The sequence below is a fragment of the Pantoea sp. JGM49 genome (genome assembly GCF_018257655.1).
Classification (GTDB): domain Bacteria; phylum Pseudomonadota; class Gammaproteobacteria; order Enterobacterales; family Enterobacteriaceae; genus Pantoea; species Pantoea communis.
Genome location: NZ_JAERJM010000019.1, coordinates 1 through 55200 on the forward strand (window position 1 = coordinate 1; position 55200 = coordinate 55200).

Here is a 55200-nt window from a genome sequence, read left to right on the forward strand (position 1 = left end):
CCGATAAAGCGACGCAGTTCCGGCGTGATGCCCGGCGCTGGTGCTTCTTCGACCACTTTCTGGTGACGACGCTGCATTGAGCAGTCACGTTCCGCCAGATAGATGGCGTTGCCCTGGCCGTCGGCCATCACCTGAATCTCGATGTGACGCGGGTTCTCGAGGAATTTCTCCATGTAGACCATGTCGTTGTTGAAAGCCGCTTTGGCTTCCGCTTTCGTCATGCCGATGGATTGTTCCAGATCTTTTTCACTGCGCACCACGCGCATACCACGACCGCCGCCGCCGCCAGAGGCTTTGATGATGACCGGGTAGCCGATGCGTTTAGCAATGGCACGGTTTTTATCCATGTCATCGGTCAGCGAGCCGTCAGATCCTGGCACGGTTGGCACACCGGTTTTCTTCATGGCGGTGATCGCAGACACTTTGTCGCCCATCAGGCGGATGGTGTCAGCTTTCGGGCCGATGAAGATAAAACCAGAGCGCTCAACCTGCTCGGCGAAATCGGCATTCTCAGAGAGGAAGCCGTAGCCCGGGTGGATCGCCACGGCGCCGGTGATTTCGGCGGCGGAGATCAGTGCAGGGATGTTCAGGTAACTTTTGACCGACTGTGCCGGGCCGATGCAGACGGTTTCGTCCGCCAGCAGCACGTGCTTCAGGTCGCGGTCAGCGGTTGAGTGAACCGCAACGGTCTTGATGCCTAATTCTTTACACGCGCGGAGAATACGCAGAGCGATCTCACCGCGGTTAGCAATGACAATTTTATCCAGCATGCTTCGCCTCGTTATTCGATGACGACGAGCGGCTCGTCAAATTCAACCGGCTGGCCGCTTTCCACCAGGATCGCCTTCACAACGCCGGATTTATCGGCTTCGATCTGGTTCATCATTTTCATCGCTTCAACGATGCACAGGGTATCGCCCGCGTTGACTTTCTGGCCCACTTCCACGAAGGCTTTCGCATCCGGGCTTGGGGTACGGTAGAAAGTGCCGACCATCGGAGAACGCACGATGTGGCCGGTGATTTCCGGCTTAGCGGCTTCAGCCGGCGCAGCGGCTGCAGGTGCAACGGCGGTCGCCAGCGCAGGCTGCTGCATCACTGGCGCAGCATAAGCCTGTTGCATCATCGGGTAGCCGGCATTAGCAGGTGAACGGCTGATACGAACTGACTCTTCGCCTTCAGAGATTTCCAGCTCGGAGATGCCGGACTCTTCAACCAGTTCGATCAGTTTCTTAATTTTACGAATATCCATGAAAAACTTTTCCTACGCGTTATCAACTCGCAGCAGTTATAGCAGAGGGGATTCTTGAGCAGGACATAGGGAGTTCAGTTGGGGTTATAAGGAAAAGGTGGCGGAGTGGATCGTTGGTCATCTGAATTTTATCCCGAGGTGGAGATATCGTGGATAATATTGCAGTTTGAGAGGTAAATGACATATTAGAGAGGCGTAATCTTATTACGCCTCTTATGAATAACCGTTACTTCTTCAGACTAATTTTCTGCAGGGCTTCCCACAGCCTCGTTTTATCACCCTGTTCCAGATTCGCTTGATCAAGCGTGTGCAGAAAGGCGGCTTTATCGGTGAAGGGTTTGCCCTGCGCTAACTGCGCACGGATACCACTCAGAATGCTGGCGCTCAGCACATTAATTTTGCTTCTGACCTGATCCAGCGGCAAAGGCTGCCAACCTTGTTCAGGTGTGGAGAGCCAATCTGCGCGATAGCGATATTGAATCGCTTTTGCTGCATCCATCTGAGCCTGCACAAAGGGTTTAACAGACTCGCCCGCTAAGCCCAGCTTTTCGGCTTGCAGCACAGCACTAGCCAGCACTTTTTCTTCTTGAGGCAAATCTTCAATCGCAAGATGATTGGCGGCTTTATAACCGGCCACATCCTTCATATAGGACAGGCGTTGATTGATCAGGGAAGCCACATCGCTATCAATGACAGGTGCCGCCAGCGCGGTGGCCGAGCAAGATAACCCAATTAACAAAATGATTTTACTGAAATAATTCCGATTCATCTCTCTTAGCCTCTTTTTCCATGAGTCACATTGCGTCGCTAATTTAACTTTTTTTTACTGGCACCGAAACCTTTCCGCCCCCTCCAGCGAACTGATGTATTGAGTCACTAAAACCGGACCTCCCTTACATCGCAGGAGCAGATAATGAAATCGTTTAAAACCCTCGTTTGTACTCTGAGCATCACCGCCGCATTGGGCCTCTCTGCCACCGCTTTTAACGCCAGCGCCGCGCTGCCGGTTGGTGCAAAGGCACCAAATTTCGAACTGCAAGGTGCATTAGCTGGCAAACCATTGACCTTCTCGCTGCAAAAAGCGCTGCAAAAAGGGCCAGTGGTGCTTTACTTCTTCCCGGCCGCATTCAGTGCGGGCTGTACGATTGAAGCGCATGACTTCGCCGAAGCCACCGACAACTTCACCAAAATGCACGCCACAGTTATTGGTGTGACTGCAGGCAATACCGATCAGGTGAGCGATTTCTCTAAACTGGAGTGCCGTGATAAATTCGCTGTTGCCGCCGACCCAGGTGCTAAAGTGGCCGCTCAGTATCAAACCACCATGCAGATGAAAGGCAAAACCCTTTCCGATCGCACCTCTTATGTGATTGCGCCTAATGGCGACATCCTGCTGAGTTACACTGATAGAAACCCGGATACGCACATTGAGAAAGCCCTCGCCGCCGTGAAGCAGTACGACGCTGCACATCCGCAAACTAACTAAGCAAAGAGGCCAGCGATGTTAACCGCCATGCTGGCCGCCTTTATTGGCGGCATCATTCTGAACTTAATGCCCTGCGTCTTTCCGGTCATCTCCCTTAAAGCGCTCGGCCTGTTGCGCCACACTGACAATGCCGCCAACGCGCGTCGTGAAGGTTTAGGCTTTTTACTGGGCGTGATCGTTACCATGATGGCGCTGGCGGGTATTTTGCTGGCCGCGCGTGCAGGCGGTGCTGCTGTAGGCTGGGGATTCCAGTTACAGTCCCCCCTGGTGATTGCACTGCTGTCACTGGTGATCCTCGCCGCTGCGCTCAATCTGCTTGGCGTATTTGAAGTGGGCCTGTCGGTACAACGTGTTGGATCCGTTGAAATCAATCGCGGCGCCTTCTTACGTTCTGCACTCACTGGCGTATTGGCAATTTTGGTTGCCACCCCTTGTGCGGCACCGTTTATGGCTAGTGCGATCGGCTATGCCCTGGTGCAACCCCCTGCTGTGGCGCTGGTGATCTTCTTCGCCCTGGCACTCGGTTTCGCAGCGCCTTTCACACTGATTTCTCTTTTCCCTCAGCTGGCGAGATTCTTGCCTCGTCCAGGCGCATGGATGGATGTACTGAAGCGCGGTTTAGCCTTCCCAATGTTTGGCGCTTATGCCTGGCTGGTGTGGGTGCTCGCGCAACAGGCAGGCAGCGCGGCATTGGCTACACTGTTAGCAGCCTCAGTGGTTGTAGCATTCGCGGGCTGGCTATATGGGATGGCGCAACATCGCCGCTTTGCCGGTAAAGGCCATAAAGTGCTGTTCGCCGTGACCGCCGTATTGGTTATCGCCGTGCTGGCCCCACTGCCGCAGTTAATTCAACCGGGCGCAGCGCTGGCAGGTGACCAGGTAGCCAGCCAGCTCACCAAAGAGAAGTGGACGCCGCAGGCCGTTGCATCGCAGCGCGGACATGGCAAAGCCATCTTTGTCGATTTCACAGCATCATGGTGCATCACTTGTCAGGTAAATGAAAAAACCTCCCTTTCGACGCAGGTAGTTAAAGACGCGTTGGCAAAAACCGGTACGGTGTATATGGTGGCGGACTCCACCAAGTTTAATCCCGATGTCGATGACGCCATGAGCGAGTTTGGTCAGGGCGGACTGCCGATGTATCTGGTTTACCCCGCCGATGGCGGGCCGCCAAAAGTGCTACCGCAAGTGCTGACACCGAGCATTGTGGTGAATGCGCTGCAAGCGGCCAGCACCAAGGCGTAATTGTTTCAAGGCGGATTATGCAAGCAAGTGATAGCGCGCGCGAAAGTTGGCCCGCGCTAATGGAACAGGCGCAGGCGGGCGATCAGCTCGCTTACACCCGACTGCTCAAAGCGCTAGTGCCGGTGATACGCGGACAAATACGCCAACAACTCACCGACCAGGCATTAGTGGAAGATGTGATTCAGGATGTGCTGTTAACAGTGCATCGGGTGCGTCACACCTATGATCCTGCCTACCCGTTCTTACCCTGGCTGATGGCCATCATCTCCGCTCGCGCCGTGGATGCCCTGCGGCGACGCGGACGCCATCAGCAATGGGAAGTCCACGAAGAAACGCTAACTGAAGCTGCCATTGCGCCAGAGGCACCATCGCTGGATACACAAGAGGAACTGGCTGGCTATCTGCGCCAGCTTCCCTCGCGCCAGCGCGAGATTGTCGAACATGTTCACTTGCGCGAAATGAGCCTGACGGAAGCGGCAGAACATAACAATTTAAGTGTGGCAGCGGTGAAGTCGCTGCTGCATCGCGCGCTGAGCAATCTGCGTCGCTTTGGAGCACACCATGAATAACCATGACCTGTTAATTGAAAAACTCAGCCGCGACATGCAGCCCGTTCAACCGATGCGGCCGACTTATTGGCGTGTCTTAATGTGGCTGCTACTGGCACTGCCCTGCGGCATCGTCGCCAGTTTTCTGGTCCAGCGTACGCTAACCGATTGGTCACAACCCGGTGCGATGCGCGCACTCATCCAGTTGGCGCTGGCGTTTGTTCTCGGTTTGTTCGCGATTCGTAATGCGTTCAACATGAGCATCCCTGGCCGCCGCAGTGTCAGTTGGAAAGTGCTGCTGACGCTGGGTTTATTGTGGTTGGGATTGAGCCTGAGCAGTATCCCGCACGCCGTAGTGGAGGCACATGATAATGACAGCACGCGCTGTTTTACCTTCCTGTTAGTGGTGAGCACACCGATGATGCTGCTGATGATTGCCAGTTTACGCAAGACACGTGCACTCCATCCGGTACGCAGCCTGGCGATGGCCGGACTGGGCATATCCAGCATGGCCGTCACCATGCTGGCGTTTTGCCATCCGGTGCATCTGCATCCGATGGATTTTGTCATGCATCTAGCCGCCATTGCGGTGATTATCGTTATGACAGTGCTGCTTGGTCGTCGCTGGGTAAGATTGGGTTGAGGTAATAAAAGGATGTCATTCTCCCTATTAAAATAGAAAACAGGAGTCTGGCTCTCATTAAATCCACCTCATCCCTATCCTTTCATGTGTTAAGTTAATTAATGGAGAGAGGCAATCAAGTGAAGGAATACACATGCCAGTGCTTAACAAGGGGGATTCAAATATGGCCATAATGCCAATGTCATACAGCCCCAATACATTACAACGACGTTTTGAGATTATTGATGAGTTTGAAATGGGTAGTTCTACTTACTGGATTATCTATGATCGAAAAACACCTTTTTCAGCAGTCGTCGATGCTGGTCCAGCATTAATTGAGAACGATTTACGTCATCGCGTCATTGCTACGTTGGAACTGATTCGCGTTGAACATTTTGATGGGCTCAGCGTAAAGTCATTCTGGCAGGATGCTGCCGCGCTGCAGGTTGAAGGGGTTGTGGTACAAGAGATCATGCAAGGTTTTGGTCTTGCAACCCGCATGTATGAAACCTTGGTGGTGCATCAAAATATCACGCTGATGAGTGATCATCACCACTATGAAGGCGGAAAAGCACTTTGGAAACACATTGCGCAGAAGTCTCGTCTGTTGCAGGTTTTTGTTTTAGATACAAACGAAGGTAAATTTTATCCCTACGACGGCACCAAAATACGTTATGACGGCATTTGCATCCCCGAAAGTAAAATATGGAGTGTTCATCCTGATGAATCCTTGCAGGGGATTATTTTGATTGCTGAGGCTAAAGAAAAAGTCTCAGCATTATCCGTCCCTGTTATATAAACAGGTAAAAATAAAGGTGAGTAAAACGGCAGCGCATGAAGTGTAAAATATCGCGCTGCCCGTCTTTCTGAGTTCATCTAATTAAAACCCAACCATTAGGCTTCTTCCGCCACCTTCTTTTCTTCATTACGAGCAATGTCGTAAGCGGCTTGAGCCTGTTCCATCACCGGGCCGTACTCCATCGCCCAACTCGCCAGGGACATAAAGGGCTGCTGCAGCGTCTGCGCTAAAGGTGTGATGCTGTATTCCACGCTCACCGGCGAAGTTGGTAGCACTTTACGGTTCACAAGACCATTGCGCTCCAGACGTTTGAGCGCATCCGCCAGTGCTTTATGGGTAATCCCCTCCAGTCTGCGGCGAATCTCATTGAACCTTGAGGGCTGTGTGCAAAGCACGGTGAGAATTAATATCGACCATTTATTGGTGATGTTTTCCAAAACAGGTCGGGTTTTACCGATATCAATCAAAGGCTTGTCAGTTTTCTCATTCATGGCGATATACCCGTATATATCTGATATAAACTAAGTGCGTAATTGATATCAAGTATAGTTTTTATATCATCTGGGTTCCACTCTTAAAGGAGCATTGCAGATGAGCAGATTAGAAAACAAAGTTGCCGTGGTACTGGGCGGCGCAAAAGGTATCGGTTTGGCGATCAGCCAGCGTTTCGCCAGCGAAGGAGCAACCACCTGGTTTACCTCCCGTCGTGAAGAAGAATTAGCTACTTCCAGCCGCAAGATATCCGGCATCGCGAAGCCATTACGCGCCGATGTTAGTCAGAACGAAGAGCTGGCCGATATTATGGACACCATCAAAAGCACGTCAGGCCATTTGGATGTGTTGGTGATCAATGCGGGTATGTCGGAATACGCCCGGTTAGACGAGATCAGTGAGTCTCACTACGAGCAGATTTTCGGACTTAACGTGCGCTCGCCGCTCTTTGCCTTACAAGCTGCGTTGCCCCTGCTGAAACCGGGTGCGAGCGTGGTTCTGATTGGCTCGATTGCGGATGTGATTGGCACGGAAGGCTATGGTGTTTACTCTGCCAGCAAAGCCGCTCTGCGCTCCTTTGCCCGCACCTGGACCCGTGAACTCGCCGCACGCGGTATCCGCGTCAATGTGGTCGCACCCGGCCCTGTGGATACTGAAATGATGGCAGCAGCTTCAGAACAGGTTCGAAATGGACTCACCAGCGCCATACCGCTCGGCAGAATGGCACAACCGGAAGAGGTGGCGAATGCTGCGTTGTTCCTTGCCAGTGATGAAAGCAGTTACATCGCGGGTGCTGAGATCTGCGTTGATGGTGGATTGACCCAGGTTTAGATGCGGCATACAAACAGCCATCGCAGGATGGCTGTCACTTCATTTCAGGGCAGACACGGTTCGAAATCAGTATGCTTTTCTCACCACACCTTAGGCGCTCTAAGATCACTCACCCATCACAACATCGAATCACTGATATTAGGCGGAGGACTCACGCGCATCACCACTTTCATTGGAATATTTTTAGCGGGATGGCCTTTTTCAAATCGCCATTTGTTCACCGCTCTTATAACCGCGTCATCAAACAGATGGTCGGGTGTGGATTGCTCAATGCGCATTTCACTGACCTTCCCTTGCGCATCGACATCATAAAAAAATTGCACCTTTCCTTCGATATGATTCTTTGCAGCATAAAAAGGATATTCAGGCTTATCCATTCGCAGGGCTTTAGGCTGTGCTTTATTGGCGGATGAAGTGGTGCAACCTGATAATGCCAGAGTGAGAATGATGGGTATGACCTTAAACATAACAACCTCCTGTTGTTGAGAATCATTCTCATTTTATCAACAAGATAGCGCCAGTTTAGCGTAAAGAATCCTTTATTAGGCTTCTGCTAGCATGTTCATCCATCAAGATTAAGGAATAATCGTCGATGAAAAAAATCGTATTTATCTACATGCCCAGTCCAACATTGTTAAGAACACCGGGATTCGGAGTGAGTGGCGGATTGTTTGCCTATTTTCGCGAAGATAAATATATCGCCGCAGTGCAGAAGGCGATCGATAAACGCCAATTGAACTGGCGCTTCACTCGCGACACCACAGAATCAAATATTGAAACGCTTATGGACGAAGGTGTTGAATTACTGGTCTGTGCACCCGGTCTACGCTTTATGTTTTATCGCAAGAATTTTGATAAGCAACGCATGGTGTTTCTCACCACCATGGAATACCTGAGTAACGACGTCCGGCCTGTAATGCGTAAAATACGGGAACGGGAAGACAGGGAAGATTTGTTGGACTAAAGGGCTCGGATACCTCATGTCGGATATTACAGCCCCAAAATATTATGAGTTGTTGTTCATGAAGGTGCGCATTGATGCGCACCTGGATAACCGGTCACGATGAAAAAAAGCTACTGCGGAATCACCTTCTCCGCTTTCAGCCGATCAAACAGCGCAATAAACGAATCCAGCGTGGAACGATAGCCGATGAATCCCGCTTTGCGGCTTTTGCTCATGTCGGTGAATGCTTCCATTGGACGCCCAAGGTCCGCATCGGTGTGCCACCACGAAGCCAGCTTATTAACGTCCGCCTCTTGCAGCTGTTCGCGCGCGGCAATTTCACGCCATGCGTCTGCGGCCTGTTGCATGCGCCCTTCCAGAGGCATCATCTGTGCAGGATACGCGGCGGCTTCAACGTTAAAGTAAGCGGCCAGTCGCGGCCACAGCCAGTTCCAACGGAATACATCGCCGTTGACCGCGTTGAAGTCCTGATTGGCTGCTTCATCCGCCGTCGCTGCCCACAGCAGCTGCTCCGCCAGCAAACCGGCGTCGGTCACATCCGCAATACCGTTCCACTGTTCCGGCGAGCCAGGAAAGATAAATGGCCAGCCTTTCTCGCGACACAGCGTGGCATACACCGCCAGCGTCTGCCCCATGTTCATGGCGTTGCCCACTGCATAACCGATGATGGTGTGCGGGCGATGCACGCTCCAGCGATAGCCATATTGCTCGGCACCGGCAAAGATTTCATCTTCCTGCGCATAGTAGAAGTTATCGACCGGCTGGCGTCCCTGTTCTTCACGGAACGGCGTCACCGGCACAGCTCCTTTGCCATACGCCTCAAATGGACCCAGATAGTGTTTCAGCCCGGTCACCAGCGCCACGTGCGCACCGTTCAGGCGCTCACCCAGCGCTTCAATCACATTACGCACCATGCCGCCGTTCACGCGAATGTTCTCTTTTTCGTTCTCCTGACGCGCCCAGACGCTAAAGAACACCGCATCAGGCTTCTCTTGTGACAGTGCAGTGCTGACCGCATCAGCATCGGTCAGATCTGCGGTCAGACTGCGGCACCCTTCGGGGATAGCGCCGCGCCCGCGTGACAATCCGGTCACCTGCCATCCTTCACTTTGCAGTTTTTCCGCCAGCGCACGCCCAATCACACCGCTAATGCCGACAATTAACGCCTGCTTTTGCATTTCAATTCTCCTCGGTTTCGGTAATCATTAGCCTAATAGAGAATTCAATTCCTATCTCTGGCTTTAATTCACATCATTCATAACCTGGATTCACGAATAGATGCACGATCAACGCCTGAAAGATATCGTTCCCTTTGTGGCCAGCGTCGAAAGCGGCAGTTTCGCAGCGGCGGCAGAACGTTTACACCTGACCGGTTCGGCCGTCAGTAAAAGCGTCACGCGACTTGAGACGCGACTCGGCTCACGCTTGCTGGAACGCACCACGCGCAGTCTGAAGCTCACCGATGCAGGCAACGCCTATTATCAAACCTGCCTGCGCATTATGGAGGAGCTGGCCGAAGCCGAAGCGGTACTGGCAGCACAGCGCACCATTCCCTCAGGACGATTACGCGTCGCCGTGCCCAATACCTATGGCCGGCTGGGCGTCATGCCGGTGCTGATTCCATTTTGTCAGCAGCACCCGGAACTCGAACTCAATCTCACCTTCTCCGATCGCTTTATCGATCTGTTTGATGAGGGGATCGATGTCGCAGTACGCATTGGCGGATCGCCGGACGTACCGGCCTCGCTTGGCTGCCGTCAGATGGGTCGCGAGCGCATGGTGTTTTGCGCTGCACCCGATTATCTGGCGCGCCATGGACGTCCTCACAATGAAAGCGAGCTATTACAACATCAGGCCATCATGTATGAACGCGTGGATGGCAGCAGCAAGCCATGGCTGTTCACCACTTCAGATGGTCACCCGCACTGGCGCAATGTGCCACACCGGATGGCACTGGGTGATGTCGATGCACAAGTCCAGGCGCTGTGTGGCGGATTAGGCGTGGCGCAGATGCCATCCTGGCTGGTGCGCGAGCCACTGGCGCGCGGTGAACTGGAGATTATCTTGCCGGAGCAACAGCCCGATGGATTGGCTCTGACGCTGATATGGCCACGCCGCAAGCAGCTGTTACCGAAAGTCGATGCGCTATTGGCCGCGCTGGCAGAATTAGAGATTCGCTGAGGTGTGCGGCCTGAAGGCCGCCTGCTACCGCGAGCTCGACCATAATGACGCGCAGGTTTTTCAGCGGGCCAGTGTCCCCGTATCAGGATTGTACGGGGGATCCTGTTTAATTTTCGGGCTCAAACAGTGCGCGGGCGTAATTCTGTGAAGAGACATTTTTCTCGCTGTGCGGGATCTCCACGCTATCGATAAGCTTGGCTTGCTGATAGCTTTTCACCGTTTCATGCTGAGTGAGTTGCTGCGTGGTCTGCGCAGCCAGCTCACCTTTTTTGTTCTGCGAAACCACGGTCTGGCTACGCTCTTTATCGTCAATCAGATGATAGCGGTAATTTTGAGATGACTTAAGTGCCGTCAGTTTCGCTGCCCCGTCTGAATCCAGTGCGGTGTGGAAACTGGCTTTGAGTTTGAAAAGCGTATCCTGTGTCAAATCCTGGGTATCAGTGTGCTGTTGCGAGCGGGTTTGCTGCGCGACGTCTAAAGAGAAAGTGTCCTGCTCCTCCGTTTTATAAGGATTATCAGAACGCGGCGTCTGCTGATAGCTGGCGGAAAAATCGGCCAATCCACTAATGGCACTGTTTTTAGCGGCATTAGCATCAATGGAGATCACTCGCTGGGTATTCACGCTGTGGCTTGCCTGTCCTTGCGTGGTATTCAGCGCCCGGAAGCTGGCTTTGAAGAGATTCAGCATGTCGCGATCGCCGTGCCCACGCGTTGCGGCCTGATCAAATTTGGCAGACCACTGATCGAGTGCGGCGGCCTGCTGTTCGGCGCTGCCTGCCTGAGTCAGCTTTGACACATCCGTATCGAGCTTGATACTGACATCCCCGTTGTGAAAACCGAGCCAGCGCTCTTTATCATCTGCGTGAAGGTTGAGGGACTGCTTCACGTTGTCGCCATTGCGCAGATCGGTCTTCAAATCGACGCTTTGCAACTGCGAGTTATCAAACTTCATCAGGTTGCTGATATCTAGCTGCGTTGTCTCTGCGTCCAAACCGTCCAGCGCTTTTTGCAAACCGTCGGAGAGCTGACTGATGGCTGTAGCCTCATCACTGTTGAGTTTACCCCCACTGGTATTCAGCTCCACCACCAGTCCGCCCTGCTGGCGTGTCATTTGCAGACTCACCTCAATCCCCGATTGTGTGGTCACGGTGAGCGCCACCGCGCTCTGACTGTTGCTGGTACCGTTGGCTGATGAGGTTGCGGGCACGCTTAACGTGACATTGTCACCACTCTGCACCATGCCCTTGAGCAAACTACTGCCGATACCGTTCATACCAACGCCGCCAGACTGCGCTGCCGCGTTGATTTGCGCCTGTAAATTGCTGCTGATCGTGCCGCTACTCTGTACCTGTGCTGGCACAATTTTATAGATGGCCGCAATGGTCTCGCTTGCTTCACTGAAGGTCACTTTGGTGGACGCTTCAGCCTGTAAGTGGCTTTGTGCTGCCTTGCTGTTTGCGGTGGTATTTACGCTTGAACCCGCAGAAATCAGGTTGCGTAGAACGCTGCTGCCAATCCCATTTAGCATCAAAATAATCCTTCTTGTGAACTATTCCTGAAGGTTATCGGCATCATATCGCCATGCTTTAACGTTCCCCTCCGGTTAACGCCAGCTCCTGATAGACCGCTGGCACTTCTGGCACAGCATCTGTCTGCTTAAACACAGCCGAACCCGCGCGTCTGATTTACGTTGTTGATCAACACATTGTCTACCGCACAGGTAGCCCCCCTTCAACAGAGGTAAGGTCGCGATGAACAACCTGCATTACAAAAGCTTGCTGGAAATTGGACGCCTGATTCAGTCTGGCGACATCACCTCGGTAGCGGTCACCGAATCACTGTTAACGCGCATCGACACACTGGATAGCGATCTACACAGCTATTTCTACGTGATGCGCGACAGTGCGTTAAAACAGGCGGCAGAGGCGGATCAGGAAATCGCCGCAGGTAAACTGCGTGGCCCGCTGCACGGTGTACCGATTGCCCTAAAAGATCTGATCTGGACCAAAGATGCGCCCACCAGCCACGGCATGATCATCCATAAGGATCACTATCCGGCGGAAGACTCCACGGTGGTTGATCGTTTTCGCGCTGCCGGTGCGGTGATCCTCGGCAAGCTGACGCAAACTGAAAGCGCCTTTGCCGATCACCATCCGGAAATCACCCGCCCTAATAACCCCTGGGGCAGCGCCCTCTGGACCGGTGTCTCCTCCAGCGGTTCTGGCGTCGCTACTGCGGCTGGACTCTGTTATGGCGCGATTGGCACCGATACCGGCGGCTCCATTCGCTTCCCGTCAAATGCCAACGGACTGACCGGCATCAAACCGACCTGGGGTCGCGTCACGCGCCACGGTGCCTGTGAGCTGGCGGCGTCGCTCGATCACATCGGTCCGATGGCACGCTCTGCAGGCGATGCCGCTGCGATGTTGCAAGCCATTGCCGGGCGTGATGATAAAGATCCGACCTCCAGCAGCGAGCCGGTGCCGGACTATCTGGCTCTAATGACGCGCGGTGTCAGTAAAATGCGCATCGGATTGGATGCGAGCTGGGCGTTAGAGAAGGTGGATGCGGAAACCCGTGCCGCGCTGGAATCGGCGATAGCTACCCTGACATCGCTGGGTGCCACCTTCGTGGACATCACTGTGCCAGACACGGAAAAAGCCGCCGCCGAGTGGAGTGCGCTCTGTGCAGTGGAAACCGCCCTGGCGCATGAAGAGACCTATCCGGCGCAGAAAGATCAATACGGTCCAGGGTTATCTGGTCTGCTGGATCTTGGCCATCAGGTCACCGCACTGGAGTATCAGCGCCTGCTGCTGAGCCGTGCGGCACTGCGTGGCGATATTTCTGCCCTGTTCAGCAAAGTGGATTTGATTCTGGCACCCGCCACCGCTTATGCCGGATTAACCTGGGACACCATGACCCGTTTTGGTACCGATCAGGCACTTTTTAACGGCGTATTGCGCTATACCAGTGCATTTGACGCGAGCGGGCATCCCACCATCACCCTGCCATGTGGCATGACTTCCGCCGGTGCACCCATTGGTTTCCAGTTAGTCGCCGCCCATTTCGATGAAACCGCAATGATTCAGGGCGCCTGGGCTTATCAGCAAGTCACTGAATGGCATAAAAAACATCCTGCTATCTAAAGCTGCTTATTTTGGCCGCACTGCATTTCGGGTGCGGCCTTTTCATGTCGATATGGCCTGAAACTTGCTTGGTTTATTGTGATTTCACCCTTTTCGCCAGGTTTAGGGGATGTTGCCATGAAAGAAACGTTCACCACGGATCACTTAGATAATCGCCACCGCTTTGATGCCTGGCGCGATGCCGTCTGTTCGCGCTTGATTAATGCCGAGGCGCGTCAGGTTAATGCCGGTACTTTTTCCGGCAGCTTTGGTTATTCCATGCTGGGCCATGTCGATATCGCACACCACGTGTCACAAACCGCGCTGGTGTGGCAACGCACCACCGAGTGCATTCGCCGCCATCCTAATCATGATTTTTATCTCGGCTACGTTCGTTCCGGCATCGGGACATTGCGGCAAAACGATAACCAGTCACGGGTGAGCGCAGGGGATGTGGTGATTTACGATGCCGCAACGCCCTTTGATTTCGCCATGGATAACGTGGCCATCAACATTGTGCATTTGCCGCGCCAGATGATTGAAAAAGAGGCACCAGCGATTGCCCGGCTCGCGGGGAAAACGCTGGATCTTAGTCGTCCCGGAATGACCTCACTCAAGCAATTACTGGAAGAGGCATTTGTCTTTAACGCGGAGAGTGAGAACACCTTTCTCGCGGAACAGTTCGCCAATACGTTGATCAATATGATCTCGGTGAGTGTCAATTTGCAGAAAGGCGATGACGCACTAAAACCGGATCTTTACTCGCGGGTGGTGAGTTATTTACGGCAAAATCTGCAGGAAGCGGACCTGACCATGGCGCAAATTGCCAATGCCCATCATGTTTCACCGCGCACCATCAGCCGCGTGTTTGCTGCACACGGCACCACGCCGATGAATTTTGTCTGGCAGGAGCGCCTGCTGGCGTGTCGCAAGGCGCTAGCCGAAGGTAAAGCGCGCAACATCACGCAGGTGGCGCTAGATCACGGCTTTAGCGATATGTCGCATTTCAGTCTCGCCTTCCGCAAAGCCTTTGGTTACACCCCGAGCAGTCTGCTGAGACAAACCGAGGCGTAACGGCGTTTTGTTTTACCCTTTCTGCAACTGACTGATCACACGCTCAGCAGTAAATTCCAGGCTGCTGCGCGTGTTCATCGCTTCGGTACGCATAAAGCGATATGCCCCTGACTCATCCAGACCGAAAGTCTGCATCAACACGCCTTTAGCCTGCGCCAGTCGCTCATTCCTCAGTTTACGCTGTTGGCGAGCCTGCAGTTCACCCCGCAACTGGGCATTCTGCTGGGAGGATCGCCAGGTGCCGATGATCTGCACAATCAAGGCAAAGGGGTTTAGTTCTCGCTCGGCGATGGCAGCGGGTTGCAGTTTCATTAGCAGCGGAAACAAGCGCGCATCGTGGCAGTTCGCCAGGGCAATCACCGGTGTGTAATGCTGTTGCAATGAACGAAACAGCGGCGTTAATACCGCCTCGTGGTGATTTTCAATCGCCACCAACAGCAGTTGCGCGTCAGCCGGACGTCCGGCGACAGGCGGCCAGCTGTGTTGTGCGTGACAACCGATTTGCGTCAACGAGGCACAAAAAGCCCGCACGCTTTGCGAATCAGGATGGAAAATATGCAACCGCACACCCGCAAGCGTTTTCAGCAAAGATGGCTCATTCATGTTTCACCCGTGTGCATTCTGATGTTCGAAGCATCACGTTAGAGGAGTCAGGCAATCGATGCTGTGTTGCTGCTGCCGGGTGCTGTGTCAGGCGAGACAGGGCATGCACCCCGTCCCGCTTCCACGATTTAGGCGTGAAACCCTAAAAACTGCTCCGCCACACTGGCACTGGGCTGGATGCGCGGATCAATCTGCTGCACAATCTGCCCTTTTTCAATCACATGGATCCGATCCGATAACGCATAAAGAAACTCAATATCCTGCTCTACCAGAATGATCGAGATATCCATTTCATGCCTCAGCCGCTGCAGCGTCTCGATGATCTCCTCACAGATATTCGGTTGAATGCCTTCGGTTGGTTCATCCAGCAACACCAGCTGTGGCTGCCCGCAGAGACAGCGCGCCAACGCCAGCAGTTGCTGCTCGCCGCCCGAGAGCGCCCCGCCCGGTTGAGCCAGTAAACGTTTCAGGCGCGGGAAAATCTCTAGCATCTGCTCGATGATCTGACCCGCGCGCGAAAAGTGCTTCACGCAGCCCATGCGCAGGTTCTCTTCCACCGTCAGCAGCGGGAAGATCTGCCGCCCTTGCGGCACAAAACCGATGCCGGCCGCCGCCCGCTGGTGGGCCTGATAGCGCGTGATATCAATGCCGTTGAGCGCGATTGTTCCCTGCCAGGCGGGTAGCTCTCCCATGATGGTGCGCAGCAGCGTGGTTTTTCCCATGCCGTTGCGTCCTAACACACCGGTGAAGGATTTGGCTCCGACAAACAGCTCGGACAAGTGCAGGACCGGAATTTTGTTGTAGCCCGAGACCATCTCTTTTATTTCAAGCATGTTTGATCTCCAGATTGCCGAGATACGCCTCTTTCACCAGAGGATTCTGCGTCACCTCGCGGAAAGTCCCCTCCGCCAGCACCGCGCCCTGATTAAACACCGTGACCTGCTGCGCGATCATGCTGATGAACTCCATATCGTGCTCCACCACCACCACGGTGCTCTGTTGATTGATCGCTTTAATCAGCTGGGCGGTTTTGCGCACTTCCTGATGCGTCATGCCTGCGGCGGGTTCATCCAGCAACACCAGTTGCGGACGAGAAATCAGGATCATCCCTAACTCCACCCACTGTCGCTGTCCGTGCGCCAGTTCAGAGAGCACGGCATCCTGATGATCTTCCAGTCCGATGTCGTGCAATACCTGATCAATCGCAGCGGACAGAGCCGCTTTCGCCAGCTTATTGGCTGCCGCCTGCCATAGATTCTCCCGAACGCTCAACCCTTCAAAGACGCTCGGCACCTGAGTTTTGATGCCGATGCCCAGCCGGGCAATATCCCACGGACGTTTGCCGGAGATCACTTGATTGCGGTAGCGGCATTCACCGCGTGTGGGCGTTACCTGACCACTGAGCATTTTGAAAAAGGTGCTTTTCCCCGCGCCGTTCGGGCCGATCAGGCAGCGAAGCTCCCCTTTATGCAGGGTGAAATCCACCTCCTTCACCGCATGCACACCACCAAAACTGACGCCCATTTTGCGGGTTTCCAACAGGACTGTTGCCGTCATGGTTTCACCTCACTCACCGATGCGCGGGTTGCCGTCAGCATTTTCGGTCGTTTACGCCGCCAAAATCGCTGTAGGGTCGGTAAAATACCACCGGGGATCAGCAGCACAAACACTGCCAGAATCACGCCGAGTACCAGATTGACATCCACCGTCTGCTGCGCGCCCAGCCGCGTCACCATCCACTGCAACAGCACACAGCTGATCACCGGACCGATCAACGTGCCGCGCCCCCCGACGATCACCCAAATGATGATCTGTGCCGACTGACTGATACTAAACACCCCGGGGCTGACAAAGGCACCCCAGTTGACGTACAGGCATCCAGCTAACCCGGCAATCGCCGCGCCAATGGCAAAGGTGACGAGCTTATGTGCCGGCACGTTGTAGCCGAGCAGTCCTGCGCGCTGTTCGTTTTCCCGAATGGCCACCACCGTTTTGCCAAAGCGGCTGAGCAGCACAAACTTCAGCAGCGCATAGCAGAGCGCCAACGCACCGGCGGTCACCATAAAGATCGCCTCCGGTGACAAAATGGCATCTGGCTGGAATGGCATGTTGAGTGTCGGCACTGACGGAATACCATTGAACCCACCCAGCAGCGCTTCGCCGATATGGTATTCACTGCCCGAGGTGGAGTTTACCCAGTTAAACAGCACCAGGCTCACGGCTAACGTGATCGCGCCGAGGTACACATCACTGACGCCGCCGTAGAAGATCACGTAACCGAGAAGCAGAGAGAACAGCGTGGGCAGGAGAATCGCCATCACCACCGCCCAGGTGGAATCCCCCCAGTTAATGGCGCAAATGGCGTAGGTATAGGCCCCCAGTCCAAAAAATGCCGCCTGACCAAAACAGAGGATGCCGCCGTAGCCCCAGATAAACGCCAGGCTGAGTGACAACAGTCCCATCACTAAAAACACCGTAATGGAGAGCAAGGTGTACAGCTCAATCGCACCAGCGAGCCAAAACGCCAGCAGGATCAGCATCAGGGCACTGAGCACAATGCGCACTTTTTCCGAAAACAGTTTCATTACAGCGATCTCCTGAAGAAGCGCCCGGTGATACCCTGCGGCAGCAGTCGCAGCAGCACAATGGCACTCAACAGCAGCGCCACCGCACCAAACACCGGCGTGGAGAGATAGGTCACCAGTTGCGAAATGGTGCCAAACAGCGTGGAAGAGGTCAGCGTGCCGGCGATGATGGCGCTGCCCCCGCCGATTACCGTGATAAAGGCTTTGGCAATAAAGCTAACGCCGATGGTCGGTATCACGCCGGTGATCGGTGCCAGCAGCGCGCCACCCAATCCGGAGAGCGCGGCTCCCAGACCGAAGGTCAAGCTGTAGATTTTACCGGGATTGCTGCCTAGCGCCGCCGCCATGCGCGCATTCTGCATGGTGGCACGTGCGCACAATCCCAATGTGGTGAAGCGCAGCAACAGCCACAATGCCGCCACCAGACACAGCGCAAACACAATCATAAACAGCGAATAGCCGCTGGTGCTGTAACTTCCCACATTCACGCTGGGCAGCGGCGAGCTGATGCCCAGCGTGGTGTTGCCAAACAGCATGGTCGCGGCACCGATCAACGCCAGACTCAACCCCCAGGTGGCCAGCATGGTGTCGATCATCCTGCCGTAGAGATGACGAATAATGACGCGTTCAATCACCATGCCAAACACGCCAACACAAATCGGCGCAACTACCAGCATGGAGATCCAGATCGGCACGCCAAAGTGGTTAGTGGCCATAATGGCGCTGTAGCCGCCCAGCATCATAAATTCGCCGTGCGCCATATTGACGATTTTCATCATGCCAAACACCACCGCCAGCCCCAGACTCATGATCACCAGCACCGCGATGGCATTCAGCACTTCGATGCCATAGATAACCGACAGATCCATTAGCGCCTCCCGTTACAGCTCAATCTGATACTGTTTGGTATCACGTGGATTTTTCTTCAGGTCGCACACCATGGCGGTATCAACCGGTGCCTGGTTTGTGAAGGTTTCCAGAATCTTCATCTGATGGTTCTCCACCTCGGCAATGTGCACGTCCAGCGAACAGTGATGCGTGGTGGGATCGACACTCAGCTGACCGCTTGGCGAGGTCAGTGTGACGCCCGACTCCAGCGCCTCGATCACTTTCATGCGGTCGATGTCGCCCGCCTTACGCACCCCTTCGGCCCAAATCAACATGCCCTGATACGCGCCCATCGCCAGATCGCTGATGTACATGTCGCCGTAACGCGCATGGAATTTATCGACAAAGGCTTTGTTCTCGGCAGACGGAATTTCTTGCATGTAGTTCGCTGCCACCAGAATGCCGTTGCTCTCTTCCGGCGACAGAATGATGTGTTCATTGCCGCCGCCGAATACGGTAGAGGCGATGGGAATCTTGCCGCTCATGCCAGCCGCATGCCATTGGCGGTAGAAGGAGATGTGCGCCCCGCCCACCAGTGCTGACCACACCATGTCTGGTTTAGCGCTCTGGATTTTTGAAATGGCGGCACCGAAGTCCGTGACATCCAGCGGGAAGAACTCCACCGTCATCACTTCACCACCGTTGTCACGCACCGACTTCTTCACCCATGACGAAACAATCTGGCCGTAGTTGTAATCCGCCGCCAGCACATAGACTTTCTTGCCCCACTTCTTCATGGCGTACGGCACCAGTTTCTCCACGGTTTGTGCGGGCGTTGAGCCTGAAGAGAAGTAGTTGCGATCGCAGACGCCACCTTCGTACTGCGCAGGATAGAAATAGAGTGAGCGGAAACGATCCAATACAGGACGAATCACCTCGCGCGACGCAGACGTGATGCCGCCGTGCACCACCGCCACTTTGTCTTTCAGCGCGGCCTGCTGGGCGTATTGGGCATAAAGTTGCATATTGGATTGCGCGTCGTAATTGATGATTTGCAGTGGTCGGCCTAATAATCCCCCTGCTGCATTAATCTCATCTGCGGCTAAATTGATGGCGTTGGACATCGGCTTGCCATAAATATCCAGCCCGCCTGACAGGTCGAGAATGCTCGCCACTTTGATGGCGTCTTTGCTGTCAGCGGCTAAGGTGAATTTCGGTACAACCCCTGCAGCCAGACCCAATGCGGATACGGCCGATCCCTGAATAAATGAACGACGACTAATAGCCATAGCACCCTCGCAATGAAGTTGTTGGAATAAATAGAGATGAAGCATTCCGGGAACCGGAAGAGATAAGCGGATAAAACAGACAGCGCTGTCTGCATTAATGCGAGAAAAGGGCCACAACATTGGGGCACGTTTTTTAGATTAGCAATAAGCGGGCCAAAACCCACGTGGCCGTTCAAATTAAATTTATTCTCTGCTAGCAGAAGCGAAAGCGATGAGAAGTATTACTGCATTTAATCCCGCCCACCTTTAATTAATTTTATCCCTCTCACTTTTCTGCACTTAATTAAAGCAATCAGCACCAAAAGGGTGCAATTAAATTTTTTAACACTGCGCTGTCCGCTCAAACACAGCGAATGGCAGCATTAACAAAGATGTAATTACCGGAAGCGTTAACGTCTCTCACAGACTCATTCATCTCATCAGTAAAAAATCTTTTGAGGAGCCATTATGTCGGACCCTTCGGTATTACCTTCGGATGCCGCGTTAAAGATCCGTGCTATCCAATCCCTGTTGGCAGAAAAGGGATTTCTGAGTCAGGAGGTCACTGACACCATCGTTAATTATTTCGAAACCAAAGTCGGACCCCGCAATGGTGCGCAGGTGGTGGCGAAAGCCTGGTGCGATCCCGCCTTCAAAGCGCGCCTGCTCGAGAATGGCCGCGAGGCAGTGAATGAACTTGGCTTCTCCGGCTTTGAAGCCGCTACCCTGCACGTGCTGGAGAATACCGACAGCGTGCACAACGTAGTGGTGTGCACGCTTTGCTCTTGCTAGCCGTGGCCGGTGCTGGGCTTGCCGCCCATCTGGTTTAAATCGACACCCTATCGTTCACGTGTGGTGATTGATCCCCCGTGGCGTATTAGCAGAATTTGGCACTGAAATTCCGGCCAATAAGTAGATTCGCGTATGGGACAGCAATGCCGAAATTCGTTACTTCGTGCTGCCACAGCCCCCTGCTGACAGTGAAAGCATGAGTGAGAGCGAGTTGGCCGCATTGGTCACACGCGACTCCATGATCGGCACACGCACCCTTTAAGCGGAGAAACACCATGAATAATATCCACGATTGCGGCGGCATGCAGAATTTAGGTCCAATCGAGATTGAAGCCGATGAGCCTCATTTTCACAGCCAATGGGAAAAAGATATTTTCGCCACCACGCTGGTGTTCTTTATGAGCGGAAAAATCGTGCTTGATGATTTCCGTTATGAAATCGAGAAAATGTCCGTAACGGAATATCTGCAATCCAGTTATTACGAACACTGGTTATTTGCCATTGAGCAGTTGATGAGTAAAACCGGCGTATTCACTGAACAAGAATTGCAGCAGCGTCTCAGCGAACTCTCCGCCTGAGGATACAACATGAATACTTATTCGCCGCAGGGCTACCTGGATTTAATTACTACACCGCCCAATTACCATCGTGATGTTGAGGTCGAACCGCAATATCAACCGGGTGATAGTATTATCACGCATAATTTAAATCCGCTGAGTCATACACGCCTGCCGCGCTATGCGCGTGGTAAAAAGGGCGTGATTGTTGCCAACTACGGTGCCTGCGTATTTCCCGATGCGCTGGTCGCAGAGCAATAGGAGAAACCGCAGTACGTCTACCTGGTGAAATTCATTGCCGCCGATTTGTGGGGGAGAGAATAGCGAGAATTTCAGCGTCCACCTGAGCGTCTGGTCCGACTATATTCAGGGCAGATGTGAGGATGCTGCGCATGGATGAGTTAAACGCGATTATTGCTCAGGTGAACGAAGCCGATCCCACCTTTGCACAACCCTGGGAAGCCGATGCGTTTGTCATCGCGGTGGCCCTGTCTCAACGCGGCTATTTTAGCTGGCCACAATGGGTGGAACAATTTGCCCAGGAGATCCGCGACTTCCCGCAGCGCAGCGATGAAAGCGCCCATACCGCCTATTATCGGCAATGGCTGAGCTGTCTGGAAAAGATCCTGTCACAACATCAATTGATTCCGATGTCAGAATTGCTGATTCGTGAAGAGCAGTGGCGCCAGGCTTTCCTCAACACGCCCCATGGCAGCCCGGTGGATCTCGCTGCCGCCAGCTGTCCGCCCGACCACCCGCATGATCATGACCATCATCATCATCATCATCACGACCATCACGCCGCGCAGCCACTGATCCAACCGCTGCGCGTCTTTGCCGCTGTCGGGTAATTCTCAGGAGTCTTTATGAAGGTGCTGAGTCATAAGCAAAAAGGCGCTGCGGTGATTGGTGGCGCCATGCTGTTTAATTTGCTGGTCATCGGTACGGCGTTGATGACTTTTCAGCATTCACCGGCCGCGCTGAGTGTCGCGCTGTTAGCCTATCTGTTTGGTTTGCGCCACGCCGTCGATGCCGATCATATCGCCGCCATTGATAATGCCACGCGCAAGTTGAGTAATGAGGGCAAGAGCCCGTTTACCGCAGGTATGTGGTTCTCACTCGGCCACGCTTCGGTGGTGCTGATCGCCTGCCTGATATTCGCTTTGACCACGCAACCTTTGCAGCAGATGTTTCCCGGCGTGAAAGAGATTGGCGGCATGATTAGCACACTGATCTCCGGTGCTTTTCTGCTGCTACTCGCCTGGGCTAACTCCCGCACTTTGTGGCAATGTTTTCGCCAACGTCAGCGGTTGCTGCGTGGCGATGTAACGCGGGTCCCGCAGGAGAGCCATCACCACGGCGTGCTCACCCGGCTATGCGCGCCACTGTTTCGCATGGTGAGCAAAAGCCATCATTTGTTCCTCATCGGTTTCCTGTTCGGCATTGGTTTTGATACAGCAACCGAAGTGGCGATTTTCGGTATGTCCGCCAACCACGCAGCGGGTGGCGAAGCGATGCTGCACATCATGTTGATGCCGCTTTTATTCACTGCCGGCATGATGCTGATCGATACCACAGATGGCGTCATGATGTTGAAACTGTATCGCTGGTCGCAATTCGATCCGTTGCGCAGCCTCACTTACACCCTCGCCATTTCATCACTCTCAATTGTGGTGGCCTTCGCGATTGGCTGTTACGAAGTGTCGACGGTGTTACAACTCAACACGCTGATCTCCCCTGCGCTGGATGGCGTGATGGAAGCAATCATCAGTCAGATGGGTTGGGAGCTGATTATAACGTCCATTGCTGTATGGCTACTGTTTTCACAGCGGGCTAAGCGTCGGGCGCTGTAAGTACAATGGCGGCTTTGTGCCGCCCTGTTTCTGGCATCAGCTCGTGTTAGACCCCCCTGTCAGGTTCAACATCCTGTCAAAAAAGCCTTTTCTGAAACAGGCTGCCATCAGTAAAAAGAATTGAAATCAAGAATCATTCTCATTATGGTGCAAGGTGATATGTACCAATAACCAATAGAATAAGGATTTCAATGCTTTATAGATTTTCAGCGATAAACCGTCCCATTGTCCTGCTGCTATTGTTGCTCAGCAGTGTCACCACCAGCGCGTTTGCACGCCCGAATATGACGCCACTCGGCCCGAATATCGCCGACAAAGGCTCCGCTTATTACCACTTATCCATCAGTGAATATGACTCGGCTGATGGCCAGCGGCATTACAAAGTTTGGACTGCGGTGCCAGATAAAGCGCCTCCGCCATCTGGCTACCCGTTGATCACGATGCTGGATGGCAATGCGGTAATGGACAGGCTGACCGATCCGCTGCTGCAAAAACTCTCGGCAGACAACCCTCCGGTTCTGGTGGTGGTCGGGTATCAAACCACTTTGCCGTTTGAGGTAAACGCGCGAACTTACGATTACACCCCGCTTGACAAAGAGCATGGCGATGCAGGATACACTTTTAGTCGCGGTCGCAAGGGCGGCGGCAGCAGCGCATTCCGCACCTTGCTAGAGCAACGTATTTTGGCCGCAGCGCAGAAAGGTGTGCATGTCGATCATCAACAACGCGCGCTGTGGGGCCACTCTTACGGCGGATTGTTTGTACTCGACAGCTATCTCTCCTCTCAGCTGTTTACGCGCTATTTCGCAGCCAGCCCGTCGATTGGCCAGGGGTACCATTCTCTATTAGGTGAGATGCAGACCCGCAAAGCCAGTAATAAGCAGATCACTTTGATGGAAGGGAATGGCGATCGCCGCAGCGATAGCAACACGGCGGAACCTGAAGTATTGCGCGCGGTGCGCACCACTATCGAAGGTATGGCAGAGAACGGCGCAGCTGCACGCTATCAACTTTATCCGGGACTGTCCCACGGACAAATGTTTGGTGCATCAATGGAAGAGGCGCTGCTGGAAATGTCGCAGGCAAAATAGCGAGGAGAAGTGGGCGCAAAAAATGCGCCCACCGAACGGCTTAATTAAAGAACTTTATATCAGTGGGCGTGGATATTTTTGCTGCATCGCCCGCTGCTTTCAGCTCACCGCTCTTTTCATCGAAATGGAACAGGGAAATATTGTTGGTGAACACGTTAGTGACATAGAGATATTTTCCACTGCCATCAAATGAGAACGCCCGAGGTTCAATGCCGTTGGCTTTATAACTGACCGGCTTGCCTAACTGGCCATCCGCCTCAATTTTAAACACCAACAGCTTATTATCTGAACCACGATTCGCTGCAATCACATATTTACCGTTCGGACTGAGAATAATTCCGCCGCCGCTACGGTATTCAGCACTGTTAGTTTCACTGTTCAGCTTCACGGTATTGCTGCGATCCAGATGATCGTCTTTCACTGTAAATACCGCGATCTCACCGGCCATTTCGGTGGTGACGTAGGCATGTTTGCCATCTGGTGAGAACACCATATGACGCGGGCCAGAACCTTCGGTAAAGGTCACGTCATGCGCGGTATCCGCTTCCAGAGGCTCAGCCTTATTGGCGTGATAACGATACGCATGGAGCTTGTCACCGCCGAGATCGGCAGCGAACAGATATTTACCGTCGTGGGTAAAGGTGGTCGAGTGTGCGTGACCGCCATCCTGACGCCCTTTCACCGCGCCCGTGCCGTGGTCGAAAGCAAAGTGCTGCACCTGCTCACCCAGTTTACCGTCATGATGAATCGGGAACACCGAGACGCCCGCGCCGCCTTTCGCCACCGAGTAGTTAGCGACAAACAGGAACTTACCATCCGGGCTTATGGTGGCGTGCGTCGGCTGTTGCCCATGGCTATCCACCGCATTTAACACTTTCACCTGACCGCTTTTATCAATGGACAGTGCGGTAACGGCCCCAGCGTTTTCTTCATTGGTGGTATAGGCAAAGCGGCCATCCTGGGATTTTACAATCCATGACGGGCTTTTCATTTTGACCACATCAAGTGGTGTTAAAGTGCCATCCGCATTCACCTTGAGGCGATATAAACCTTCGCTAGGATGATCCGGTTTCTGCTCTAATGGGGCATCTGGAATCGACGTCCAGGTACCCACCAAAGCGATTTGATGATGTTCCGCGGCATTTGCCATAGCGCTCCCCGCCAGTGAAAAAACAGCTAAGGATAATGCCATGGTTATGTTTGATGCTAAACCGCTGAATGTGGCTTTTTTATTTCTATTCATTTTCGTACCCCACCATAATCGGAATGTTTAACGACTATAGTGGGATTAATTTGAATAGCGCCCGGCCAGGGTGACCGGGTTCACAATATAGCAGATTAGTTTTTAGGAAATCGTGCCTTTAAATTCTGGCTCATCACGATTCAAGGTAAATATCTGCCAGTCAACTTGTTTGGTATGCAGCGTAAATACCGCTGTCGCCAGGGTGTTCTCTTCATCCGGATCGTTCGGCGAAAGGCGATAAATGGGCAGCACCGCATCATGCTGGTCAGAGAGAATCGCTTTTGCTGCATCGCCATCCAGCTGCGTTTGCGTCTCCAGCCACTCAATTAACCGCTGCTGGCGTGATCCGGAGCTGGCAGTGATCACCTGTTCCACGTCATCAAGTTGCGGATGAATCAGGTGATTGGCATGGGCGAACACTGCGGTCAGTGGCGTTACGGAGCAACCCGACCCCGTGGCTTCCACACTAAAGAGAAGGCTATCGCCCATCTGTCCGAGCGTATGGTGGAACGATCCGGCGCGCGGTGGTGTGGTCAGGATTGCGATGGCCTCATCCAGCGTGGCCGCATTCAACGCGGCGCGGGCCAGGATTTGACGCGGCACTCCTTCCGGACGATGCAGTGCACGAATATTATTCACCGTATTCACCACGCCCTTCTCGTTTACGGCAACGGTATGACCGCAAATCGACCCCGGATAAGCAAAGCTGGCGAACGCCATCCCACTATCCGGACGGATGCTGACGATGGCACAGTCATCGCGTAATTGAGGAAAACCATCTTCATTGTGCGCGATAGTTAACACGCCATCAGCACGCTGTCCCGCCACGGTGGTACATCCATCCGAGGTTGAACGTACTAAATCGCCACGGCAGTTCCAGGCAAAAACCTCCTCAATCGGCGCCTGTAATCCTGCGGCCAGCCCTTCCAGCTCCTGCCAGATCAGCGGATAGTGCGCCTGGACCAACGCGCGCATGGCCACCGTTTGGTCGGCGTCTTTCATGGCTGTCACTGTCTGCCAGAGTGCGGTGAGCGTCAGCTTTTGATGCCAGGCTTCACGGCCAAATTCACCCAGTTGCTGACCAATTTCGAAGGCGGAACCATGGATTGCGATTTTTTTCATATTGATGCACTTTGCAAAAGAATGTCTGAAGAATCTGGAGCAGGCGTCTGTGCGCCGTTCATGATCATCGAGAGGAAGCTGTAATAACCGTTAATGCCAATCAGATCCACCACGCCCTTTTCGCCCCATAAATCGATGGCTTGTTGCCAGGAGGTGTCAGTGACTTTTTGCTGTTGATGCAGTTGCTGGCAAAAGTGGTAAATCACCCACTCATCCGGCTTTAAGTCATCGGGCAGGCGCTTCTCATTAATGGCCTGCACGGCAGCGCCGGATATGCCCTTTTCCCGGGCGATGGGCGCATGAATCGCCCACTCCACCGGCTGCGACCAGTGACGCGCCGTCATGAGAATCGCCAGTTCCGATAAGCGCTGACCGAGCGCGCTGCGATAGCGCAGGTACTCTCCCATGCGCTGCGCGTGCGCCATCAATTCCGGGCTGCGCAGTAAAGGCTCAAACGGCGGAAGCAATGCACCGCGCGGCCCATTAATGATCTCTTCTGCCAGTGGACGTTGCTGGTCGTCCCACTCGTGCTCCGCCAGCGGCGGCAAACGATTAATCATAATTTACCGGTCTCCTCACGTATCACGGTTGCCAGCGTATCCACCACAAAATCGAGCTGGCTCGGCGTAATAATAAATGGCGGAGCAATCAGGATGTGGTCGCCATACTGCCCGTCAATGGTGCCGCCCATCGGATACACCATCAGGCCACGAGCCATACAGTTGGCTTTAATGCCAGCATGTAGTTTCAGTGCAGGATCGAACGGGGTTTTGCTCTTTTTTTCGCGCACCAGTTCCACACCGGCAAATAAGCCGCGCCCACGCGTGTCGCCCACATGCGGCAATGCGCCCAGCACTTCACGCAAAGCATTTTGCAGATACGCGCCCTGCTGCTTCACCGCATCGAGCAGGTTATCGCGTTCAATCACCTGCTGGACGGCCAGTGCCGCTGAAGCCGCCGTAGCGTGGCAAATATAAGTATGACCGTGCTGGAACAGACCACTGCCCGACTGGAGTGCGGAGACGATCTTTTCGCTGGCCAGCACGGCACCAATCGGCTGATAACCGCCACCCAACCCTTTGGCGATAGTGACCAGATCCGGCACCACATCATCTTGTTCAAACGCGTGCAACGTCCCGGTGCGTCCCATACCGCACATCACCTCATCGGCGATATACAAGATGCCGTATTTATCGCACAGTGCGCGCACGCCTTTCAGATAACCTGGCGTCGGCGGAGTCGCGCCGGTGGTGGCACCCACTACCGTTTCAGCGCAGAAACCAATAATGGTTTCCGGACCGGCATCAACAATTGCTTGTTCCAGTTCATTAAGCAGACGCGTGGTGTATTGCTGCTGCGTTTCATCAGCACGAAGATCGCGGTATTCATTACAGGCTGACACGCGAATCACGTCGATCAGTAATGGGGCAAACTGGCGACGGCGCCACTCATTGCCGCCGACGGCCAATGCACCCAGCGTGTTGCCGTGATAGCTCTGCTTGCGCGCGATGAATTTGGTACGTGACGCCTGCCCGATTTCAACGAAATATTGACGCGCTAATTTCAGCGCGGTTTCCACGGCTTCCGAACCACCGGAAACGAAATAGGCGTAGTTGAGATCGCCAGGCGCCGTGCGCGTCAACTGTTCAGCGAGTTGCTCAACGGTGTTGCTGGTAAAAAAGCTGGTGTGAGCATAGGCCAGTTGGTCGATTTGACGATGCATCGCGGCTAACACATCAGGATGTGCGTGGCCTAAGCAGGAAACGGCAGCACCACCGCAGGCGTCGAGATACTGCTTTCCTTGTTTATCGAAGATGTACGCCCCTTCGGCGCGAGCAGCCACGGCGGGCGTGCTGCGCAAACTGCGGTGAATAATGTGGCTCATACTGGGTACTGCTCCTGAATACGCTACGGTGATTAAGCGCATCTTGCAGGAATCATTTGGATCACGTCAATGCAATAATGATTCACATGCATTCCATTTTCTTATGACGGATACAAATGAATCATTCCTCAGGATTTGCCAGGCACCACATAAGCTCCAGATTCAATGAGATAGCGTTCGGCATTTTCGATTTTATGCACAGCATCACGGCCATGGCGCGCCACCAGCATTGCCAGTAAGCACTCTGCCAGCCCCATGCCAGAGACCACTGAGGGGAAGAACGACGGACTGTAGATAGAGAATAACAGGGTGCAGTCGGCGGCCTGCGCCAGCGGGGAAACTGGTGAATCGGTAATCGCGATGATCTTTGCGCCTGACTGCTGCGCGGCGTGCAGCACATCCAGTGACTCGCGTGAATAAGGCGCAAAGCTGGTCAGCAGTACACAATCCTGGGCGGTGAGTTCACGAGTAAACACCTCGATATTACTGGCGAGGCCATCAATCAACGAGACCTGACGATTGAAGAGTCGGTAAACATAAAACAGTGACCAGGCAATGGGAAAACTGGCGCGAAAGCCGCAGATATAGACGTTATCAGCCGCATCGAGCAGGGTCACAGCTTGTTCCATTTCCGCCTGATTTTCGTTTTGCGTAAAGGCCAGATTGGCCTGATGCGCGCTAAACACCTCATCATACAGCTGCGGCTGTGTTCCTTTGGCGATCAGTTTTTCGGCCTTGGATACGTATGTATCATTGCGCAGGCCAATGTCATCAATGAAGGCATCTTTCAGTTCGCCCCAGCCGTTGTAGCCCAAACGCTGCGCCAGCCGCAGCAGCGTGGCAGGTTTCACACCGGCTTCAACGGCAAACGCGCGCATCGATTGCACCACCAGCTGATTGGCATTTTGCAGAGAGAACTCAGCCGCGCGCTGCAGTTCTGGTGACAGCTCACTGAACTGGCCGACAATTTTTTCCCGAAGATTCATGGCGTTTGGTCGTTGATGGCAGATGGATGCATATAAACATAATTGCGACGGCGAGAAAACCAGACGCAGAGACGATTCATCCTGGAGCGAATGCCGTGGTGCTCCGGGCGCGGTGGCGCAATTCTTTCCAATACAGTGTGATTCGTGCCGTGGTTTAATGCCGCCCACAGAAAAAAATAAGGACAGGCTTGTTGCTATGCTGCAGTTTTCAAATGGTTTTCTGCTGAGTTTATCGCTGTGCCTTGATATTGGGCTGGCCAATATCGCCATGATTACCCTCGCGATGCAGCGTGGCTATTTTCACGGTTTTTGGTTAGGGATTGGCACCTGCATTGGCGACCTGATTTATGCGGTGCTGGCGCTGGCTGGCATGGCGGTGGTGTTGCAGTTTACTGCGGTACGCTGGGTGTTGTGGATTGGCGGTGGATTATTACTACTGTGGTTCGCAGGTAAAATGTTGATCGCTGCACTGCGTAAAGATGCGGCGTTACCCCCAGCGGAGCAACAGCCTTATCGTTCGTTACTGCGAGAGTTCAGTAGGGGCGTGGTGCTGGCGATGTCATCTCCCACGGCGATTTTATGGTTTGCCAGCGTGGGCGGTGCACTGATTGCTCGCATGGGGCACGGCAGCGTCAATGCCACCTCTTCTTTCCTCGGTGGGTTCTTTATCGCGGGAGTGGTCTGGACCTGTGTGTTATGCCTGGTGGGCAGCATGGGCGGTAAGCTGTTGGGGCAGCGCCTGTTAAAATACTCCTACCTCGCCTCGGCGCTGATCTTCTGCTACTTCGCCGCCTATGTGATGGTGTCAGGCTATCGGGAGTTTGTATTGGGCTGAGGCAATTTGCTGGGCGTAATGGTGTGGTGTGGTACCCATTACTTTGCGAAAGGCGTTAATGAAGTGGCTTTGATCGTAAAAACCCAGTTGCAGCGCGGCTTCCTGCGGATGTACCCGACGGCGCAACAGTTCCCGCGCCTGCTGTAGCCGCAATTGCATATGGTATTGCAACGGTGGCAGCCCGGTGAGCTGGGTGAAACGACGCACCAGATGATACTTACTTAGCCCGGCACGTTGCGCCAGCACATCCAGTTGCGGTTTCTCGTGCAAGTGTTCACCAAGAAACTGCTTCACCTGCTCGATAATCTGCACTTCCCCCTGTTCGGCACTCTCTTTATCGTCGAGCAGTTCACCACACAGCCACAGCAGCTGTTGTTCCAGCAGTAACTCATCTCCTGTGCGCGCGGCCTGGTCGAATTCAGTGATCGCCTGAAACAACAGCGCGTCATGGAACACCCCTTCGCGCAAAGCGGGCGCAGCGGTGGTGTCAAACATTTCGGATAAGATCACCTGCGGCAAGTGGATGCTGATAAAACTCACCGGATCATTGCTGAATAAGGAGGACTGAATCGCGCTGGGATTATAAATCGTCACCTGCCCGGCAAACACGTCAGAGACTTTGCCATCGAGCCAAATCTCTTCGCGCCCGCTGAGGTTAGCGCAAATTACATATTCATTATGCAGATGACGTGGAAAGCGGCTGCCAGTGGCGTTCACGCGCGAACATTCAATGCCATTACGGCTAAACCATTCTGATGAGGAGAGCGACACGCGATTACCCGGTAAATATGGTGATGGGTTATAACAGCATCGCCAGGGTCGAATTGCAATGCTGCTGAGTTATAGCGGGCCGATTAGCTTTAGTGACCATTAAAGCGTTTGCCGGGAGCCGCTGCTGCAACGGCTTCCGGCAACGAGGATAAGGCTTAAATTCCCGCAATCCGTTTCAAATCTGCTTCCGCGCCAGGCGCCACCGCCAGCACCTGAGCGCCTTTCAGCAAACGTTCGCCTTCGGTATTGAACGGGTGATACCAGCCGCCCGCCTCTTTCACCAGGCAGTAGCCCGCCAGACAATCCCATGCGTGCATATAGGGTTCGTAATAGCCCACTACGCGCCCAGCCGCCACCCACGCCAGCATCAATGCGCCAGAGCCGATACGGATAAAGTTGCCCCCGGCCTCCAGCAATGAGGCCAGAATATTGCCAACTTCAACAGGGCTAACGTGACTGTTAGCGCCAAAGCCAGTGACATGGTTTTGTAGCGTGCGGGTTGGATCAACCTGCAAACGACGGCCATTTAACGTCGCGCCTTGCCCCAACGCCGCCACATAGCACTCCTGATAGGTTGGCGCATAGATCACCCCGATCACTGGCACACCGTCATGCAGTACCGCGACGGAGACGCACCAGTTTGGCATGCCGTTCAAAAACGGGCTGGTGCCATCAATCGGATCAACTACCCAGGTGTATCCCGATGTGCCTTCCTGCAATCCGTACTCTTCCCCCAGGAAACCGTCGTCGGCAAACTGGGCGCGAATCTGCTGATCGATCATCTGCTCGACTTCGCGGTCAGCGCGCGACACCACATCCTGAAGATCATACTTGGTCTCGACCACCAGCGTGTCGCGATGATGGAAATACTCCAGCGCCTTCTCGCCCCCTGCGCGTGCCACTTTCTCTGCCAAAATCAAACGTGCCAGCAGCGCGTCATTCACGGTGTCACTCATTATCTGTCCTTAAATTATCCGGCAATCAGGGCTAATCCCTGAGGTTTAAAATCAATCGCCACGGCAGAAGCCAGCGGCAGACGCTGCTCCATCTGCGCATCAACGATAAACAAGGAACCGAGCGGCGTGGCCACTTCATATTCGATGTGATCACCCAGCCATGTGCTGTGGGTCACTTCGCCTTGCAAGGCTCCCTGCCCATCGCTGTGCAACGTAATAAACTGCGGACGCACCGACAATTGGGCCGAGCCGGTTGGCACGCCGTTACCGCGCACGCGATAACGCAGATTTCCCAGCCGCACCAGCGCATCGTTGCCCTCCACTTGCTCGACTTCGCACGGCAGAATGTTGGCTTCCCCCATAAAATCAGCGATGAACACCGAATTCGGGGCGTGGTAAAGGCTTTCTGGTGCGCCTTGCTGGGCAATATCACCCTCTTTCATGACAATAATTTTATCAGACACCGCCAGCGCTTCTTCCTGATCGTGCGTGACATAGACTGCGGTAAAGCCAAGCCTTTGTTGTAGCTCGCGAATATCGGTGCGCACACGGCGACGCAGACGTTCATCAAGATTGGATAAGGGTTCATCCAGCAGAAGCACCTGCGGTTCCAGCACCAACGCACGCGCCACTGCAATACGCTGTTGCTGACCGCCCGAAAGCTCAGACGGCAATCGCTGGCCCTGGTTTTCCAGTCCCACCAGTTTCAATCCTTCGCGCGCCCGGTCTTGCGCTTCCCGCTTGTTCATTCCCGAGGACTGAAGCCCATACATGATGTTGTCGAGCGCGCTCATATGGGGAAACAGCGCGTAAGATTGAAACACCATTGCCACATCGCGCTCGTTGGCAGGCAAATGTGTTACGTCTTTACCGCCAATCAGAATGCGCCCGGAGGTGGGATGTTCCAGCCCCGCCAGCAAGCGCAGCGTGGTGGTCTTGCCGCAACCAGAGGGGCCCAGCAGCGTAACCAGCGTGCCAGGTTCCACCGTCAGTGACAGATCTGGTAAGGCGTTGAAGCCCGCAAAACGTTTAGTGACATGCTCAAATACCACGGAACCCGCATTGATACTGGTCATACGGTTCTCTCCTGAGTTAACGAAGTTGAAGTCGACGGCACAGCGATATCCGCGGGGCGGGCAACACGACGCAGTTTTCGCTCACCCACCAGCCACTGAAACACGCCAATTATCAGTAACATCACCACAATCAATACGGTGGAGTAAGCAATCGCCACGCCGTACTCACCGTTTTCGACCAGCCCGACAATGTAGGAGGTCGCCATATTGTATTGCGCACTGACGAGGAAGATGACGGCGCTAATGGAAGTAATAGCGCGAACGAAGGCATACACTAACGCGGCGCTGATCGCCGGTTTGAGCAACGGCAGCACCACTTTGCGCAGCGTGCGGAAACTGTTGGCACCCAGCGTCAATGAGGCTTCATCAAGGCTTTTATCCAGTTGGCTCATGGCCGCAATGCCCCCGCGCACCCCCACCGGCATATTACGAAACACAAAGCAGGCAATCAGGATGAGAGCCGTACCGGTGATCTCCAGCGGCGGCAAGTTGTACGCCATCACATAACTCACACCAATCACCGTGCCCGGAATAGCGAAACTCAGCATCAACAAGAATTCAAACGTCTGACGGCCGGCAAACTTCTGTCGCACAATCAGCCAGGCGGTGAGCAAGCCGACAATCGCGGTGAGCGGCGCGGCAATCAGCGCTATCTCCAGCGTGGTCCAGAACGAGTTCCACGCCACGCCGGTCCAAAGCAAATGCCCGTCACTGCTGCTGACACGGAAAGCTCGCACATAATGCTCGACAGTGAGGGCGTCATTTAGCCCCCATGATTGCACAAACCCACCGACGACGATCATGCCGTAAATCACCAACGTGAACAGCCCCCACGGGATCACCATGCCATACACGCCATAGCGTAATAGTCTGGGCAGTTGACCATGTTTGCCGCCGTCGCCCTTACCAGTGACGGTGGCGAAGTTTTTGCCGCCCAGCCACCAACGCTGCAGTACGAACGCCGCCAGGGTGAAGCTGAGTAAAATCATCGCCAGCACCGCTGCCCGACTGGGATCATTCTGCGCGCCGACTACCGAGAAGAAGATTTCGGTGGAGAGAACACCGTGACTGCCGCCCAGCACCATCGGGTTACCAAAATCAGCCATGCTTTCGATAAAGCTGATCAGGAAAGCGTTGGCCAGACCGGGCGCCATTAAAGGAAGGGAAATGCGGCTGAAGGTGCGCCAGCGGTTGGCGCGCAGCGTTTGTGAGGCTTCTTCCAATGAAGGGCTTACCCCCTCGACCACACCAATCAGCACCAGAAACGCGATAGGCGTGAATGACAGCACCTGCGCAATCCAGATGCCGGTTAAACCATACAGCCATCGTCCAGGTTCGATGCCAAACAGCGCCGCCAGATATTCCGTGACCACGCCTGAACGACCAAACAGCAGAATCAGCGCCAGACCAATCACAAACGGCGGCGTGATAATCGGCAAAATGGTCAGCATACGCAGCGCTTTTTTACAGGGCAGCGGCGTGCGCGTGGCGGCCAGCGCAAAGGCCAGCCCCAATAACGTAGAACCAGAAGCCGTCATCAGCGCCAGCCACAGCGTGCGCCAGGCCGTACCGCAGGTGCCTCCTTTCAAACAGGCCAGACTCCAGATTGAAGGATCCTGAATATTGCTGATCAGTCCGTCGGGTTTAAAACTGCCATCAACGTCCTGCACCGAGACCACAAACATGCTCAGCACCGGATAGAGCACAAAAATACTGACCAGCGCGGTCAGTAATACCAGGGACGCCACCACAAAGGCATCGCCTTTCAACACGCCTCGCTCGGCCAGCGCAAACGAAAACAGCAGCAAAAAGGTGGTCATCAACAGCAGTGCACCCGCGCCCATCGCCGGTTGGCCCTGCTCCAGTGCCCCGAAGCGGTTTTCCAGCCATAACCAGCTCCAGCCGCTGTAGCCGATGGCATGTCCTTCAATCACCAGAAAAATGACGCCCAGTGCGCTAAATAACAGTATCAGGCGGCTGCGCGCGCCAGAGGGAAGTAATCCACACGCGGCACAGAGCGCGAACAAGGTCAGTGCAATCGCCAGCCACGGATGTGAGCTGACCTGCCACAAGGCGGGCGCATTAGCAGGATCGCGCCACAAATTGAACAACCAGCCGCCATCAAAAAAGCCGGCTTCCAGGCTATACCACGGCAGCAAGAGTAGAGATGCCAGGCCGATCAACAGTGCGCCGGTAAGCCGACGATTATTTGCATGCATAAAACACCTCAAGAGGGAGAGTCTGCCTCTCCGGCTCGCAGTGGAATGATGTGTTGAAAGGCGCCACGGCAAGGATAGGATCTCGCAGGATGTGGCGCGGGTTCACGCAGTCAGGCCATCACTGTGCGCTGGCACCAATCTCTTTATCCCAGCGGCTGAGCAGCGCTTTGCGCTTGGCGGAGTCGCCATAGGTTTTGAAGTCGTAATCGATCAGTTTGATGTTTTCGAAGCGCGGGGCGTATTCCGAAATTTCCGCGTTGCGATTTGACGGTAGCTGGAAGGACTTCGCTTCCTTCATGTGCGACTGCGCCTCCGCACTGAGCGCCCAGTCGTACCAGACCTTGGCATTGGCCAGGTTGCGCGCCCCTTTCACTATCGACATTGAGCCAATCTCATAACCCGTGCCTTCACAGGGCGCGACGGTTTTGATCGGGAAGCCATCCACCTGCATCGCAACAGCATCATGCATGAACACGATACCAACCGTGGTTTCGCCTCGCGCGGCAGCTTTCACTGGCGCGGAGCCGGACTTGGTATATTGCGAGACGTTGGCATTGAGTTTTGTCAGGTAATTGAAGGCCTGCTCCTCTCCCATGATTTGCACCAGCGTGGCCAGCGTGTTGTAAGCGGTGCCGGATGAGTTCGGGTTGGCGATTTGGATTTCCCCTTTAAAGCCGGGATCCAGCAGATCTTTCCAGCAAGTGGGTTCTTTCAGTTTTTTATCGGCGAGCAGTTTGGTGTTATAGCCCCAGCCCAGTGCACCCGCGTAAATTCCCACCGTGCGATAGCCCGAGTTTTCAGCCTGTTTTTGTGCCCAATCCTGCTGCTGGTCAAGCAGTGGAGATTTGTACACTTGCGTTAACCCCTCATCGGCCGCCTGCATATGCGGATCGCCGGTACCGGCCCACCAGATATCGGTACGCGGATTACGCGCTTCACTGCGTAAACGCGCATACGCTTCCCCCGCCGACAAACGCACCATACTGACTTTGATATCCGGATGGCTCTGGCTGAAGATGCGTGTCATGTGTTCACACACCACCACGTCAGCGGAACAAACCATGTTGAGGTTGCCCGCCGCAGAGGCAGCGAAAGGCAGTGCAGTACAAGAGAGGGATAGTGCGACGGCGATTAAGGTGGCTCGCATGGTGTTCTCCTTTGATTGTAGGGTGGTGCTTCACTGGCACCTTTTTTGCACATCTGTGCAAAGTAGTAATGAACAAAAAAACAGCTGTCAAATGGCTTGCGATGCAATTGATAGGTTGTGTCACAAAAATGCAACAAATTAGATTCTGAACGGTTTGCACAGCTTTGCAATTTGAGGCAGACTCTTTTTCAACCGATGTTTGCACAGGAGTTGAGCATGCTGAGTGATAAAACCGTGGTGAGTGCCCAGGATGTGGCAGAGCGCGCTGGCGTATCGCGTTCTGCGGTATCGCGCGTGTTTACACCGGGTGCCAGCGTATCCTCTGCCATGCGAGCACGTGTCATGAAAGCCGCACAGGAGTTGGGTTATCACGTTAATCATCTGGCGCGCGGCCTGGTGCGTAATCGCAGTGGGATTGTGTGTTTAGTTGTCTCCGAGATCGCTACCCCCTATCGCGCCAGCCTGGTTCGCTGGTTGACGCAGTTTCTGCAGGAAGCGGGAAAAATTGCCATGTTGATCAATACTGATCGTTCCGACAACAGCGTGTCAGCCGCATTACAGCAGGCGATCAACTTTCGTGCGGATGCCTCGATCATCCTTTCCGGCATGCCGGATCGCACCATTACCCGCCAGTGCTATCAGCATGGACAGCGCATCATTTTGATAAACCGCGATGAAGCGCTGCCCGGCTCGCTGAGCATCAACCTGGATGCACAACGTGCGGCGGCCACGGCGGTGATGGCGTTTCAGCGTGCTGGCTGTCGCCACCTCGCCTTTGCTAACTCCCTGGCGGGCACACCCAGCCTGATGAAGCGCGAAGCAGCGTTTGTTGCCGAAGCGCAGCGCGTGGGGATGGAAGTCACCATCGAACGATTTGGCTCGACCTCTTACGAAAGCGGACAAATTCTGGCGCACCGATTGCTGACTCAGCATCACCGCCCCGACGCCGTGTTTTGCGTGACCGATCTGGTTGCCTGCGGATTTATGGATGAAGCACGCCACCGCTTTGCCCTGCGCGTGCCCGAGGACCTGTGCCTGATTGGCTATGACAACATCGCGCAAGCGGGTTGGTCTTCTTACCATCTCACCACCTTTGCCCAGCCGGTTGAGCAATTTGCACGCGATGCTGTGAACTGGCTGATGCAAACCGAGGCCGATGAGACCGGCTTTACTCCGCAAACCGAGCAACAGCATGACAGCTTGCTGTACCAGGCCGATGTGGTGTGGCGTGGATCCGTGCGCGGTGCCTAAACACAGCGTTTTATCCCACCCGGTTCTGCATAAACGCCCTATTTCGTATAAGGATCACGATGAACCTTCGTAGAAATCACTTTGCCGCCAGCCTGTTGATAGCCGGTGCGTCCTGGTTTAGCGCCCTACCGGCACACGCTGAAGCGCAGTATCAGCTGGAAAAGGTCGTGGAACTAAGCCGACATGGTATTCGCCCACCCACGTCTGGCAACCGTAAGGAGATTGAAGCGGCGACTCAGCGCCCGTGGACCATCTGGACCACACACGATGGCGAGTTGACCGGGCATGGCTACGCTGCCGTGGTGAACAAGGGGCGCTGGGAAGGCGATCACTATCGTCAGTTGGGTTTATTGACGTCAGGCTGCCCACAGGCACAAGAGGTGTATGTTCGCGCCAGCCCGTTGCAACGCACCCGCGCCACTGCCCAGGCACTGGTGGATGGTGCATTTCCAGGCTGTGGCGTTACGGTGCATCACGTGGCGGGTGAGGATGATCCCCTGTTCCAGACCGAAGCGTTTCCGGCTACCGATACCGATCCCGCACAACAACTTGCCGCCGTGACCGCTACGACGGGGAATCTGGTCGCACGTCAGCAGGCGCTACAACCTGCCGTTCAGGCATTAAAAAGTGCTGTCTGTCAGCCAGGTAGCGATTGCTCGGTCTTTGACAAACCGTGGCAGATCAAGCAGAGCAAGAGCGGCAAGACCTATGTGCAGGGATTGAGTGTTCTTGCCAGCATGGTGGAGACGTTGCGTCTGGGCTGGAGTGAGAACCTGCCGGCAGATCAACTGGCCTGGGGCAATATCACCCACTCCACACAGATAACCGCTGTATTACCGCTGTTAACCGCTAATTACGACCTCAGTAACGACGTGCTGTACACGGCGAAAAAGCGTGGCTCTATTCTGCTGAATGAAATGATTCAGGGTGTTGAACAGGGTGTCAGCCCCGCTTCAGATGCCGTGCCGGATGCACGCTGGCTGCTGTTTGTCGCACATGACACTAACATCGCGATGGTGCGCACGTTGATGGGCTTCACCTGGACTTTGCCGGGCTACACGCGCGGCAACATTCCCCCCGGCAGTAGCCTGGTGTTTGAACGCTGGCGCGATAAGCAGAGCGGCGAGCGATGGCTGCATGTTTACTTCCAGGCACAAAGCCTCGATGACCTTCATCATCTGCAGTCTGTCGATCAAGCGCATCCGCTGTTGCGTGAAGAGTGGCGAACGCCTGACTGTCGGGTCACCGAGGTGGGTACGCTTTGTCCAATGGCATCCACGTTAGCGAAATTCGGTCAGCAACTTGATCCTACCGCCATTACGCCGATCAGTTTCGCGCCATAACGCAAACCTGTTTCACCACGCCGCGCAACCAGCGATGCGCGGCATCATTCTCCAGTCGAGGATGCCACATTTGTGACACTGTCATTTCCGGCGTGGCAAAGGGCAACTCAACCATCGCTAACGCCTGGCTGTGAGCGATCAATGGGTGATGTGCAACCAGCGAACGGGGCACCAGCGCCACCCAATCCGAATCGACCACCAGCGCCACAGCGGCAGAGAAAGCCGGCACAACAGCAACAACCTTGCGCTGCAATCCGGCTTGCTCAATGGCGTCATGGATCGGTCCACCCCGCTCTGCGCGACGAGACGCCACAATGTGGCCAAATCGGGCTAATTGGGTGATGTCCATCTGCTGTGTCAAAGGATGGCCCGCGCGTACCACGCCGACAAAACGATCGCGAAACAGCGCCTGCAAGCGGATTTCTGGCCCCATATTGCCGAGCACGCCAATCTCTATATCAATGCTGCCATCACGCAATTCACGATCACTTTTCTCCGGCTTTGCCACAAAGACCAACTCGACCTTCGGTGCCTGCGCGGTCACAGCAGCAATCAACGCACTGCCAAACGCTTCGACAAAGCCTTCGTTGGTGCGCAGCCTAAAACAGCGATTCAGCTGTGCTAAATCCAGCGTTTCAGCATCCGGGCTGAGCACTGCATGTGCTTCCCGCAACGTACGCTGCGTCCGTTCCCGTATCGCTTCTGCATAAGGGGTCAGCATCATCTGCCGTCCGGCTCGCACTAATAACGCATCGCCCGTCACATTGCGTAGTCGGCCCAGCGTACGGCTCATCGCTGACTCGCTTAGGTTGAGTTTGCGAGCGGCACCCACCACGCTGCCGGTAGTGAGCAGCGCGTCGAGCGCCGTGAGTAAATTCAGATCGGTGGTGTTCATGGTCAATATCCTGCTGGATGTCGCGCGACATAACAAGGCGTTCAGTGCAGGTTATCACTGCACAAGCTGCGTGTTCCGCCTCCCCTCACTCCGCGCTAGACTTTTCTCATCGACTCCACTGAGGAACACAGGATGAAAACATTATTGATTGGCGCGTCACGCGGGTTGGGATTCGCACTGGCAGAAACCATGCTACTGCGAGGCTATCAGGTTGTGGCGACCGGGCGAGCCCATTCTACCGATAAATTGTCGCAGCTGGCTGCGCGCTATCCGCAACAGCTGACGGTAGAAACGGTGGATATTACGGACCCCGAGCAGGTTAGCGCCCTGCATCAACGTCTGGCGGACACGGAGTTTGACATGCTGTTTGTCAATGCCGGAGTAAAAAATGACGATCGGGAAACCATTGCCGACGTTTCAACCGAGGAGTTCACCCGTGTCATGGTCACCAATGCGCTCAGCCCGTTGCGTGTGATCGAAACTTTTAAAGATCGGGTCAGCGCCAGTGGCACGATTGCAGTGATGTCTTCCGGTCAGGGCAGTCTCACCAACAATACTAACGGCAACTACGAGGTGTATCGTGGCAGCAAAGCAGCGCTGAATATGTTTATGCGCAGCTTTGCCGCACGCCATCAGGATGCGCGCACCTTGCTGTTAATGGCGCCAGGCTGGGTGCAGACCGATATGGGCGGGCCGGAAGCTCGCCTGACCATCGATGAAAGCATCCCCAATCTGCTCAACACCATGGAGGCGTATGCGGGCCGCACCGGGCTGCATTATCTCGATTACCTCGGCCGCGTCGTGCCGTGGTGAAGTCAAAGGGATGAGCAGGACGCTGCAGCCCGGAGCCTGAAGTCTGAAGTCTGAGGTCTGAGCCTAAGCCTGAAGTCTCAGCCTGAAGTCTGAGCCTGAAGCCTGAATTCTGAACGCCAGACTAAATCTTCCGCTGCAGCAGACTGCACAAAGTCTCCCGCAGCCAGCGGTTTGCCGGATCGTCTTGCTGGGCGTTATGCCATAGCAAAGACAGTTCGTAGTCCGGCATCTCAACCGGCACCGGCGCAGCATTCAAGCCATAGCGTTGGCACCATGCAGGAGCCAGCCCTTGCGGCACCGTGGCGAACAGCGGCATCTGCTGGAGTAGCAGCGGTAAGCTGGAAAAGTGCGGCGTGACATAGCGTACACGTCTGGATTTACCCAGGCGCTGCAGAGCATGGTCAAGGGCACTTTCGCTGGCACCGCGATAAGACACCAGCGCATGCTGATGACCGACAAACTGAGCCAGCGTAAGGCGTTCCAGTGCAATTTGCTGGCGGCTCCACACAGTGCGAAAACCCGCCGGGCCGATTTTCTCGCGGGTTAAGTCACGACTAACTTCATTCCCAACGGTGATTACCATATCCGCCTGCTGCTGCTCCATTAACGGAATCGCCTGCCAGGGATCGGCAGCGACGACATGAATATCCACACCGGGCGCGGCAGTGGCAAGTTCCGATAACAAATCAGGCATCAACCACTGTTCCAGCCAATCGCTGATGCCAATGCGAAAACGGCGGTTATCACGCTGTGGATCAAATGCATCGGGCGTGAAGATCACCCGATGCAACCCCTGCATCAGCGGTGCGAACTGCTGCACTAATTGCTCGGCACGCGGCGTCGGTGTCATGCCGTATGACGTGCGAATAAACAGCGCATCATCGAACATTTCACGCAACCTTTTCAAAGCGGCACTCACCGCTGGCTGGCCGAGGTAAAGGCGATTGGCGGCCTGCGTGACGCTGCGTACCTCGTACATCACCATCAACACCACCAGCAGATTGAGGTCGATACGAGAGAAATCATTTTCATTGATGTTGTTCATGATTTTAATCGATTTAAATAATGTTTTCCGCCTTAGTATAGTGACTTTCAACTTACTGTCACGGACGCTGCTGAACGCGTCCTCTATCAAGTGGAGCACAGCATGAAGATTCAGGTGGGCGAGTGCCGGGTTGAAAAAATCACTGAGCAGCGCGCCGCTTTTCCGTTTGGGGGGTTGTTTAAGGCACATCGTTCTGAGATGAGTGACGCCTTTGCCGAACAGCCGGCTGAAGTGTCGATACACAGCTGGGTGGTGCGTACCGCTGAACACACTATTCTGATTGATACCGCAACCGGCAATGGGCGCAATCGGGATAACAAACCATTATTCCATCAGCTGAATACGCCTTATGTCGAAAATCTGGCACGGGCGGGCGTTGATCCTGCTGAAGTCACGCTGGTATTGATGACGCACATCCATACCGATCATGTTGGCTGGAATACGCACTGGGTGGACGGTAAGTGGCAGCCGTTGTTCCCCAACGCGCGTTATGTCTGCTCGGCGGCGGAATTGCAGCACTGTCAGGACGATCCCGCCAGTCAGGAACTGTATCGCGACAGTATCCTGCCGCTGATCGAACGCGACCAGCTGCAGACCATCAATGTGCAGGAATCTCCTCTGTTCGCCGGCGTGCTGCGCTATATTTCCACGCCGGGTCACAGCATCGATCACGCCTCGATTGTGCTGGAAAGCCAGGGTGAATATGCGATTTTCCCGGGTGATGTGATGCACCATCCGGTGCAGTTTCAACACCCGCACTGGAACTCGCTGTTCTGTGAAGATCTTCCGCTCGCCATGGCATCGCGACAACGCGTTATAGACTGGTGCCAGCAACATCAGGCAATCTGGTTCAGTTCCCATTTTCACAGCAGCTCTTTGGGCCGTGTTGCGCCTGATGGGCAATGGACTCCACTTGAGGATTGACCGGATGCAATACGCTGATTATCTCACCGCGTCGCTGAGCGACTTATCCCTGGCACTGCAACGCGGTGATGTTACCGCGCGCCAGCTGACCGACTTCGCACTGCAGCGCATAAGTGAGGCAGACCAGCCGCGCTACAACGCCATCACCTGGCTGTTTGCGTATAAAGCGCGTGCGGCAGCAGAACGGAGTGATACACGCCGTCAACGCGGTGAGGCGTTGGGTCAGCTGGACGGCATCCCGGTGCTGATTAAAGACAATATTGAAGTACAAGGCTGGCCCACCAGCGCGGGTTCGGTGATGTTGCGTGACGTCATCGCCCAAACCGATGCCCCGCTGGTCACCACACTGCGCCACCAGGGCGCGGTTATTATCGGTAAAACCGCGATGCATGAACTGGCGGCGGGTATTACCGGCGCCTCCTCGCTGACGGGCTTCACCCACAATGCCTGGCGGGAAGGACGTTCACCGGGCGGATCGAGCAGCGGCTCAGCAGTTGCCGTTGCCGCCGGTTATGTGCCGCTCGCCATTGGCAGTGACACAGCAGGTTCGGTGCGTATTCCCGCCGCGTTTAATGGTCTGTTTGGCTTACGCATGACGCGAGGTGCACTTAGCACATCTGGAATTGTGCCGCTGTCACCGACGCAGGATATCCCCGGCCCGCTGGTGCGCAGCGCGGCCGATCTGCGCATCGCCTGCGAAGTGCTCAGCGGCAAGACGTTTGCTACGGAGGGAGAAGCATTACGGGTCGGCATCTGGCAGGAAGGATTTGCCGCTGATGAAGATGAGATTAACCAGGCGGTGCAGGCTGCCGTGGCCGGGTTCGCACCCGCGACACTGTGCTGGCCAGAATTAGAGACGTTAGCGGCTGATGCCAATATCATCGGTTATGAATTTTCTGAAGCGCTGGCGAAGTATTTAGCCGATAAGCCGCAGGCGCAGTTCTATACCCTGCCGGATATCGCTGCATCCGGGCTGTATCATCCTCAGCTCGAAACCGTGTTTAAGACCCGCGCGGTACATCCTGGCACGGCCAGCGAAGGTTATGCACGGGTGCAGCAGCGCCAACATGATCTTTACCAGCAGTTGGTGGCGATGTTCGACCAGCACAACATTAACCTGCTGGCCTACCCGGTGGTGCGCCGTGCGCCAGTCAAACACGGCGAGATGCAGGAAGGCAGCAATGCGCTGGTTTCCGCAGTGACTGGCGCGCCTGCTATCTCTATTCCCGCTGGCCTGAGCGACGACGGGTTGCCGATTGGCGTCGAATTGCTGGCGCTGCGTGGCCGGGAAGACTTGTTGCTGCGCGCAGCTGAAGCCATCGAGCTGCGCATATCGCTGAATAAATGAAAGCGTCGCCGCAGGGGCGACCGCGTTTATCCGTGCAGTGACAGCCCTTTAATCGCCTTATCCACTGCTTTCTTTGGCCCACGAATCGCGATGCCGACCAGGTTCAGGTTGTCGGCATCTTCAGCCATGAATACCTCGCGGTTGGCGGCATCATGTCCGGTGGCGAACATCGCTTCCACATACGGGATCACCGTCAACTCCCGTTCCAAACCCTGGCGATGAGCCCGTTGTAATCCCGTAACATCACCCGCAAACACCAGCATCGGCTGGCCTGCCATATTGCCGTATTGACGCCCCTTCGCATCCACGTAAGGTTCGCCCATCATGTCAGGCGCGGCAGAAGCAATGCCGGTGGCGAGAAAGGCCACCACATTCAGGCGCTGCCAGGTGGCTAAATCATCACGAACAATCAGGGCGATTTTGGTATCAAACATCTGTCACTACTCTCCGATGGGGTCTAAAACAGTATCATCTAAGAGTCGCGGGGGTGGGATATAGAACGTTTGTGCACTGTCGTTGATAGGAGGCCGGTGTCATGCGGTAGGCGCGTTGGAACCAACGCCCTAAATGGCTCTGATCGGCAAAACCAACCTGAGCGGCAACCTGCACCGGCTCAATGCCCTGCGCCAGCAGCACACGTGCGCTGCGCAACCTCAGCCGTACCAGGTAGGCATGCGGTGACTGACCAAACGCCTGCTTAAACTGACGCGTCAGCTTAAAGCGATCAATGCCCGCCAGCCGTGACAACTCATCCAGCCCTATATCCTGCGCCATAAAATCGTGCAGATAGTCGCGTAATAGCTGCATGTGCTGCATCGCTGCACCTGATTGCGCATTGGGTTTGATTTCAAGATGGCGGGAAAGCATCGTCATCAGATGATCGAGGCTTTGGTCGCGCGCCAGTCGCCCTTCACTGTGATGCACTGAAAACCACGCCTGCTGGATGGCACTGGCCAGCAGCGCATCATCATTTAGCGTGTGGCGAAACGCCCCTTCAATATTGGAGACATCCCCCAGACCGCGTCGCTGCATCATCTCTGCCACCCAACGCTGCGGCAGATAGAGCATGGTGTAGGTGAAACCCTCTTCGTTAGGGGCGTGGCCGTCATGCACCGCGCCCGGCTCAATCAAAATGGCGCGGCCCGGTGTGCTGGTGTGCAATGCACGATGGCAGTTGAAACGTTGTAAGCCCTGCTGCGTCACGCCCACCAATAATTCGTCGTGATCGTGCGGATCGTAGGCGTGTCCGCGAAAATGCGCGTTGACGCTTTCGATACCGGTTTCGTCATCGCGACGAAAATCGACCCAATCATTATTGGCTGACATAACGGCGTGCTCAGGCAGTGAGGGAAAGTCAGGCATAGCCTAGCAGCCTGAACCAGAGATAATCCAGTGGTAACAGCAACAGCACGCTGAAGATAAACACCAGCACGCACAGTTGCAGGCCCGCTTTGGCAGGCACATTACCCAGCCCCATCGCCACCACCACTGGCGAAGCCTGATAAGGCAACAGCGGCGTCGCGTAGGCAAACACCTGCATCATGACGACGCTCATCAGAGAAAAGCCGGATGCGGTTGCCAGCTCTTGCGCGATCGGCGTCACCATCGCTGGCACGCCGTTGGCAGTCAGCACAAAGTTGAGCAGCGAGACCAGCGAGTTAAGCACCGCGAAATTACCAAACGAAGCGTGATCCTGCAGTGGCAACACGCTAAGCAGCAGATCAGCGATGAGACGACCCAGCCCTGAATCCACTATCACTGTGGCCACGCCGAGAATACCGGCAATATAGATACAGGTGCGGAAATTAACCCCGCTGGCGAAATCATCACTTGAGAGAAAGCCGATGCGCGGCAGCAGGCAAATACACGCCGCCGCCAGACCAATCCATGCGGCGGGCAAGCCGTGCAGGCTATCGGTCATCCACAGCAATAGAGTGATAGCCAACAGGCCCATCAACCGCCATTCGCTGCGGCTGAGCGGCTCAAGTTGATCGCGATGGCGCACGGGCTGAGGTTGCGCGCGGAACAGGAACAGAATAGCGGCTGCGAGTATCATTCCCTTGCCAATCCCCACCACCGGCATATGCAGCAGCCACCAGGGCAGCCACTGGAGATGGATATGATAGGCGTTTTCCGCAGCACCGCTAAGCACCAGATTGGGCACATTAGCCGGCAAGATGCTGGCGGAGAGCTGGAATGTGCCAAAACCCACCGCCAGCGCCAGACCAATGTTGCCACGGCTCCCGGCTTTAATTCCGGCCCGCTCACCTAGCGCCAGCACAACAGGCATTAGCAGTGCGATGCGCCCCATATTGGAAGGCATCACCAATGCCAGCAGATAGGTCAGCACCAGGGTGCCAACGACCATGCGCGGCCAGCTCTGACTGAACGGCACCACCAGATAGTTAGCCCAGCGCTGTGCAAGCCCGACTTTGCGGATCGCCGCACCGAGCACAAAACCGCTCAATACCAGCCAGAAGGCTGAAGAGGCAAATCCGCTGAAGATGGTGCTGGTCGGGGCGATGTTAAGCAGCGTGGCGGCGGCAAAAAACAGCAGCGCGGTGAGATATTCCGGCAGGCGTGCACTTGCCCACAGCAAAATGGTGATGGCTATGACCAACGTGGTAAGCCAGAAATGCATATCTAAAGTCACTGACTGAACTCCCTGTCTACGATCCGTCGCACAAAGCGAATAAGCATAGTGCAATCCACGATTTGCAATGCTGAGTCAGTTAACAGTTTGTTAAATTGCCAGCTGTCCGAGCCAGTTTATTAACGCTTCACTGCCCGGCTGGCTGCGCGAACGCTGCGGCCAGGCAAGAAAATAGGGTTTACTTAATGGCAGGCTTAACGCATCAACCATAACTAAATCGCCTCGTGCCAGCTCTGCAGCGATAAGCCTTTTCTGCCCTAATAACAAACCCGCGCCTGCCACCGCAGCATCGATCGCCAATGAGGTGAGATTAAAACTTAACGCGGGCTGTGATGCGGGTTCCGCCATCCCTTTGGCCAGATACCAACTTCGCCAGTCCGGCAGAAAGCGCCCTTCGTTGCCCCAATCAAGATGGATCAATGGAGCCTGTTGCAACACGTTTTCTAATGGAAACTGCTGCAACAGCCTGGGGCTCACCACGGGCACCACCTCATCCAAAAACAGACGCTGCTTATCAAGCTGGGGATAGCGATCCTCACCAAAGCAAATGACAAAGTCAGCTGGTGTGGCATTAAAATCCACCTGCGCATGGGTGCCGTGTAGCGATAAATCAATGTCGGGACAGTGAACGCGCCACTGCGCAATATTAGGCAGCAACCACTTCGAGGCCAGTGCGGGCAGTGAATAGAGCGTGAGCTTGGGCATCGCCGCCACATGACGCAGGTTTTGCTGCCCAAGATGCAAAATATCAAAGGCTTCCGTCACATAGCGCAAATACTCTTTGCCGGTTTCAGTCAGCATCACGCCACTTTGCGTACGCACAAACAGCGCACTGCCCAACTGTTCCTCTAGCTGCCGGATCTGCTGACTCACCGCCGCAGGCGTCAGCGCCAGTTGCGCGGCGGCTTTTGCCAGACTACCTAACTCCGCCGCCACCTTAAATGACTGGATTACGCTGATTTTCGGTAAACGTGGTGACTGTGCGGGCATTAAAGTTTCCTTAGCAGGGCATTAAATTTATATCGTTACGCACTAACATATCAGTGAGTTACTGTGATAACACACCTGTCACAATGAGAACTGTTGCTATGTCTGCATTGATTCGTTTCGATTTGCATCCACTGGCCGACGCCGACTGGCGACGTGAATGCCGTGAACAGCTCAACCAGCATGGCGCGCTGGTCCTGCGTCAGTTTTTACAACCCGACGCGCTGCAAAGCATCATCGCCGAAGGAAACGCTCAGCGCCATCTGGCCTATCACACCCTCAGCAAGCATAACGTCTATCTGATGAAAAAAGACGAGGCGTATGACGCTGACCATCCGCGCAATCGTGATGTGATCAGTACCAAAGGCTGTATTACCGACGACGTGATTGCCGCCGAATCGCCGCTGCGCCAGCTGTATAACGACGAACTGTTTAAAAATTTCCTGTGCGACGTGCTGGGTGAAACCGCGCTCTATCCTTATGCCGATCCGCTCTCGTCCATCAATCTGCATTACGCGCCCGATGGTCAGGAACTCGGCTGGCACTTCGATAACTCCTCCTTCGCCATCACCCTGCTGGTGCAGAAACCCCGCGCGGGTGGTGTATTCCAGTATGTGAAGGATCTGCGCGATGCCGATGCCGGTGAGATGAACTTTGATGGCGTGGCGGCGGTTTTGGATCAGCGCCAGCCGGTCGATGCGCTGGCGATTGAAGCGGGTGACTTAGTGCTGTTCCGTGGTCGCAACTCTATGCATCGTGTGACGCCAACCGAAGGCGACATCACACGCATGCTGGCAGTGCTGGCGTATAACACACAGCCTGGCATCGCTCTATCGGAAACGGCGCGTATGACTTTTTATGGTCGGTTGTGATCGGCGTTCAACAAACCTTGCCAGCCGCGTACAAATATCTGCTGGGTCCGAAAAGCCACCAGATCGCGCCAGTCGCGGTCTGCTGGCCAGAAACCTTCCACCAGCTCATGCTTTAAGGCGCGCCCTGACTCACTGGTCGGTTCACCTTGCAGATGCAACCAATGATCGTCACGCACGCGACGATGCATCTCTTCGCCGGGATACGTTCCGCACTCCACCACTAGTGGCAAAATTTGCGTCTGCGGCAGTGATTCCAGCAGGAACTGCGACAGATAACCCGTTGCGGTCGCGGTCACTCCGGTGACACTGTCACGACCTGTGCCGGTAAACAGTAACGTTAACCACTCGCTATACAGTGATTTTCCCCACTGATGTGCAGCGACCTGCTGCTCAGCAATCGAGAGCAACATTGGATGCCCCCATGCTCCGGCTCCCGTATGCAGATCGAAGCTCAGGATGGTTTTTGCCTGCGATAAATGGTCGGCGATGATGGTTTGCATGGTGCGATAAGACCAGCTCGGTTGCTTTCCACCGTAGAAGAAACCGTCAGCGAATTGGTATTGCCCGGCTTCCACCACCCGTTTTACCGCCAGCCAGCCTGCGCCGTTAAGGGTTTTAACTAACAGCTCATCAGCTTGTGTCCGATCGCCGTGGTAAATCCCGTGCCATGACGGGTATTCCGGATTGGCGGGGGCTGGCTGAGTAAAATCGATAAAATTGCGATTAAGATCGATGTTGTCTTCGTTGACGCGCCGCAAATGGGCTGCTCCCCAGGGATTCAACAGGTGCAGCAGCACAATCGCGGTGTCATCGGGCAAAGCAGTCAGACTGAAGCGATTGAGCCACTCAATCTGGCTGTCCGATCCGTAGTAGCCCTCCACCCCATGCGTGCCCGAGATGATCATCATCAACTTGCTGGCACCGGGGTCGCCAATGACGGCGACATCGGTATAAAGCGTTTCACCTTGTGGGCCCGGCAGCGGATGCGGGTATGAAGTCAAAGCGCCGTGTTGGCGCTCGACTGCCGCAACAAAACGGGCACGTTGGGACGAGTAATGCGGCAAATCTGACATGCTGTTTCCTGTAAATAAGGGCGCTTACGGATAAACCTTAAACTTGAAGTATTTTTTCGCCAGCTGATCGTAAGTGCCATTGTTGTGCAGTTCGGCCAGCGCATCATTGATCAGTTTCAGATGCACGGTATCGCCCTTACGCAGGCCAATTCCCACACCGTTGCCCAGCAGCTCTTTATCCACCAGCGTCGCTTTGATGACGTAATCTTTGCCTTCCGGCGTATTCAGGAAACCCTGATCCGCTGACACCGCATTCGCCAGAGTGCCATCCAGTCGCCCCGCGACCAGATCGGGATAGATCTCCATCTGGTTAGGATAGGAAACCACATTGACACCCTGTGCCGCCCATTTTGCTTTGGCGTAGGTTTCCTGAATGGTGCCCTGCGCCACGCCGATGTTCTTACCGCGCAGCGTGCTGATATCTTCGGTCAGGGTGCTGCTTTTTGGCGTCAGCAACGCACTCGGCGTGATATACAGCATGTTGCTGAAATCCACCTGCTCACGGCGTTTCTCCGTCATCGACATCGCCGACAGAATCGCATCAAACTTTTTAGCCTGCAGTGCCGGAATACTGCCATCAAAGCCGATCTGCACCCACTGGCATTTGACTTTTGCCTGCCCACAAATGGCGTTGCCCAAATCGATATCAAATCCTTTAAGTGAGCCATCACTGGCCTTAGATTCAAACGGTGGGAAAGTGGGATCAACACCAAAACGCAACGTCTGCTCAGCAAACGATAAGGTGCTGAAAGCGCCCAGTGAAAGCAGTAACGCGAAGGACAAACTCTTTTTCATTGTTATCTCCAGCAGGCAGGTAAATTCACAACGGCATGGAGATTTAATAACATGACGGAAACATTACCACCATTAAAATAATGGATTTATGTAGAGTGAATTCTTATATTGATTAATAGGTTAGAGGAATTTCACACCCCATTAAAAATTACTTAATACCCCCTGTCATTCTTTTGTCATAACTCGCTCACCCTGCTGTCAGCGCCGCTTTCATATCCTGTGCCCGAACCTTCCTTATCTGGAGCACAATCATGAAACTGAAAAAACTGACGTTAGCAGCGGGCATTTTATTGGCGATGGCAGGCGGCGTGGCGCAAGCCGAGGCGCAACCGGTTAAGAATATTGTGTTAGTACACGGTGCTTTTGTGGGTGGCGCAGGCTGGCGTCCGGTGTATGACCGCCTGACGCACGATGGCTATAAAGTGACGCTGGTGCAGGAGCCGCTGACCGGTTTCCCGGAAGATGTCACGGCGACACGCCGCATCATCGATCAGCAGAATGGACCGGTGATTCTGGTCGGCCACAGTTATGGTGGCGCGATCATCACCGAAGCCGGAAATGACAGCAAGGTGGTGGGTCTGGTGTATATCGCCGCGCACGCGCTGGATAAAGGCGAAACCGAAGCCATCAACGGCAAGAAGTTCCCCAACAGCGCGCATCCGTTTGCCAAATCGACTGATGGCTACCTGACCATCGCGCCAGAAAATTATCACAGCGATTTCGCTGCGGATTTACCGGCGGCGCAGGCGGATTTTGAAGCCCACGCGCAGATGCCAACCAACGCCGCCGTGTTCACCGCCAACATTCCAGACCCGGCGTGGAAGACCAAGCCTAGCTGGTACATGGTGGCGAAAGCTGACAAAATCATTAACCCTGATCTGGAGCGGATGTACGCCAAACGCGCGCACAGCCACACGGTTGAAGTCGCGGGCGCCAGCCACTCGGTGTATGAATCTCATCCTGATGATGTGGCGAAACTGATTGAACAGGCCGCTCAGCAGGCGCAGCCCTAACCCACTTATCCCGCCCGGAGATGCGCATGAAAATTTTGGTGATTGAAGATGAAGCCAAAGCGCGCGATTACATGCGCAAAGGATTAACCGAAGCGGGATTCATCGTGGATGTAGCGGAAAATGGGCAAGATGGTTTGTTCTATGCGCAGGAGCATCATTACGACCTGATTTTACTCGATGTGATGATGCCCGGCATGAGCGGCTGGGAGGTGATGGCCGCGCTGGATAAACAGATCCAGACGCCGGTAATTTTCCTCACGGCTAAAGGCACGTTAGAAGATCGCATCAAGGGGCTGGAACTGGGCGCGGATGATTACCTGGTGAAGCCCTTCTCGTTTGCGGAACTACTGGCACGCGTCCGCACGCAACTGCGGCGCGGCGGCCAGCAAAAACTTCCCGATGTGCTGACCCTGGCTGATCTGCAACTCGATATCCCTAAACGTCGGGTGGAGCGCGCGGGGCAACGCATCGACCTCACCAACAAAGAGTTCAACCTGCTGCATCTGTTTATGCTGCATCCCGGTGAAGTGTTGACGCGCACGGTGATCGCCTCCCGCGTATGGGATATGAATTTTGATAGCGACACCAACGTGGTGGACGTGGCAGTAAAACGCCTGCGCCACAAAATCGATGGTCCCTTTGCCCATCCGCTGATTCACACCGTGCACGGCGTTGGGTATCGCTGCGAAGCTGAAGCATGACTAAACTTTCGCTCGCCACCCGATTATCCTTGCTGCTCAGCACTGCGGTGATCGTGATTTTTGCCCTAAGCGGCATTGCGTTGTATCAGTCGCTGGCGAAGCAGATCGGTGTACGCGATGACGCGGCACTGCTGACGCGCATTGATCAGATTCGTACGCTGCTGCGCGATGAAGACGCCATCACGCTGATCCAGCAAAAACCGCGCCTGTTTGCCAATATGCTGGGCAATACGGAGTCTTTGCTGGTGCTGCGCTTTCCAGGTCAACCGCCGCTGATTGTGGTCAATCCAGGCGCACGACCGATGCCCGACATCACGCCCGTGCCCGCCGATCAGCCACTCAGTCTGACCTCAGTGCATCACCAGCAAGCGCAGGATGGCACCCCTTTTATCTCCGCCGCCGCCTTAGCGCCGACGCGTGATGGTAATGGGCAAATTGAGATCATCACCGGCCGCCTGATGAGCGACCGTACCCAAACGCTGAACAGCTATCGCGACCAGATTATTGTATCAACTGCACTGGCAGCCCTGCTGGTTGCATTATTGAGCATCTGGCTGGTGCGACGCGGCTTATCGCCATTGCGTCGGCTGGCAGCGGAAACTGATGCCATAGACGTGCGGCGTTTATCGCACCGTATCCAGTTCAGCGATGCCCCGTCAGAACTGCAACCGCTGGTCGCTGCCTTCAACCAGATGCTCAGTCGTCTGGAAATGGGCTATCAACAGCTCAGCCAGGTTTCCGCCGATATGGCGCACGACCTGCGCACGCCGATTGGCACCTTGATCGGTCAGACCGAGGTGGTGCTGAGCCAGCCGCGCAGCGTGGGCGATTACCAGGCACTGCTGGGCTCCAACTACGAGGAACTGGAGAGATTGGCGAAAATGATCGATAACATGCTTTTCCTTGCTAAAGCGGAAGACGCCAGTCAGGCAATGGATTGGCAGATAATCGATTTGGCACAGCTTGGCGAGAAGTTGCAGGATTATTTTGATGGCATGGCCGAGGAGCACAACATGCAGTTGGAAATGCACCTGCAGGGAGAGTTACGCGCCGATCCGCAGCTGCTGCAACGGGCACTGGCGAATCTGATGGCGAATGCCTTGCGCTATGGCGAGCGGGATACCACCATTCGCGTGTTAAGTGCGGTGCGCGATCAGGGAATCGAGTTGGTGGTGGAGAATCAAGGCGCGGCGTTGAGTGCTGAACAGCAGTCACGCATGTTTGATCGCTTCTGGCGCGCCGATGCCTCACGCCATCAAAGCAGCAGCGGGCTGGGGTTGTCGATTGTACGCAGCATCATGCGTTTGCATCACGGTAGCTGTGCGGTGAGCAGTGAGAACGGGGTGAACCGGTTCAGTTTGCGGTTTCCGCGATAAAACTTGTAGCGGCGCGATTCATCGCGCGGGGTTAAAACCACGCAAAAAATTGCGCCGCAACCGCTTAAATAAAGGTGAAAATCTCTTCGCGCGGCAAACGTGATTTTGGCAATGCCGCATTAAAATCTTCTTCGCTGCGATAGCCCAACGATACCAGTACCACGCTGGTAAAGCCTTTCTCACGCAGGCCTAACGCCTGATCCAGCGCACGCTGATCAAAACCTTCCATCGGCGTCGCATCAATCCCTAACATCGCGGCACCTAGCAGCAGACCACCGAGCGCCAGGTAAACCTGTTTCTCCATCCACTGCGGGATATCACGCTGCTCGTAACGGTGCATATCGACATAGCCACGGCGGCTCTTATCCTGACCGGCTTTGCCTTCTGGTTTGGCAAAACGCCCATCCTGTTCTTCCTGCGCCAGCACATTTTGCAGATGTGCGTCATCCAGATCGGTGCGCATGCACAGCGCGATCACATGGGAAGCATTCAGTACTTTCGGGCCGTTATAAACAAAGGCGCCGGTAGTGGATTGCGCGATCTGCTCACGACCTTCTGGCGTGGAAGCCACCACAAAATGCCATGGCTGAGAGTTGACGGAAGACGGGCTGTTACGCAGCACGTTCAGCAGCGTTTCGATCTCTTCCTGCGGCAAACTTTTACCACTGGCGAAGGCTTTCACAGTGTGGCGACGAACCACTGCGTCATTAAGTGTCATGGCAATCTCCTGAATCGATTATTTTAAAAGTGCCGTTACCTTAACCGCCGCGCTTACACGGCGGTTAACGAATTGTGTTTCAAAGGGTTAAAAGCCGCTCAGCACGATCTTGCCGCGTGCACGACCGCTCTCGATCAGCGCATGGGCTTTGCGCAGATTGGCCGCGTTGATGGTGCCGTGATGTTCGCCTGCCGTAGTTTGCAGCGTCTGGTCATCAATTAGCTGGCTTACGCGCTCTAAAATATCGTGTTGACGCTGCATATCGCGGGTCTGGAACAGTGAGCGGGTGAACATCAGCTCCCAGTGCAGCGAGATGGCTTTGCGCTTCAGCGGCACCACGTCCAGCGTTTCCGGATCATCGATCAGCGCCAGCTTGCCCTGTGGGGCCAGCACATCCACCAGCTGGGAGTAATAGCTGTCGGTGTGCGTCAATGAAGCCACATAGCGCACCTGCGGATAGCCAATAGCCGCCAGCTGTTCACCCAGCGGCTGCTGATGATTGACCACATGATGCGCGCCCAGTGAGCGCACCCAATCCGCGGTTTCGGGCCGCGATGCGGTGCCTATCACCGTGAGGTTGGTCAGCTTGCGCGCCAGCTGCGTCAGGATCGATCCCACACCGCCGCCTGCTCCGATAATCAACAGTGCAGCATTGTCATCCGTCTGTACTTCCAGACGATCAAACAGCAATTCCCATGCGGTGAGTGATGTCAGCGGCAACGCGGCGGCATCGGCATCATTCAGCGTGCGGGGTTTATGGCCGGCAATGCGTTCATCCACCAACCCATATTCGGCATAACTGCCCGCGCGGGTGATATCGCCTGCGTAAAACACCTCATCGCCCGGCTGGAACAGCGTGACCGCCTCACCCACCGCTTCCACCACGCCGACCGCATCCCAACCCAGAATGCGCGGTTTATCGGTGGGCGCACCGTTACGCACTTTGGTGTCCACCGGGTT

The 55200-nt window shown here is 54.7% G+C and carries 59 protein-coding genes and 1 pseudogene (1 of these 60 only partly in view); 27 read left to right on the forward strand and 33 right to left on the reverse strand.

Annotation, left to right across the window (positions count from 1 at the left end; genetic code table 11):
- From JK231_RS23200 to JK231_RS23210, 3 genes are all read right to left on the reverse strand, one after another.
- The coding region (locus JK231_RS23200) for a biotin carboxylase N-terminal domain-containing protein (RefSeq protein ID WP_211729690.1) at positions 1–770 on the reverse strand (770 nt) is incomplete at its 3' end.
- Between the two features lie 11 nt (positions 771–781).
- Positions 782–1249 carry an acetyl-CoA carboxylase biotin carboxyl carrier protein gene (gene accB, locus JK231_RS23205; RefSeq protein WP_211729691.1) on the reverse strand — a complete coding sequence of 156 codons (468 nt, stop codon included), beginning with the start codon at positions 1247–1249 and terminating at the stop codon, positions 782–784.
- Between the two features lie 226 nt (positions 1250–1475).
- Positions 1476–2018, reverse strand: coding sequence for a chorismate mutase (locus tag JK231_RS23210; RefSeq protein WP_097118891.1), 543 nt, complete (start codon positions 2016–2018; stop codon positions 1476–1478).
- A gap of 144 nt (positions 2019–2162) precedes the next feature.
- Here JK231_RS23210 and JK231_RS23215 point away from each other — a divergent pair, with 144 nt between their 5' ends.
- The 5 genes from JK231_RS23215 to JK231_RS23235 all read left to right on the forward strand — a co-directional run bounded on the left by JK231_RS23215 (position 2163) and on the right by JK231_RS23235 (position 5949).
- Positions 2163–2735, forward strand: a complete 573-nt coding sequence (locus JK231_RS23215) for a peroxiredoxin (protein ID WP_058960236.1) — start codon at positions 2163–2165, stop codon at positions 2733–2735.
- A gap of 15 nt (positions 2736–2750) precedes the next feature.
- A complete protein-coding gene (locus JK231_RS23220) occupies positions 2751–3980 on the forward strand; it encodes a thioredoxin family protein (protein ID WP_211729692.1) in 1230 nt (409 codons plus the stop codon).
- 17 nt (positions 3981–3997) lie between these two features.
- The gene (locus JK231_RS23225; RefSeq protein ID WP_200574849.1) at positions 3998–4549 is read left to right on the forward strand and encodes a sigma-70 family RNA polymerase sigma factor; all 552 of its coding nucleotides are present in this window, start codon (positions 3998–4000) and stop codon (positions 4547–4549) included.
- The gene (locus JK231_RS23230; protein ID WP_211729693.1) at positions 4542–5171 is read left to right on the forward strand and encodes an NrsF family protein; all 630 of its coding nucleotides are present in this window, start codon (positions 4542–4544) and stop codon (positions 5169–5171) included. Before JK231_RS23225 ends, JK231_RS23230 begins: the two co-directional genes overlap by 8 nt.
- Before the next feature lie 133 nt (positions 5172–5304).
- Complete coding sequence (locus JK231_RS23235) at positions 5305–5949, forward strand: hypothetical protein (protein ID WP_097118886.1); 645 nt, start codon at positions 5305–5307, stop codon at positions 5947–5949.
- Positions 5950–6044: 95 nt separating this feature from the next.
- Here JK231_RS23235 and JK231_RS23240 read toward each other — a convergent pair whose 3' ends face one another.
- Entirely contained in the window at positions 6045–6440 is a 396-nt protein-coding gene (locus tag JK231_RS23240; RefSeq protein ID WP_211729694.1) for a helix-turn-helix domain-containing protein, read from the reverse strand.
- Between the two features lie 100 nt (positions 6441–6540).
- Here JK231_RS23240 and JK231_RS23245 point away from each other — a divergent pair, with 100 nt between their 5' ends.
- Positions 6541–7272: an SDR family oxidoreductase gene (locus tag JK231_RS23245; protein WP_211729695.1), complete on the forward strand. Its 732-nt coding sequence runs from the start codon at positions 6541–6543 to the stop codon at positions 7270–7272.
- Between the two features lie 116 nt (positions 7273–7388).
- On the opposite strand, the gene JK231_RS23250 is transcribed toward JK231_RS23245, so the two are convergent.
- Positions 7389–7739 carry a TonB family protein gene (locus tag JK231_RS23250; RefSeq protein WP_211729696.1) on the reverse strand — a complete coding sequence of 117 codons (351 nt, stop codon included), beginning with the start codon at positions 7737–7739 and terminating at the stop codon, positions 7389–7391.
- 125 nt (positions 7740–7864) lie between these two features.
- Here JK231_RS23250 and JK231_RS23255 point away from each other — a divergent pair, with 125 nt between their 5' ends.
- Positions 7865–8236 (forward strand): hypothetical protein, encoded by a 372-nt coding sequence (locus tag JK231_RS23255; RefSeq protein WP_211729697.1) that lies wholly within the window; start codon positions 7865–7867, stop codon positions 8234–8236.
- Between the two features lie 110 nt (positions 8237–8346).
- On the opposite strand, the gene JK231_RS23260 is transcribed toward JK231_RS23255, so the two are convergent.
- Positions 8347–9414: an SDR family oxidoreductase gene (locus tag JK231_RS23260; protein WP_211729698.1), complete on the reverse strand. Its 1068-nt coding sequence runs from the start codon at positions 9412–9414 to the stop codon at positions 8347–8349.
- 100 nt (positions 9415–9514) lie between these two features.
- Between JK231_RS23260 and JK231_RS23265 the strand changes: the two genes are divergently transcribed.
- Positions 9515–10417: a LysR family transcriptional regulator gene (locus JK231_RS23265; protein ID WP_211729699.1), complete on the forward strand. Its 903-nt coding sequence runs from the start codon at positions 9515–9517 to the stop codon at positions 10415–10417.
- A gap of 106 nt (positions 10418–10523) precedes the next feature.
- Here JK231_RS23265 and JK231_RS23270 read toward each other — a convergent pair whose 3' ends face one another.
- Complete coding sequence (locus JK231_RS23270) at positions 10524–11945, reverse strand: hypothetical protein (RefSeq protein ID WP_211729700.1); 1422 nt, start codon at positions 11943–11945, stop codon at positions 10524–10526.
- A 223-nt stretch (positions 11946–12168) separates the two neighbouring features.
- On the opposite strand from JK231_RS23270, the gene JK231_RS23275 reads away from it, so the two are divergent.
- Entirely contained in the window at positions 12169–13563 is a 1395-nt protein-coding gene (locus JK231_RS23275; RefSeq protein WP_211729701.1) for an amidase, read from the forward strand.
- Between the two features lie 117 nt (positions 13564–13680).
- On the forward strand, positions 13681–14616 hold the full coding sequence (locus JK231_RS23280) for a helix-turn-helix domain-containing protein (RefSeq protein WP_097118877.1): 936 nt from the start codon (positions 13681–13683) through the stop codon (positions 14614–14616).
- A 12-nt stretch (positions 14617–14628) separates the two neighbouring features.
- Here the strand turns inward: JK231_RS23280 and JK231_RS23285 are convergent, their stop codons facing one another.
- From JK231_RS23285 to JK231_RS23310, 6 genes are all read right to left on the reverse strand, one after another.
- Entirely contained in the window at positions 14629–15219 is a 591-nt protein-coding gene (locus tag JK231_RS23285; protein WP_211729702.1) for an ANTAR domain-containing protein, read from the reverse strand.
- Between the two features lie 128 nt (positions 15220–15347).
- Positions 15348–16052: an ABC transporter ATP-binding protein gene (locus JK231_RS23290; RefSeq protein WP_097118875.1), complete on the reverse strand. Its 705-nt coding sequence runs from the start codon at positions 16050–16052 to the stop codon at positions 15348–15350.
- Positions 16045–16776, reverse strand: a complete 732-nt coding sequence (locus tag JK231_RS23295) for an ATP-binding cassette domain-containing protein (protein ID WP_211729703.1) — start codon at positions 16774–16776, stop codon at positions 16045–16047. The genes JK231_RS23290 and JK231_RS23295 overlap by 8 nt, the downstream gene beginning before the upstream one ends.
- Positions 16773–17804 carry a branched-chain amino acid ABC transporter permease gene (locus JK231_RS23300; protein WP_097118873.1) on the reverse strand — a complete coding sequence of 344 codons (1032 nt, stop codon included), beginning with the start codon at positions 17802–17804 and terminating at the stop codon, positions 16773–16775. The genes JK231_RS23295 and JK231_RS23300 overlap by 4 nt, the downstream gene beginning before the upstream one ends.
- On the reverse strand, positions 17804–18673 hold the full coding sequence (locus JK231_RS23305; RefSeq protein ID WP_058960259.1) for a branched-chain amino acid ABC transporter permease: 870 nt from the start codon (positions 18671–18673) through the stop codon (positions 17804–17806). The genes JK231_RS23300 and JK231_RS23305 overlap by 1 nt, the downstream gene beginning before the upstream one ends.
- A 12-nt stretch (positions 18674–18685) precedes the next feature.
- On the reverse strand, positions 18686–19921 hold the full coding sequence (locus JK231_RS23310) for an ABC transporter substrate-binding protein (protein ID WP_211729704.1): 1236 nt from the start codon (positions 19919–19921) through the stop codon (positions 18686–18688).
- 447 nt (positions 19922–20368) lie between these two features.
- Between JK231_RS23310 and JK231_RS23315 the strand changes: the two are divergent.
- The 7 genes and pseudogenes from JK231_RS23315 to JK231_RS23340 all read left to right on the forward strand — a co-directional run bounded on the left by JK231_RS23315 (position 20369) and on the right by JK231_RS23340 (position 24193).
- Positions 20369–20797 (forward strand): annotated as a pseudogene (locus JK231_RS23315) (nitrile hydratase subunit alpha).
- Between the two features lie 58 nt (positions 20798–20855).
- Positions 20856–20954: a nitrile hydratase subunit alpha gene (locus JK231_RS25720; RefSeq protein ID WP_313376149.1), complete on the forward strand. Its 99-nt coding sequence runs from the start codon at positions 20856–20858 to the stop codon at positions 20952–20954.
- 13 nt (positions 20955–20967) lie between these two features.
- Complete coding sequence (locus JK231_RS25790; protein ID WP_097118870.1) at positions 20968–21270, forward strand: SH3-like domain-containing protein; 303 nt, start codon at positions 20968–20970, stop codon at positions 21268–21270.
- A gap of 9 nt (positions 21271–21279) precedes the next feature.
- Positions 21280–21510 (forward strand): SH3-like domain-containing protein, encoded by a 231-nt coding sequence (locus JK231_RS25795; protein WP_097118869.1) that lies wholly within the window; start codon positions 21280–21282, stop codon positions 21508–21510.
- Between the two features lie 131 nt (positions 21511–21641).
- Positions 21642–22100, forward strand: coding sequence for a nitrile hydratase accessory protein (locus JK231_RS23330; RefSeq protein ID WP_176505786.1), 459 nt, complete (start codon positions 21642–21644; stop codon positions 22098–22100).
- 15 nt (positions 22101–22115) lie between these two features.
- Complete coding sequence (locus tag JK231_RS23335) at positions 22116–23102, forward strand: HoxN/HupN/NixA family nickel/cobalt transporter (RefSeq protein ID WP_211729705.1); 987 nt, start codon at positions 22116–22118, stop codon at positions 23100–23102.
- Between the two features lie 191 nt (positions 23103–23293).
- Positions 23294–24193 carry an alpha/beta hydrolase-fold protein gene (locus tag JK231_RS23340; protein WP_211729706.1) on the forward strand — a complete coding sequence of 300 codons (900 nt, stop codon included), beginning with the start codon at positions 23294–23296 and terminating at the stop codon, positions 24191–24193.
- 40 nt (positions 24194–24233) lie between these two features.
- On the opposite strand, the gene JK231_RS23345 is transcribed toward JK231_RS23340, so the two are convergent.
- From JK231_RS23345 to JK231_RS23365, 5 genes are all read right to left on the reverse strand, one after another.
- A complete protein-coding gene (locus JK231_RS23345) occupies positions 24234–25343 on the reverse strand; it encodes a lactonase family protein (RefSeq protein ID WP_211729707.1) in 1110 nt (369 codons plus the stop codon).
- Between the two features lie 195 nt (positions 25344–25538).
- Positions 25539–26558 carry a C45 family peptidase gene (locus JK231_RS23350; protein WP_211729708.1) on the reverse strand — a complete coding sequence of 340 codons (1020 nt, stop codon included), beginning with the start codon at positions 26556–26558 and terminating at the stop codon, positions 25539–25541.
- Positions 26555–27118, reverse strand: a complete 564-nt coding sequence (locus JK231_RS23355; protein WP_211729709.1) for a carboxymuconolactone decarboxylase family protein — start codon at positions 27116–27118, stop codon at positions 26555–26557. The genes JK231_RS23350 and JK231_RS23355 overlap by 4 nt, the downstream gene beginning before the upstream one ends.
- The gene (locus JK231_RS23360) at positions 27115–28443 is read right to left on the reverse strand and encodes an aspartate aminotransferase family protein (RefSeq protein ID WP_211729710.1); all 1329 of its coding nucleotides are present in this window, start codon (positions 28441–28443) and stop codon (positions 27115–27117) included. The genes JK231_RS23355 and JK231_RS23360 overlap by 4 nt, the downstream gene beginning before the upstream one ends.
- Before the next feature lie 128 nt (positions 28444–28571).
- A complete protein-coding gene (locus JK231_RS23365; protein WP_097118862.1) occupies positions 28572–29429 on the reverse strand; it encodes a MurR/RpiR family transcriptional regulator in 858 nt (285 codons plus the stop codon).
- Positions 29430–29625: 196 nt separating this feature from the next.
- Here JK231_RS23365 and JK231_RS23370 point away from each other — a divergent pair, with 196 nt between their 5' ends.
- Positions 29626–30264 carry a LysE family transporter gene (locus JK231_RS23370; protein ID WP_211729711.1) on the forward strand — a complete coding sequence of 213 codons (639 nt, stop codon included), beginning with the start codon at positions 29626–29628 and terminating at the stop codon, positions 30262–30264.
- Here JK231_RS23370 and JK231_RS23375 read toward each other — a convergent pair.
- The 5 genes from JK231_RS23375 to JK231_RS23395 form a co-directional block, all read right to left on the reverse strand.
- The gene (locus JK231_RS23375) at positions 30235–31035 is read right to left on the reverse strand and encodes an AraC family transcriptional regulator (protein ID WP_211729712.1); all 801 of its coding nucleotides are present in this window, start codon (positions 31033–31035) and stop codon (positions 30235–30237) included. The two genes, JK231_RS23370 and JK231_RS23375, sit on opposite strands and share 30 nt — an antisense overlap.
- Before the next feature lie 155 nt (positions 31036–31190).
- Positions 31191–31991 (reverse strand): inositol monophosphatase family protein, encoded by an 801-nt coding sequence (locus JK231_RS23380; protein WP_160834387.1) that lies wholly within the window; start codon positions 31989–31991, stop codon positions 31191–31193.
- A 14-nt stretch (positions 31992–32005) separates the two neighbouring features.
- Entirely contained in the window at positions 32006–33067 is a 1062-nt protein-coding gene (locus JK231_RS23385) for an ABC transporter ATP-binding protein (protein ID WP_160834386.1), read from the reverse strand.
- Positions 33064–35286: an iron ABC transporter permease gene (locus JK231_RS23390; protein WP_211729713.1), complete on the reverse strand. Its 2223-nt coding sequence runs from the start codon at positions 35284–35286 to the stop codon at positions 33064–33066. Before JK231_RS23390 ends, JK231_RS23385 begins: the two co-directional genes overlap by 4 nt.
- Positions 35287–35404: 118 nt before the next feature.
- Entirely contained in the window at positions 35405–36433 is a 1029-nt protein-coding gene (locus JK231_RS23395) for an ABC transporter substrate-binding protein (RefSeq protein WP_211729714.1), read from the reverse strand.
- 216 nt (positions 36434–36649) lie between these two features.
- Here JK231_RS23395 and JK231_RS23400 point away from each other — a divergent pair, with 216 nt between their 5' ends.
- Together JK231_RS23400 and JK231_RS23405 are read left to right on the forward strand one after the other, a co-directional pair.
- Positions 36650–37684 carry a LacI family DNA-binding transcriptional regulator gene (locus tag JK231_RS23400; RefSeq protein WP_211729715.1) on the forward strand — a complete coding sequence of 345 codons (1035 nt, stop codon included), beginning with the start codon at positions 36650–36652 and terminating at the stop codon, positions 37682–37684.
- A gap of 59 nt (positions 37685–37743) precedes the next feature.
- On the forward strand, positions 37744–39027 hold the full coding sequence (locus JK231_RS23405) for a histidine-type phosphatase (protein WP_211729716.1): 1284 nt from the start codon (positions 37744–37746) through the stop codon (positions 39025–39027).
- On the opposite strand, the gene JK231_RS23410 is transcribed toward JK231_RS23405, so the two are convergent.
- Positions 39011–39922 carry a LysR family transcriptional regulator gene (locus JK231_RS23410; protein WP_211729717.1) on the reverse strand — a complete coding sequence of 304 codons (912 nt, stop codon included), beginning with the start codon at positions 39920–39922 and terminating at the stop codon, positions 39011–39013. The two genes, JK231_RS23405 and JK231_RS23410, sit on opposite strands and share 17 nt — an antisense overlap.
- Before the next feature lie 132 nt (positions 39923–40054).
- Here JK231_RS23410 and JK231_RS23415 point away from each other — a divergent pair, with 132 nt between their 5' ends.
- The gene (locus JK231_RS23415; RefSeq protein WP_211729718.1) at positions 40055–40735 is read left to right on the forward strand and encodes an SDR family NAD(P)-dependent oxidoreductase; all 681 of its coding nucleotides are present in this window, start codon (positions 40055–40057) and stop codon (positions 40733–40735) included.
- Positions 40736–40856: 121 nt separating this feature from the next.
- Here the strand turns inward: JK231_RS23415 and JK231_RS23420 are convergent, their stop codons facing one another.
- Positions 40857–41780, reverse strand: coding sequence for a LysR family transcriptional regulator (locus JK231_RS23420; RefSeq protein WP_211729719.1), 924 nt, complete (start codon positions 41778–41780; stop codon positions 40857–40859).
- A 102-nt stretch (positions 41781–41882) separates the two neighbouring features.
- On the opposite strand from JK231_RS23420, the gene JK231_RS23425 reads away from it, so the two are divergent.
- Both JK231_RS23425 and JK231_RS23430 read left to right on the forward strand, forming a co-directional pair.
- Positions 41883–42704 (forward strand): MBL fold metallo-hydrolase, encoded by an 822-nt coding sequence (locus JK231_RS23425; RefSeq protein ID WP_211729720.1) that lies wholly within the window; start codon positions 41883–41885, stop codon positions 42702–42704.
- A gap of 4 nt (positions 42705–42708) precedes the next feature.
- Positions 42709–44052 carry an amidase gene (locus JK231_RS23430; protein ID WP_211729721.1) on the forward strand — a complete coding sequence of 448 codons (1344 nt, stop codon included), beginning with the start codon at positions 42709–42711 and terminating at the stop codon, positions 44050–44052.
- A 26-nt stretch (positions 44053–44078) separates the two neighbouring features.
- Here JK231_RS23430 and JK231_RS23435 read toward each other — a convergent pair whose 3' ends face one another.
- From JK231_RS23435 to JK231_RS23450, 4 genes are all read right to left on the reverse strand, one after another.
- Complete coding sequence (locus JK231_RS23435) at positions 44079–44486, reverse strand: DUF2000 family protein (protein WP_045833270.1); 408 nt, start codon at positions 44484–44486, stop codon at positions 44079–44081.
- A gap of 34 nt (positions 44487–44520) precedes the next feature.
- Positions 44521–45378: an AraC family transcriptional regulator gene (locus JK231_RS23440; RefSeq protein WP_160834379.1), complete on the reverse strand. Its 858-nt coding sequence runs from the start codon at positions 45376–45378 to the stop codon at positions 44521–44523.
- Between the two features lie 28 nt (positions 45379–45406).
- Entirely contained in the window at positions 45407–46693 is a 1287-nt protein-coding gene (locus JK231_RS23445) for an SLC13 family permease (protein WP_211729733.1), read from the reverse strand.
- Between the two features lie 102 nt (positions 46694–46795).
- Entirely contained in the window at positions 46796–47695 is a 900-nt protein-coding gene (locus JK231_RS23450) for a LysR substrate-binding domain-containing protein (RefSeq protein ID WP_058960286.1), read from the reverse strand.
- Between the two features lie 98 nt (positions 47696–47793).
- Here JK231_RS23450 and JK231_RS23455 point away from each other — a divergent pair, with 98 nt between their 5' ends.
- Positions 47794–48564: a 2OG-Fe(II) oxygenase gene (locus JK231_RS23455; RefSeq protein WP_211729722.1), complete on the forward strand. Its 771-nt coding sequence runs from the start codon at positions 47794–47796 to the stop codon at positions 48562–48564.
- Here JK231_RS23455 and JK231_RS23460 read toward each other — a convergent pair.
- Positions 48549–49637, reverse strand: coding sequence for a DUF2817 domain-containing protein (locus tag JK231_RS23460; RefSeq protein ID WP_211729723.1), 1089 nt, complete (start codon positions 49635–49637; stop codon positions 48549–48551). The genes JK231_RS23455 and JK231_RS23460 overlap by 16 nt on opposite strands.
- Before the next feature lie 24 nt (positions 49638–49661).
- Positions 49662–50432: a transporter substrate-binding domain-containing protein gene (locus JK231_RS23465; RefSeq protein ID WP_211729724.1), complete on the reverse strand. Its 771-nt coding sequence runs from the start codon at positions 50430–50432 to the stop codon at positions 49662–49664.
- A 251-nt stretch (positions 50433–50683) separates the two neighbouring features.
- Between JK231_RS23465 and JK231_RS23470 the strand changes: the two genes are divergently transcribed.
- The 3 genes from JK231_RS23470 to JK231_RS23480 are packed head-to-tail and all read left to right on the forward strand — an operon-like array spanning position 50684 to position 53522.
- A complete protein-coding gene (locus JK231_RS23470; protein WP_211729725.1) occupies positions 50684–51445 on the forward strand; it encodes an alpha/beta hydrolase in 762 nt (253 codons plus the stop codon).
- 26 nt (positions 51446–51471) lie between these two features.
- A complete protein-coding gene (locus JK231_RS23475) occupies positions 51472–52146 on the forward strand; it encodes a heavy metal response regulator transcription factor (protein WP_211729726.1) in 675 nt (224 codons plus the stop codon).
- Entirely contained in the window at positions 52143–53522 is a 1380-nt protein-coding gene (locus tag JK231_RS23480) for a heavy metal sensor histidine kinase (RefSeq protein ID WP_211729727.1), read from the forward strand. The genes JK231_RS23475 and JK231_RS23480 overlap by 4 nt, the downstream gene beginning before the upstream one ends.
- Positions 53523–53586: 64 nt before the next feature.
- Here JK231_RS23480 and nfsB read toward each other — a convergent pair whose 3' ends face one another.
- On the reverse strand, positions 53587–54240 hold the full coding sequence (nfsB, locus tag JK231_RS23485; RefSeq protein WP_160834371.1) for an oxygen-insensitive NAD(P)H nitroreductase: 654 nt from the start codon (positions 54238–54240) through the stop codon (positions 53587–53589).
- 87 nt (positions 54241–54327) lie between these two features.
- A protein-coding gene (locus JK231_RS23490) for a zinc-binding alcohol dehydrogenase family protein (RefSeq protein ID WP_211729728.1) crosses the window boundary here: on the reverse strand, positions 54328–55200 show its 3' portion. The gene runs 129 nt beyond the window's last position; the window shows 873 of its 1002 coding nt (coding positions 130–1002); its start codon lies off the right edge, out of view; the stop codon is at positions 54328–54330.

What these genes read in the sequence shown, in the direction of transcription:
- JK231_RS23225 (WP_200574849.1), top strand. Translation starts at nt 3,998, where the DNA reads ATGCAAGCAAGTGATAGCGCGCGCGAAAGTTGGCCCGCGCTAATGGAA.
- JK231_RS23425 (WP_211729720.1), top strand. Translation starts at nt 41,883, where the DNA reads ATGAAGATTCAGGTGGGCGAGTGCCGGGTTGAAAAAATCACTGAGCAG.
- JK231_RS23210 (WP_097118891.1), bottom strand. Translation starts at nt 2,018, where the DNA reads ATGAATCGGAATTATTTCAGTAAAATCATTTTGTTAATTGGGTTATCT.
- JK231_RS25795 (WP_097118869.1), top strand. Translation starts at nt 21,280, where the DNA reads ATGAATACTTATTCGCCGCAGGGCTACCTGGATTTAATTACTACACCG.
- JK231_RS23255 (WP_211729697.1), top strand. Translation starts at nt 7,865, where the DNA reads ATGAAAAAAATCGTATTTATCTACATGCCCAGTCCAACATTGTTAAGA.
- JK231_RS23285 (WP_211729702.1), bottom strand. Translation starts at nt 15,219, where the DNA reads ATGAATGAGCCATCTTTGCTGAAAACGCTTGCGGGTGTGCGGTTGCAT.
- JK231_RS23390 (WP_211729713.1), bottom strand. Translation starts at nt 35,286, where the DNA reads ATGCATGCAAATAATCGTCGGCTTACCGGCGCACTGTTGATCGGCCTG.
- JK231_RS23405 (WP_211729716.1), top strand. Translation starts at nt 37,744, where the DNA reads ATGAACCTTCGTAGAAATCACTTTGCCGCCAGCCTGTTGATAGCCGGT.
- JK231_RS23240 (WP_211729694.1), bottom strand. Translation starts at nt 6,440, where the DNA reads ATGAATGAGAAAACTGACAAGCCTTTGATTGATATCGGTAAAACCCGA.
- JK231_RS23300 (WP_097118873.1), bottom strand. Translation starts at nt 17,804, where the DNA reads ATGAAACTGTTTTCGGAAAAAGTGCGCATTGTGCTCAGTGCCCTGATG.
- JK231_RS23385 (WP_160834386.1), bottom strand. Translation starts at nt 33,067, where the DNA reads ATGACCAGTATCAATGCGGGTTCCGTGGTATTTGAGCATGTCACTAAA.
- JK231_RS23430 (WP_211729721.1), top strand. Translation starts at nt 42,709, where the DNA reads ATGCAATACGCTGATTATCTCACCGCGTCGCTGAGCGACTTATCCCTG.
- JK231_RS23270 (WP_211729700.1), bottom strand. Translation starts at nt 11,945, where the DNA reads ATGCTAAATGGGATTGGCAGCAGCGTTCTACGCAACCTGATTTCTGCG.
- JK231_RS23470 (WP_211729725.1), top strand. Translation starts at nt 50,684, where the DNA reads ATGAAACTGAAAAAACTGACGTTAGCAGCGGGCATTTTATTGGCGATG.
- JK231_RS23305 (WP_058960259.1), bottom strand. Translation starts at nt 18,673, where the DNA reads ATGGATCTGTCGGTTATCTATGGCATCGAAGTGCTGAATGCCATCGCG.
- JK231_RS23265 (WP_211729699.1), top strand. Translation starts at nt 9,515, where the DNA reads ATGCACGATCAACGCCTGAAAGATATCGTTCCCTTTGTGGCCAGCGTC.
- JK231_RS23335 (WP_211729705.1), top strand. Translation starts at nt 22,116, where the DNA reads ATGAAGGTGCTGAGTCATAAGCAAAAAGGCGCTGCGGTGATTGGTGGC.
- accB (WP_211729691.1), bottom strand. Translation starts at nt 1,249, where the DNA reads ATGGATATTCGTAAAATTAAGAAACTGATCGAACTGGTTGAAGAGTCC.
- JK231_RS23435 (WP_045833270.1), bottom strand. Translation starts at nt 44,486, where the DNA reads ATGTTTGATACCAAAATCGCCCTGATTGTTCGTGATGATTTAGCCACC.
- JK231_RS23220 (WP_211729692.1), top strand. Translation starts at nt 2,751, where the DNA reads ATGTTAACCGCCATGCTGGCCGCCTTTATTGGCGGCATCATTCTGAAC.
- JK231_RS23350 (WP_211729708.1), bottom strand. Translation starts at nt 26,558, where the DNA reads ATGAAAAAAATCGCAATCCATGGTTCCGCCTTCGAAATTGGTCAGCAA.
- JK231_RS23465 (WP_211729724.1), bottom strand. Translation starts at nt 50,432, where the DNA reads ATGAAAAAGAGTTTGTCCTTCGCGTTACTGCTTTCACTGGGCGCTTTC.
- JK231_RS23330 (WP_176505786.1), top strand. Translation starts at nt 21,642, where the DNA reads ATGGATGAGTTAAACGCGATTATTGCTCAGGTGAACGAAGCCGATCCC.
- JK231_RS23245 (WP_211729695.1), top strand. Translation starts at nt 6,541, where the DNA reads ATGAGCAGATTAGAAAACAAAGTTGCCGTGGTACTGGGCGGCGCAAAA.
- JK231_RS23280 (WP_097118877.1), top strand. Translation starts at nt 13,681, where the DNA reads ATGAAAGAAACGTTCACCACGGATCACTTAGATAATCGCCACCGCTTT.
- JK231_RS23480 (WP_211729727.1), top strand. Translation starts at nt 52,143, where the DNA reads ATGACTAAACTTTCGCTCGCCACCCGATTATCCTTGCTGCTCAGCACT.
- JK231_RS23250 (WP_211729696.1), bottom strand. Translation starts at nt 7,739, where the DNA reads ATGTTTAAGGTCATACCCATCATTCTCACTCTGGCATTATCAGGTTGC.
- JK231_RS23355 (WP_211729709.1), bottom strand. Translation starts at nt 27,118, where the DNA reads ATGATTAATCGTTTGCCGCCGCTGGCGGAGCACGAGTGGGACGACCAG.
- JK231_RS23235 (WP_097118886.1), top strand. Translation starts at nt 5,305, where the DNA reads ATGCCAGTGCTTAACAAGGGGGATTCAAATATGGCCATAATGCCAATG.
- JK231_RS23275 (WP_211729701.1), top strand. Translation starts at nt 12,169, where the DNA reads ATGAACAACCTGCATTACAAAAGCTTGCTGGAAATTGGACGCCTGATT.
- JK231_RS23295 (WP_211729703.1), bottom strand. Translation starts at nt 16,776, where the DNA reads ATGACGGCAACAGTCCTGTTGGAAACCCGCAAAATGGGCGTCAGTTTT.
- JK231_RS23215 (WP_058960236.1), top strand. Translation starts at nt 2,163, where the DNA reads ATGAAATCGTTTAAAACCCTCGTTTGTACTCTGAGCATCACCGCCGCA.
- JK231_RS23420 (WP_211729719.1), bottom strand. Translation starts at nt 41,780, where the DNA reads ATGAACAACATCAATGAAAATGATTTCTCTCGTATCGACCTCAATCTG.
- JK231_RS23370 (WP_211729711.1), top strand. Translation starts at nt 29,626, where the DNA reads ATGCTGCAGTTTTCAAATGGTTTTCTGCTGAGTTTATCGCTGTGCCTT.
- JK231_RS23410 (WP_211729717.1), bottom strand. Translation starts at nt 39,922, where the DNA reads ATGAACACCACCGATCTGAATTTACTCACGGCGCTCGACGCGCTGCTC.
- JK231_RS23445 (WP_211729733.1), bottom strand. Translation starts at nt 46,693, where the DNA reads ATGCATTTCTGGCTTACCACGTTGGTCATAGCCATCACCATTTTGCTG.
- JK231_RS23260 (WP_211729698.1), bottom strand. Translation starts at nt 9,414, where the DNA reads ATGCAAAAGCAGGCGTTAATTGTCGGCATTAGCGGTGTGATTGGGCGT.
- JK231_RS23380 (WP_160834387.1), bottom strand. Translation starts at nt 31,991, where the DNA reads ATGAGTGACACCGTGAATGACGCGCTGCTGGCACGTTTGATTTTGGCA.
- JK231_RS23460 (WP_211729723.1), bottom strand. Translation starts at nt 49,637, where the DNA reads ATGTCAGATTTGCCGCATTACTCGTCCCAACGTGCCCGTTTTGTTGCG.
- JK231_RS23345 (WP_211729707.1), bottom strand. Translation starts at nt 25,343, where the DNA reads ATGGCAAATGCCGCGGAACATCATCAAATCGCTTTGGTGGGTACCTGG.
- JK231_RS23450 (WP_058960286.1), bottom strand. Translation starts at nt 47,695, where the DNA reads ATGCCCGCACAGTCACCACGTTTACCGAAAATCAGCGTAATCCAGTCA.
- JK231_RS23415 (WP_211729718.1), top strand. Translation starts at nt 40,055, where the DNA reads ATGAAAACATTATTGATTGGCGCGTCACGCGGGTTGGGATTCGCACTG.
- JK231_RS23400 (WP_211729715.1), top strand. Translation starts at nt 36,650, where the DNA reads ATGCTGAGTGATAAAACCGTGGTGAGTGCCCAGGATGTGGCAGAGCGC.
- JK231_RS25790 (WP_097118870.1), top strand. Translation starts at nt 20,968, where the DNA reads ATGAATAATATCCACGATTGCGGCGGCATGCAGAATTTAGGTCCAATC.
- JK231_RS23290 (WP_097118875.1), bottom strand. Translation starts at nt 16,052, where the DNA reads ATGCTTGAAATAAAAGAGATGGTCTCGGGCTACAACAAAATTCCGGTC.
- JK231_RS23340 (WP_211729706.1), top strand. Translation starts at nt 23,294, where the DNA reads ATGCTTTATAGATTTTCAGCGATAAACCGTCCCATTGTCCTGCTGCTA.
- JK231_RS23475 (WP_211729726.1), top strand. Translation starts at nt 51,472, where the DNA reads ATGAAAATTTTGGTGATTGAAGATGAAGCCAAAGCGCGCGATTACATG.
- JK231_RS23230 (WP_211729693.1), top strand. Translation starts at nt 4,542, where the DNA reads ATGAATAACCATGACCTGTTAATTGAAAAACTCAGCCGCGACATGCAG.
- JK231_RS23310 (WP_211729704.1), bottom strand. Translation starts at nt 19,921, where the DNA reads ATGGCTATTAGTCGTCGTTCATTTATTCAGGGATCGGCCGTATCCGCA.
- JK231_RS23455 (WP_211729722.1), top strand. Translation starts at nt 47,794, where the DNA reads ATGTCTGCATTGATTCGTTTCGATTTGCATCCACTGGCCGACGCCGAC.
- JK231_RS23365 (WP_097118862.1), bottom strand. Translation starts at nt 29,429, where the DNA reads ATGAATCTTCGGGAAAAAATTGTCGGCCAGTTCAGTGAGCTGTCACCA.
- JK231_RS23360 (WP_211729710.1), bottom strand. Translation starts at nt 28,443, where the DNA reads ATGAGCCACATTATTCACCGCAGTTTGCGCAGCACGCCCGCCGTGGCT.
- JK231_RS23395 (WP_211729714.1), bottom strand. Translation starts at nt 36,433, where the DNA reads ATGCGAGCCACCTTAATCGCCGTCGCACTATCCCTCTCTTGTACTGCA.
- nfsB (WP_160834371.1), bottom strand. Translation starts at nt 54,240, where the DNA reads ATGACACTTAATGACGCAGTGGTTCGTCGCCACACTGTGAAAGCCTTC.
- JK231_RS23440 (WP_160834379.1), bottom strand. Translation starts at nt 45,378, where the DNA reads ATGTCAGCCAATAATGATTGGGTCGATTTTCGTCGCGATGACGAAACC.